Consider the following 57,671-nt stretch of genomic DNA (forward strand, 5'->3'; position numbering starts at 1 on the left):
ACAGTTAGATTATGATAATCATTGAGGTGTTGAATTTGAATCGAACGAAATTATTATTACGATTTTCAGCAGTTTATGCGGTAATTGGTGTATTTATAGGCGGGCATATGGCTGGTGCAGGCTCGTATATGTTTAGAGCGATCCATGCTCATATTCTTGTAGTCGGATGGCTTTCGCTGTTTGCCTTTGCAGTGTTTTATGCACTATTTAAGATACCTAAGTCATCAAAACTAGCTTCTGTTCATGTGTGGACAGCTTTGATAGGAAGTTTTGGATTGACAGCTGGGATGTGGGTGTACAATTTTAATCCAGATGAAGTATTTACGCTTATCTTCTATATAATAGGTGGAACTGTTTTGATGGTGAGTTTTGTTGTTTTTGCCATAATGACATTCGTATTTGGCGCTATATTCCATGATAAGGAATAGACATCGTGAGGAATATTAAATGAGAGGGTTACACCTTAAAACGTGTAACCCTCTCATTTTAATTGAACTGTTAATTTGAAGGAAGGACTTCTCCTCTTACTTCATTTCTCTATTAATCAAATTCTATAAAATAAGCGTCCCTATAATAAAAAATGATTGAATTTATATAAAAATCATTTATAATAATATTGAAAGCGCTTTCGAATATCTACTCGAACTCTTTAAAGATTATGTTAAGTTGTTACTGAAAAGTAATAACAAAATTTTTTGATCCTTTACTAACTCGCGTTAGTAAAGGATCATTATAGGAGGCTGAGAAATGGTACAAAGTAGACTTTTCGTTTTATTTTCAATTTTTTCATTGTTGGTAGGTATATTTGTTGTAGGATTTAATTATCAAGGTGTAAAAGCAGAGGAAGAAAGACCAATGGGAACAGAGTTTTACGAATCATTTGAAGTTCTTGATGAAGAACATTGGTCTAAAGCTGGAGTCTGGACGAATGGAGATATGTTTCATGCAACATGGTACCCAGAACAAGTAACAGTGTCTGACGGTGAAATGAGACTGACTATTGATAAAGAAGATGAGCAAATTCTTGAAAATGATGAAGAAGCACCTCCTTATAAAGCAGGCGAACTCCGTACAAATGATTTCTATCAATATGGCCTTTTTGAAGTGAGTATGAAACCGGCTAACGTAGAAGGGACAGTGTCATCATTCTTTACTTACACAGGAGAGTGGGATTGGGATGGAGATCCATGGGATGAAATTGATATTGAATTTTTAGGTAAGGACACGACGAAAATACAATTTAATTATTTTACAGATGGAGTAGGAGGAAATGAGTTTTATTATGATTTAGGGTTTGATGCATCTGAATCATTTAATACGTATGCGTTTGAATGGAGAGAGGATTTCATTAGCTGGTATGTCAATGGAGAAGTTGTTCATACAGTAACAGAAAACATTCCACAGACACCGCAGAAGATTATGATGAATTTATGGCCGGGCGTGGGAGTAGACGAATGGACGGGTGTATTTGATGGCGATGCCACGCCAACACATTCATACTATGAGTGGGTGAGGTATACACCCCTTTCAGAATTACCAGATCCACCAGTAACTCCAGAGTTACCAATTGAGGAACCGGTTGAAGAACCGATTGTGAATGAAATTGAAGAAAGAGATTCTCATAAAAATGAGGAAAGATTGCCTGATACAGCAACCTCATTGTATAACTATTTACTATTGGGACTGTTCGTTTTTGCAATAGGTCTCACTCTTTACTTAAGATCTAGATTAAGCAGAACGAGTATAAGAAAAAAGTAGAATTTCTAGTATCCTAGTAAGAGTCTAACTCATTATAGTAGGTTTTTAGTGATAAATACTATTGGGAGTGATCACAATGAAAATGTTCAAAACAGTTACGGTTTTTGTCTTGACTTTACTAATATTGGTCTCTGTAAAGGTTGTATCGTATGCACATAATCCAATAACAGAGGACGAATTGTATCATTCGTTTCATAGTCACGATGGATTAAACTGGCAGATGTCAGATGGATGGAGAAATGATGACTCTTTTTTTGGGTGTTATTGGAGTGCGAATAGAGTTAATTTTTATGGCGGTGAAATGGAACTATCTCTCCGTACTAATCATTCTTACGCAGCACCATATAGCTATGAGTGTGCTGAATATGCAACGAATCATTTTTACGGTTATGGGTTATATGAAGTATCGATGAAGCCATCAAATGTATCAGGGGTTATTTCATCTTTCTTTACGTATACAGGTCCTTCGTATAATGGAGCACCATGGGATGAGATTGATATTGAATTTCTAGGTAATGATACGACTAAAGTTCAGTTTAATTACTACACGAATGGTATAGGAGGCAATGAAATACTCCATGATTTAGGATTTGATGCAGCAAATAATTTTAATACGTATGCGTTTGATTGGCAAGAAAATTATATCAGTTGGTATGTAAATGGCGAGTTAGTCGCAACAGCAACAGAAAATATTCCTAGTAATCCAAGTAAAATTATGATGAACATTTGGAATACGTATGGCATTGATGAATGGGCAGGAGCATATGGTGGAGAAGATGCTAATGCCTCATATGAATGGGTGCGCTATACACCGAACAACGGTGGCCCTCAGACTCCGATAGCTTCTGATTTCCAGTTGCGTGCATGTGAATATAGTGATGCAAGTGGAGTAACCTCATGGAATTGTGGTGTGGGAAGTTTTTACCCGGGTAATTGGATAAAATTTGATAACGTGAATTTATCAACAGGGTATAATGCATTTGCTGTAAGCTATGCTTCCACACAAAGTGGGAGTTTTGACATTAGACTAGGTAGTCCTAATGGCCGAATTATTGGAACGGTCAACTATGAACCGACAGCTGGTTGGGCGAATTATCAATGGAATGGGACTCCTTCGTTAGATGCTTCTGCTCAAGGCGTTCACGATATATATATCGTATCTCGTGCTGGTTCCGCTAATTTAAGAGAATTTTGGTTTAAAAATGAATGATTACAGGGGATAAATACGAATACTAACCAAAGGTTCTTTATTATAGGTTGTCCAGAAGGCAAATGGTCCTTTTGAGACAGCCTTTTGTTATAATAAAATAAACTATTAAGGATAGGATGTATGATCATTATGCGAAGTGAGGACCTTGCAAAGCTTATTGGTGTTTCCCGAAGCACAATAACTAGAGTAATAAATAATTATCCAGATATACCTCAGACAACTAGAGAAAAAGTGTGGAAAGCGATCGAAAAATATAATTATGCGCCTAACGCTTCGGCAAGAAAATTAGCAGGCGCAAAAAATAAAATGATTGCTATTGTTGTGTTAGATGTGAAAAACGAATCTACACATCATCTCAAAACGACTGACGATACATTAATATACAACAACCCATTTTTTTCTCCGGTTATCAATGCAGTAAGTGATCAAGCTAATAAACTGAATTATTATGTTATTATTTCCATTGTTTATTCGAGAGAGGACTTAAAGAAGGTTGAAGGAATTTTCAATCAAAAAATGATTGAAGGTGCTATTTTTGTTGGTACACAAGAAGAGGAAAATGAGTTTATTTTTAAGCTCATTAAACAAGGTTATAAGATTGCAATGATTGATACAAGCGCAGTATATAGTAAAGAACACAATGCGATTTATATTAATCCAGATAACTATGAGGGGAGTGCGAAAGCAGTCAACCATTTAATTGAACTTGGACATAAGAATATTGGAATTATTACAGGTAATCTAAACAAACTATCTGCTAAAGAAAGACTAGATGGGTTTAAAGAGACATTAAGCTATAATGGATTAAAGCTCAGTGAGGAGCATATTTTTCAAGGGGATTTCACTGAGGATAGCGGTTACGAAGGGATAAAGCATATATTCAATGCATCTAACAAGCCTACCGCCATTTTTGTCAGTAATGACACAATGGCTATAGGAGCGTATAAAGCCGTTACAGAGCTAGGGTTGGCTATTCCAGATGATATTTCTATCGTCGGTTTTGATAATTCGTTTATTGCGCCATATTTAACACCCCCGTTGACAACAATAGATATTTCATTTGCAGATATAGCTAAAAGAGCCACAACACTTCTAATTAAATCAATTGAAGAAACAGGACAGAATGGTATTGTTGAAAAAATAAATGCTACTCTAATAAATAGAAAGTCATGCAAACGTATATAAGAAGAAAAGCCCTTGAAAAAGTTGATTTATACTTTTTCAAGGGCTTTAGGAAAAGGTGTAAGTGGGAATGTATGAAGGCTTTTTATTTGATTACATTCAGATGTTAAATAACTCCTTGTGCAATCATCGCATCGGCTACCTTTTTGAATCCCGCAATGTTCGCACCAACAACTAAATTCCCAGGGACACCGTAAGTGTTGGCAGCTTGGATACTACTTAAATAAATATCTTTCATAATTACTTGTAATTTAGCATCGACTTCTTCAGCAGTCCAAGACAACCTTGCGCTATTTTGTGCCATTTCAAGTGCGGATACAGCTACTCCACCTGCGTTAACAGCCTTAGCTGGTCCGAATAATACACGATTTTCATGGAAAAGTTCAATTGCCTCTAATGTAGAAGGCATATTTGCCCCTTCCCCTACAGCCTTAACACCATTAGCGATTAGTGTACGAGCAGCAGACTCATCAATTTCATTTTGAGTCGCACAAGGAAGCGCTATATCACATGGCACATTCCAGATACCTGTAGACCCAGAAATAAATTCAGCATGTGGATGAACCGTCACATATTCGCTAATTCGTTTTCTTTCAATTTCCTTCAATTGCTTTACAGTCGCGAGATCAATTCCGTTCGGATCATGAATATACCCGCTTGAGTCACTACACGCAACGACTTTCGCTCCTAGTTGAGTTGCTTTTTCAATCGCATAAATGGAAACATTCCCTGAACCGGAAACGACAACCGTACTTCCTGCAAAGGATTGGTCATTATCTCTTAGCATTTCGTTCACAAAATAGACAGTTCCATAACCAGTTGCTTCTGTTCTTCCTAAGCTACCACCATAATTCAAGCCTTTACCTGTAAGAACTCCTGACTCATAGCCACCACGCATTCTCTTATACTGGCCAAATAGATAACCTATTTCTCGTGCTCCAACACCAATATCTCCTGCAGGAACATCCGTATCGGGGCCAATGTGTCTACTAAGCTCGGACATGAAGCTTTGGGCAAAGCGCATAATTTCTAGATCTGATTTCCCTTTAGGATCAAAATCAGAACCACCTTTTCCCCCACCAATAGGCTGGTTCGTTAATGAATTCTTAAAGATTTGCTCAAATCCTAGAAATTTAATAATGCTAGCATTAACAGATGGGTGGAAGCGTAATCCACCTTTGTAAGGTCCGATCGCACTATTGAATTGTACTCGGAATCCTCTGTTCACTTGAACGTTTCCATGATCATCTACCCATGGCACTCTAAAAGTGATAAAGCGCTCAGGTTCTACGATCCGATCGAGTACACCTGTTTCCATATATTTAGGTTCTTTTTCTAATATCGGTATTAATGAATCTAATACCTCTTTAACAGCTTGATGAAATTCAGGCTCATTTGGGTTTCGTTTAATAATCATTTCATATAAATCACGGACATAATTTGCAGCCGTAGTAGTTTGTGGTGATTTTTCTAATATAGCCATTCTACGATCCCTCCGTTTTAAATTTTCTGATAGTGAGTATTTTATTATTAGGAAAGGGAATCGAACAATATAAAAAATAGATGATACTTATGCTGAAATGATATAGGATACACGAAATCGATAAACTTAATCTCGATTTGAGATTGATTATGAGAGGTTAGTTACTTCATGTTTTGGGGTTGAATCAGTAATAAAAGCCTGTTTATAAGGGTTTTAGTGGTTTTTTATATAGAAGCTAATACGATGAGTAGTGTTTCATGAATATCTCAAAAGAGGAAATCATCTTTTGAGATATTCGCGTATAATTTAATATTTTCCGCCATAAACAATTTTATATCGGGCACTATACTTTTTATTCACTTCTTCAATTTTTTGTTGGAGTTTTTCTTCTAAAAGAATCGGTTTCACATATTCCTCCTGGATAATTTCTTTTTGCCAATTGCTCCATTCTTTATTAGACATCTTAAATCATCCTTTCGTAAGTCAGTGATTTTTAAAGTTATATACTTGAATTAATTGTTGATTTTTACAATATTGAATGTCATGATAGAAGAGAAAATATTTGAATACTCAGTATATTGGGAATATTCTAATTTATATAGTTGCAGATTTATTTCAAAAATGACTTTGTTTTTCACTCTACGAAAAAAGTAACTGTATTTGACTTGATATGCATATTCTATAACTGAGTAAACAATCTAATCAATATAAATAAAAGATAAGATCAATGCCTTTGTGATATGAAAGAGGGATAAAGATGGAATTAAGACAGCTTAAGTATTTCATGGAAGTGGCAAAAAGAGAGCATATGACGGAGGCAGCTGAAGCACTTCATGTTGCTCAATCAGCCGTAAGTAGGCAAATAGGTAATTTGGAGGATGAACTTGGTGTGGACTTGTTTGTTCGTCAAGGAAGACGTGTGAAATTGACACCGCTGGGGCGTATTTTTCTTGAACGTACGACGGAAGCGATGAAATTAATTGAAAGTGCAAAGAGAGAAGTAGAGGAACATTTAGAACCTGAAAAAGGTACGGTTAGAATTACATTTCCAATTAGTATGGCTGCATTTACGTTACCTACTGCGATATCACGATTTCGTCAAGACTATCCTAAAGCTAAGTTTCAATTAAAGCAGGGGATCTATTATAACTTAATTGAAGATGTGGTAAATGGTGAATACAATATGGCACTCTTAGCCCCTGTGCCGGAAGATGATCCACGTGTTGAGGGATACACATTATTTAGAGAAGAAGTTGTGGCTATTGTACCGAAAACGCACCGACTGTCAAAAAATAACGAATTATCGTTAAAGCAATTAGAGGGTGAACCATTTGTTGTCTTACCTGAAGGAATGTATTTTCGTGAGCTTGTCATTCAAGCTTGCTTAGATCAGGGTTATTATCCGAATATTTCGTTTGAAGGTGATGACGTTGATGCACTTAAAGGTTTAGCATCTGCAGGGTTAGGGATTACATTGCTACCAGAGGTAACAGTAATGGATAATGTTCCACATAATACTGTTAAGATAAGGATTAGAGATCCGAAAGTTATTCGAACAGTAGGTGTTATTACACCAAAGGGGAGGGAATTGCTGCCTACTGAACGGTTATTTTTACAATTTTTAAAGGAGTTTTTTGAAAATACAGTAAACGTTTGATTTATTTAATGGTAGAATAGATTAGAAATGGACATTTATTCTACAAAAAGGGGCTGAATTATTCATGTCAGAAGAGCAACGCTTTAATTTGGAAACGCTAGCAATTCATGCAGGACAGGAGATTGACCCTACAACTCTTTCTAGAGCCGTACCTTTATATCAAACAACATCCTATGGTTTTAAAGATTCAGAACATGCAGCAAATTTATTTTCCTTAAAGGAATTTGGTAATATTTATACAAGGTTAATGAATCCAACGACGGATGTGTTTGAAAAGCGTGTAGCTGAGCTTGAGGGTGGTGCAGCTGCTTTAGCTACTGCATCTGGACAAGCTGCGATTACATGCTCCGTATTGAATATTGCTGAGGCAGGAGATGAAATTGTTTCGGCTTCTAGCTTATATGGTGGAACGTATAATTTATTTGCGCATACATTGCCAAAGCTAGGAGTGAATGTAACATTTGTCGATCCAAGCGATCCGCATAACTTTAAAGAAGCTTTAACATATAAGACGAAAGCGATCTTTGCTGAAACGATCGGAAATCCTAAAGGAGATATTCTAGATATTGAGGCTGTTGCGCAAATTGCGCACGCTCATGGGATTCCATTAATTGTCGACAATACATTCCCTAGCCCTTATTTATTACAACCGATTAAGCACGGAGCTGACATTGTAGTCCACTCCGCAACGAAATTTATCGGCGGGCACGGAACTTCAATTGGTGGGGTTATTGTTGATAGTGGGAAATTCGATTGGACCGCTAATGATAAATTCAAAGGATTGACGACACCTGACCCAAGCTATCATGGAGTGGTTTATTCAGAAGCGGTAGGTCCGATTGCTTATATCATTAAAGCGCGGGTTCAATTATTGCGTGATATGGGTGCAGCTATTTCTCCATTTAACTCATTCCTATTGCTTCAAGGACTAGAAACACTTCATTTACGGATGGAGCGCCACAGTGAAAACGCTCTAGCTGTAGCTGCTTTTTTAGAAAATCATGAAAAAGTTGAATCAGTTAATTATGCTGGGTTAGAAAGCCATCCGTCCTATGAATTAGGTAAGAAGTATTTACCAAAAGGTCTTGGAGCGATTTTGACATTTGAAATTAATGGTGGTGTCGAAGAAGGTAAGAAATTTATAGAGTCTATGCAATTATTCTCTCATTTGGCTAACGTTGGAGATTCGAAATCACTCATTATTCATCCGGCGAGCACAACCCATCAGCAATTAAGTGAGGAAGATCAACGTGCAGCAGGAGTAACACCTGGAATGATTCGCCTGTCTATTGGTACAGAATCAATAGATGATATTATTAATGATTTGAAAAATGGATTGGCGTCGATTTAATATATAGTTTACGAAGAAACACAAGAGGCTGATGCTCCTTGTGTTTTTTTGATTTGTTCATATCAGCGCTTCCATTACTCAAAATGTCTCTTGCATGCATAGGATGCTATGAGGGTTGTATATGAAAAAAAGGTCCCCTCGTAAGCATTATATTTTGATGATAAGGGGGAGATATGATGGGTGTATTTGATGGGTATCGTATTACGAGTGGGTTTGGCTGGAGAATTCATCCGATTCGTGGTGGAAGAGAATGGCATACGGGAATTGATCTTGTGAAGGCACATCAAGCTCCTATTGAAGCATTTACTGAAGGTCAGGTTCTATTTGCAGGGATGGGGCAAAGTGGTTCAGGGTTTGGCGGTTATGGAAATGTTGTTTTAGTAAGGGATAAAAATAATCGTGGCCAAGTTTATGCACATTTAGATCGTGTTTTAGTAAGAGTTGGACAAACGGTTCACAGAGATCAAGTGATCGGTAGGCAGGGCGCAACTGGAACTGTTACCGGATCTCATCTTCATTATGAAGTAAGAAAAAGAGCGGAATCTTCCCCTCCTTACGGTTGGAGAGCGAATCGTGTGAACAATTGCTTAGATCCTACAGAATATTTACAGCGCTATTATCAAACGACACAGAATACGAGTAGATTACTTTCACGAAAACACCAGCGGACAGGACCAGCCGTTCGAAAAATCCAGAATCAATTACTTGCGGTAGGAGAATCATTGCCGAGGTTTGGAGCTGATGGTACCTTTGGAGTAGAAACGGAACGGGCAGTGCGATCATTTCAGTTGAAAAGAGGGGTTAAAGTAGATGGTATTGTTGGTCCAAAAACTCGAGCTGAGTTAGCACAAGTACTGCCTATTTACAGAAGATTAATTCAATTACAAAGACCCTATTTGAGAGGACAAGATATCCGAGCTGTTCAACGAGTGGTTGGGACAAAGGCTGATTCAATTTATGGACCTATGACGACCAATGCAGTTAGAAGGTACCAAGAGCAAAATCAGTTAACCATAGATGGTATGGTTGGTCCACGAACGTGGGGACATATGTTTTAGGGTTTTATAGGTTAATAGATCGAGTGCTTAGACAGTCATAGTAAGGTTTTGCTGAATCTTACTATGATGTTTTTTCTATGCCCAATGGGATTCATTCTGCTAATACACAAAAGGTAGAAGAAATTGAATTACAAATGGTCAAATAGCGGAATGTGGATCCAGAAGGCTCGTTATTTAAATGTATCAGCTATGGAACGGCTTTCAAACATGCGAGAGCTATACAGCTGTTCTTATCAAAATATGAAATTTCCATAGAAGTATTTGATATTTAAATTACATTGAAAACGCTTTATTATTAACCTTGTGAACTTAGTTAAAATATTTTATGAAGGGGGAAGGTAAAGTGAATAAGAAAAACGCAGGAATGTACCGCATGTTAGTAGCTATTATAACTGTGTGTACAGTAGGAATTGTCTTTGCATTAACGACGAGTGCACAGTCATTTGTTCAAAATGGTAGCTTTGAACAAGATTTAGAAGGCTGGGTGACGAACGGAAGTGAAGCTATTACGACTCCGGAAAACGATTGGTTGCCTGACAATGGAGGAGATAAATTATTAAACTATTGGAGTGAAGAATCTTACGAAGCAGATACATACCAAGTGATTACTGGGCTTGAGGATGGACAGTACGAATTAAAGGCTTGGTTTGCTAATAGTGGAACCGTTGAAAGCAGTGTAATGTATGCTGTTAGTGGCGAAGAGCTAGAGATCGAAATACCGACTACAGGTGAATGGCAAGAAATGTCTTTAGAAGTAGAGGTAGAAGCTGGGGAAGTAACGGTTGGATTTTATTCAAATGCACATGCCGGTGCATGGCTAGGGGTTGATCTTGTATCATTAGAGAAGCTAGAAGGTGAGAATGTGCGTGATGATTTCATCAATGGTGTTGACATTTCAACATTAACAAAGGTTGAAGACAATGGAGGTACCTTCTATGATCAAGGTGTTCAAGCTGATCCAGTTGAAATTCTAGCAAGCTATGGAGCAAATTATGCTCGCTTGAAAATTTGGGAAGATCCTCTTGATGGTGACGGTTATAATGGGTTAGACGATACGATTATGAAAGCCAAGCGAATTCAAGAGCATGGTATGAAGTTTTTATTAAACTTCCATTACTCTGATTTTTGGGCTGATCCTGGTCGTCAAGATAAGCCGAGAGCTTGGGAAGAATACTCTTTTGACGAATTAGTTGATGCTGTATACGACCACACGGCTGAGACGATAAATGCGTTACAAGCAGAAGGTATTACACCTGATATGATTCAAATTGGGAATGAAATTCGTCCAGGAATGCTGTTTCCAGACGGGAATATTGCTGAAAACGGCTTTTCTAATTTAGCTACTTTAGTTAATTCAGGAATTCAAGCTGTACGTGACCATGCTGGAGACGATGTGGATATTATGCTCCACCTTGATCAAGGCGGTGATAATAGTGCGTATCGTTGGTGGTTTGACGGTATTATTGATGCTGGTGTGACCGATTTCCAAGTAATTGGGGCATCTTATTATCCATATTGGCATGGTACATTAAATGATTTACAAGAAAATTTAAATGATGTGAGTGATCGTTATGATCGTGATGTGATTGTTGTCGAAACGTCGTATGCGTTTACATTAAAAGATCAAGATGGTCATCCGAATGTATTTGGAAGTGCTGAGGAAAGTATTTCAGGCTATCCTGCAACGATAGAAGGTCAAGCAAGATTTTTATACGATGTTATGCAAGTTGTGAAAAATGTTCCGAATGATCGAGGTATTGGTGTCTTTTATTGGGAGCCTGCGTGGTTAGGTGTTGAAGGGGCTGGCTGGAGAGCTGGAGAAGGAAATGGCTGGGAGAATCAAGCGATGTTTGATTTTGACGGTGAAGCGATTCAAGAATCATTGAGCGTTTTCTCAGGGGCTATTCCTCCTATTCCTGAACCGAGGGAAGAAGATGATGGTACAGATCCAACGTTAGAAGGGCTAGAGTTATTTTCGTATCAAAAGCCAACAAATGCATCGAGTAGTGAAGGCTTTGGTGGTGGGAAAGATAATGCACCCGAAAATGCAGTAGATGGTGATGAATACACGTCATGGGGGACAGATGAAGGAAATGGTGCTTGGTGGTATGTTGACCTAGAAGACGTGGTGTCAATTGAACGTGTATTGATTCACTTTTGGGATGGTGCTGCCCAATTTGAGTTAGAGGCATCAGATGACGGAGTAGAATATCGCTCATTAGGAGTTTATGAAGTTGATTCTTCTCGCATTGATTTATCATTTGAGGATGAACAAGCAAGATATTTACGTGTCGTTATTACGGATTCAACAAGTAATTGGGTTGGATTTATGGAGTTTCAAGCGTTTGGAGTTGAAGCATCTTCTGATGAAGGTACCGGCGAAAACGGTGAAAACGGTGAAAACAGTGGAAACGGAGGAAACGAAGGAAACGAAGGAAACGGAGGAAACGGAGGAAACGAAGGAAACGAAGGAAACGAAGGAAACGAAGGAAACGAAGGAAACGAAGGAAATGAAGGAAACGAAGGAAACGAAGGAAACGAAGGAAACGAAGGAAACGAAGGAAACGAAGGAAATGAAGGAAATGAAGGAAATGAAGGAAACGAAGGAAATGAAGGAAATGAAGGAACCGGAGCAACGAATGGAATAGATAAGAATGACAATAGTACAGGTGTTGATTCAACATCAAAAGGAGATGAACTCCCTAATACGGCAAGCTCTGTATTCAATCTAATGTTAGCGGGTTTAATCTTGCTAATAATAGGAGCAATATGTTATCACAGGGGAAGAACAGTTAAATCAGTTTAATAGATAAAGCACATTAAGCTTCGGTAGCTTAGTGTGCTTTTTTAGATGATTGAAAGATATGTAATCAGGGAACGTTCTCATAGTGTATACTAAAGGTTAAACATTGTGTACACGTACATTTAGGAGAATACTGAAAAGTTACAAAGTAAACAATTTCAGTAACCTTACATAGATAAGGAGGCTTGTATGGCTGAAAAGAAACGCCATTCATTTTCAGTATCTGATCATCCGTTACCATTATATATTGACAGTATTGGGTTCAATCCAAATGAATTAGACTTTGATCGTCCTGAAGGATATCCGTATTATCACTGGTTGCAAACGGTTGAAGGGGAAGGCTTTTTTAATCTTGCTGGTGAAGAGTTTGTACTCAAGCCAGGTTATGGCGTGTTTGTCACTCCATACATGCCACATTCTTATTATTCCGATCCTGAAGCAGAAACATTATGGTCTACTTACTATGTAACATTTAGTGGGGCGGCAGTCGATCAAATTTTAACGTCTCTCGACATGAACTACTCGGCTGTTTATGAAGAAACCACAAGTATGTCTTTTTCTCAGCTTATTGAGGATATGCTTATAAGAATTGAAAAAGAACCACAGTATCTTGCCTATGAATCGTCTGTTCAATTGTATCAATTTTTAATGATGCTGAAAAAACATGGGAAGCTGAATAATAAACGGTCGGTCCTACAATCGTATGAAAAGATTCGCCCAATTGTAGAATGGTTAGAGACGGTCTATCATGAAGATATTGGTTTAGTGGAGATGGCAGAGAAGGCGGAGGTTAGTTCTCAGCACCTTAATAAATTATTTCATGAGACTTTTGGAATAAGCCCATATTCCTTCTTAGTGCAGTTACGCATACGCGAAGCAAAACGCATTTTATTATCTGAGAAGGCACTACCTTTGAAGGATGTCGCTGGAATTGTAGGCTTTAATGGTGTGAGTCATTTTGTATCAACATTTAAAAAGAGAGAAGGCATTACACCTAGCTCGTATCGGAGCTTACATCGTTAAATGAATAAACGGTGTAAGTTTTTTTTGTTTTGAATAAGTAATTCATACATTGAAAACATGTATAACCTAGTAGGAATCGTAGAAAATAACGATATCGATGCGATATATTTTACTGAGACAAAAGAAGGAAAATGAAACATAATGAACACTAATTTCAATTTTTGAAACTAACTTAGAATTATTTGATATATCTATATATCTGTAAACGCTTTACACTATTGATATAGACAAGATGGTTATTAAAAATTAGGGGGAAATTGATGATGGAGAAATTGAAAGTTAAATGGTCATTTTTAATTGTAATTAGTTCATTGGTACTAGTATTAGCAGCTTGTGGTGAACCTGATCGCGATGGTGCTAATGAATCAGACCTAGAAGAAGGACAAGGCGAAGAAAAACCAAATGAGTTAGTTGTTTGGATTAATGATGAAGATATTGCAGAAGATGTTGCAAAGGAAATGTTTGATAAGTACACCGAGGAGACAGGAATTGAAATTGTCTTTAATCGTGTAGCTATTCCAGATCAAGTACAAGACTTAAGTTTAGCTGGTCCGAGTGGGAATGGTCCTGATGTATTTTTCCAACCACATGATTCATTGGGTGATATCGTTGCTCAAGGCTTAGCGCTACCAATGGACTATTCTGCTGATGAAATGAATCAGTTTAGTGATGTGGCAATTGATGCCTTTACGTATGATGACGAAATTTATGGTGCACCAGTTGCGGTTGAAACGTATTTTGCTTATTACAACAAGAGTATTATGGAAGAGCCGCCAGCAACAATTGAAGATGTATTTGAATTTTCAAAAGAGTATACAGATACAAGTCAAGATCAATATGGTTTCTTAGTCGCTCCAGAATTTTACTATCTCTATTCCTTTATTAACAGTCATGGTGGCTATGTGTTTGGAGAAGAAGATGGAGTATATGACCCAACAGATATTGGTTTGAATAATGAAGGTGCAGTAGCTGGATTAACACAATACAAAGAATTTATTGACGAAGGTATTCTGCCACGTACGTTAACAGTTGATGTCATGGATGGATTATTCTCTGAAGGAAAAGTTGGTATGGTTATTAGTGGCCCTTGGAATTTACCAATTTATGAAGCTGCCCTTGGTGAAGATTTAGCAACAGCTCCACTTCCACAAATGAATGGTGAAGTTGCTCCTTCATTTGTAGGTGTTAAGTCATGGTTAGTTTCTTACTACTCAGAACACCCTGAATGGGCTGAAGATTTAGCTAAATTCTTAACGAATGATGAAAACTCTCAATATTACTATGAGGTTACGGGTGAAATTCCACCACGTCCAGAAATTTTAGATGATATTACGGATCCGTTGTATGCAGGCTATGCCGAGCAGATCGAGTTTGGTACACCTATGCCAAATATTCCGGCAATGTCAGCTGTTTGGGATATGGATGATGCGATTGAAATGATTAATAATGGTGAAGATGTCGCTGAAGTATTAGATGAAATTGTTGAAGATATTAAAGCGAAGATTGAGGTTTCAGGGCAATAGTTGAGGTCACTGAAAAAATAAAAATCGTTTTTTCAATCCGTTTCATTTAATTAGCAATGGCTTCACTTGTTGCTTGCTTAATATAGGGAAAAACGACTCCTATCAAGCCTTCCAAAATAGGTAACAGTTTTGCTTATTGCTCAAAGGGTACCAAAAGGTTGAATACCAAACTTTTTTAGAGCCCTATAGTCACTTATGTGTCTTAGCAGAAAGAATCTTTGAGTAGATTGAGTAACACATAAGGAGGGTGATTCAAGTATTGAATCATCCTCTCTTAGATTTTAAGTGAAGAGGTGGGAAGAATGTCAAACGGCCGCCATGACGAGAGTCAAAGCCCGAATCAAAGAAAAAACCATAATCCTAAAAAAGCACTTGTTTTATCATTGTTATTCGCCGGATTAGGTCAATTATATAATAAGCGATACGTAAAAGGGATTGCGTTCATCATACTTGAACTGGCATTTATTGTGACATTTAAAGACTTTATCCATTTAGGACTATGGGGGATTTCAACACTTGGTACAATACCTGGGACAGATCATTCCATTTTTCTACTTGTATATGGACTTGTTTCCATTATTTTATTAGCATTTGTCATTACCTTTTACGTATTTAATGTACGTGACGCCTATAAACAGGCTCAGCTTATTAAGAAAGGATGGGAAGCGCCGACTTTTAAGGAGTCAGTGAAGGAAGGCTATGATAAATCGTTTCCTTACTTGTTGACGGCTCCTGGTTTAGTGTTAGTCATTTTTACAGTTGTGTTTCCGTTAATGTTTGCGATTTCGTTAGCATTTACAAATTATGACCTTTACAATTCACCACCACGAAATTTAGTTGAATGGGTAGGATTTCAGAACTTTGTTAACTTAGCGACAGTTCCTCTATGGCGTTCTACATTTATTAGTGTCTTTTCATGGACGATTATATGGACATTAGTGGCTACGAGTCTGCAAATTGCTTTAGGTCTTTTCTTAGCTGTTCTCGTTAACGATGCTCGCATTAAATTTAAAAAGACGATTCGGACGATTTTAATTTTACCTTGGGCTGTTCCAGGCTTCGTTTCGATTTTGATTTTTGCTGCAATGTTTAACGATCAATTTGGAGCAATTAACCGTGATATTATGGAGCCGCTTTTCGGAGTGAGCTTACCGTGGCTGACGGATCCTTTTTATACGAGAATTGTTTTAATTATGATCCAAACTTGGTTAGGGTATCCGTTTATATTTGCTTTATTTTCAGGGGTTCTTCAAAGTATTTCGAAGGATTGGTATGAAGCTGCGGAAGTTGATGGGGCAAGCAGGTGGCAAAAGTTCCGTAACATTACGTTACCGCATGTGCTATTTGCAACAGCACCACTTTTAATCATCCAATATACGACTAACTTTAATAACTTCAATATTATTTACTTATTTAATCAAGGTGGACCGGCTGTCCGCGGTCAAAGTGCGGGTGGTACGGACATTCTCATTTCCTGGGTGTATAGCTTAACCTTTGAAACGAGTAATTATAGTATGGCTGCGGCAATTTCCTTAATTATAGGGTTAATGGTCTCGATATTTGCCATCTTCCAGTTTAGAAAGACAAGCTCATTTAAAGAGGAGGGGAAACGATAATGAATCGAAAAACGAAATCACGTTTAGAAGTTGCCGGTATTTACTTTATCTTTGGTATTATGGCTGTCATTATTATTTACCCTCTCGTATGGGCATTTGGAATGTCTTTGAATTCGGGAAGAAGCTTGTATTCAGCTACAATTATTCCGGAAAATTGGTCATTGGAACATTACAAATGGTTATTTACAGATCCTAGAAGTAACTATTTGCTATGGTACCGAAATAGTATGATCGTTTCTGGAATGTCGGCGTTGTTCTCAGTTATTATTACATGTCTTGTAGCGTATAGCTTCTCAAGGTATCAATTTGTTGGAAGAAAAACGGGGTTATATACGTTCTTAATCCTACAAATGTTCCCGGTGTTAATGGCAATGGTAGCCATTTATATTATGTTAGATTTAATCGGTTTGTTGAATACATTGACTGGGTTGATTTTAGTTTATGTAGGTGGACAAATTCCATTTAATGCATGGCTCGTCAAAGGATATTTAGATACGATACCAAAGGAATTGGATGAGGCAGCTCATATTGATGGAGCTGGACATATGACGGTATTTTTAAAAATTGTTTTACCGTTAGCAAAACCGATTCTAGCGGTTGTCGCTCTCTTCAATTTTATGACACCATTATTTGATTTTATTTTACCGTCAATTATATTACGTAGTCCGGAAAACTATACGATTGCTCTAGGGCTATTCAATTTTATTAATGATGAGTTTTCAAATAACTTCACCCGTTTTGCAGCAGGATCGATCTTGATAGCCATTCCAGTAGCTATCGTCTACTTGTTCTTACAACGCTTCTTAATTTCAGGGTTAACTGCTGGAGGAACAAAGGGGTAAGACAAATAATAGGATTGTGAGAGAAATGAAAGTTAAAAATAGTAAAGATAGGTGATTAACGTGACCAAACGCTTTAAACCAATACATGAAAACGTAACAGGAATGCTTCATGGGGCTGATTACAATCCAGAGCAATGGTTAAAATACCCTGGCGTATTCGAGGAAGATATTCGCTTAATGAAGCTAGCGAAATGTAATGTAATGTCTGTGGGAATTTTTTCTTGGGCGATGATAGAGCCAGAGGAAGGTGTGTTTCAGTTTGAATGGTTAGACCATGTATTAGATACGTTTGCTGCCAATGGCATTTCAGCCTTTTTGGCTACACCAAGTGGAGCAAGACCAGCTTGGATGTCAGAGTCATATCCAGAGGTGCTACGTGTTGGGCCAAATCGTGTCCGAAACTTACATGGAATGCGACATAATCATTGCTTCACCTCTCCAGTGTATCGTGAAAAAGTAACGATGATGAATTCGAAATTGGCTGATCGCTATGCGTATCATCCTGCTGTCATTGGCTGGCATATTTCAAATGAGTTTGGTGGGGAATGCCATTGTGACTACTGTCAGAATGCATTTCGTAATTGGTTAAAAAACAAATATGGATCTTTGGAACAGTTAAATGATGCTTGGTGGACAACATTCTGGAGTCATACGTATACAAGCTGGTCTCAAGTGGAATCACCAGCACCTCATGGTGAGACGATGGTTCATGGACAAAACCTTGATTGGAAACGCTTTGTTAGTGACCAGACGATTAATTTTTATAAGCATGAATTGCAGCCATTGAAGAAGGTTAGACCTGAGTTATCAGCGACAACGAATTTTATGGACACGTTCGAAGGCTTGATTTATTCAGACTTTGCTAAAGTAGTAGACTTTGTCTCATGGGATTCATATCCGACATGGCATGCAAGTGAGGACGAGACAGATATTGCTGCATGGACAGCGATGAATCATGATATGTTCCGATCCTTAAAAGGAGGCCAGCCTTTTTATTTAATGGAAAGTACGCCAAGCTTAACGAACTGGCAGCCGATTAGTAAATTAAAGCGTCCGGGAATGCATCTGCTTTCATCATTACAGGCAGTTGCCCATGGTTCGGACTCTGTACAATATTTCCAATGGAGAAAAAGTCGTGGCTCTAGTGAAAAGTTCCATGGTGCTGTCGTTGATCATGTTGGTCATGAGCATACACGTGTTTTCAAAGAGGTAGCTGATGTTGGTCAAGCATTAGAGAACTTAGAAGAAGTGTCAGGTACGACGATTGATGCAGAAGTAGCGATTATTTTTGATACAGAAAATCGTTGGGCTGTTAAGGATGCTCAAGGACCACGTAACAAAGGTATTCACTATGAACAAACGATTCTGAAACATTACAAAGCTTTCTGGGAACAAGGTGTCGGTATTGATGTGATTGATATGACAGCTGACTTATCAAAATATAAAGTAGTTGTTGCCCCAATGCTCTATATGGTGAAAGATGGAGTTGGGGAGAGAATCGAACAATTTGTTAAGGCAGGTGGTACGTTTGTGACGACATACTGGTCTGGAATCGTCAATGAAAATGATTTAACATTCTTAACGGGTTTTCCAGGACCGCTTCGTCAAACGCTCGGTATTTGGTCTGAGGAAATCGATGGCTTGCATGATGAACAAACGAATGGAGTCCGTTTTATCGAAGAGAACACCCTCGGACTAAAAGGCGAGTATACAGCACACGAGCTCTGTGACTTGATCCATACAGAAGGTGCAGAAGCGTTAGCCTATTATACGAATGATTTTTATGAGAATCGCCCAGCTGTGACAGTAAATTCTTACGGTGAAGGGAAGGCTTATTATATTGCATCTCGAAATCAAGAGCCTTTTAACACTGAATTCTTTAGTAAGCTCATTCAACAAGCTGGTGTGAGAACCGAAATCAGCTCTCAGCTTCCTAAAGGAGTATCGATCAGCCGCAGAACGGATGGAACGAATGATTATCTTTTCTTAATGAATTTCACAGATGAGGAACAGCAAGTTGACGTTTGTGATGGTCAATTTGAAAATCTTCTTTCTAAGGAACGTCATCGCCTTAATGTTGTGACTTTACCACCTTATGAAATTAAAGTTCTAAAAACGATTTAATTTGATTTTAAAGCACGTCTAGATTCTTTCTAGAGGTGCTTTTTCAGAATCCACACATGAACATATCAATCTGTGCGTTTTTTGGAAAACAAACAAACTACGACCTATACAATTTAACAGTCTTTGTCATTCTTCATGTACGATTGAGTTGTTTTTTTGTGTGATAGCAAAAATAGTAAATAAATAAGAAAGAAATTTTCACATTCCTTTCAGTTAATATGTATAGTAATTACGTAAAAAATGGTATTATAATAGTACAATGTTAACAGGTTAAGAGGGGTATGAAATGGAAGTTTTTGTTGCACGTCAGCCAATACTTACAAAAAATGAAGAGGTCTATGCTTATGAGCTTCTTTATCGTAATAATGAAAAAAACCAGTTTAGTAACATTGATGGGGATGTTGCGACAACGGATGTTTTGATTAATAGCTTTTTTACGATTGGTATTGATCAGCTTTCAGAAGGTAAACCATGCTTTATTAATTTCACTGAGAATTTATTAAAAAAAGGGGTAGCAACTTATTTTCCTCCTGAGATGATCGTCATTGAAATACTAGAGACTGTAGAAATTACATCTGAAATAGTAGAAATTTGTAAACAGCTCAAATATAAAGGCTACAAAATAGCGTTAGATGATTTTGTGTACGATCAACTAAGCCTAGTATCTGAAAATATGTATCAACTAGTTGATATTATTAAGATTGATATTAGACAAACGAATCGAGCTAAACGGAAAAAGATGCTACAACAATTACGCCCATATCAAATTGATTTTTTAGCTGAAAAAGTTGAAACTCGCGAAGAGTATGAAATGTGCTTATTTGATGGGTTTGTATTCTTTCAAGGTTACTTCTTTTGCAAACCAGCTGTTATTAGATCAAGAGACGTTGATGCGTTTTCAAGTATTTATGTGGAGATATTGTATGAGCTATCACAAAAAGATCCTAATGTCGATCGTATATCGGAAATGATTGAAAGAGATGTAGCACTTTCGTATAAGTTAATTAAATTGATTAACTCATCGACTTTTCATTTAATAACATCTATTCAATCGATTAAGCATGCTATAATGCTTTTAGGTTTAGATGAGATAAAGAAATGGATATATTTATTAGCTTTTCAAAATGGACAACGAAGCTCCCAGCAAGTTATTGATGAAGCGATTAAAATGTGTTTAATTAGGGCAAAAACGTGCGAGTACATTGGTTCATATTCACAAATGAAAAAGATGAAATCTAGCTATTTTTTGGTTGGTATGTTTTCTTTAATGGATATGATTTTAATGAAGCCGTTACCAGATGTCATTAAAGATCTTCCATTAGAACCTAGCATTAAAGCGGCGTTACTAGGGGAAGAAAATACATATAAGCCTGTACTTGACGCGGCCATTGCATTAGAAAAGGGAGATTGGCCAACAATAGATGAAGTTGCTTTCACTTTAAATGTGTCACCAGCTACGTTATTTGATGCATATACTCATGCTGTGAAGGATGTACAAAAAATTATTAGTCAGTTTATTCTATAAATTTCTTTATACTACTGTTCGTACATAGCAGTAGTTTTTTTGTTAACAATAAAACAAAGTGAGCTTTCTATAGAAAGCGCTTCATTGCGGAGTTGACACACGAAATGAAATTAAGTTATTATTGATGAGTGAAATAGAGTTAACGATAAACTAATAAAATAAACTGTTTAAGGAAGGTTGAATGACTATGATTCATGAAAAGTATTTTGAGTTGTTAGAAAAACAAAATGAATACCTTGCAAAGAAAAATAAAAAGAAGAAAGAGTTTTATAACGGTATTTACGATCGTTATGAAGATCCAGTTTTAACAAGACATCATGTTCCTCTACACTGGAGGTTTGATCTTAATAAACAATCTAATCCATTTTTTATGGAGCGTTTAGGCGTAAATGCTACCTTTAACCCTGGGGCTATTTATTTGAACGGGAAGTATTATATGGTCGTACGATTAGAAGGGGTTGATCGTAAGTCTATATTTGCTATAGCAGAGAGTGAAAACGGTATTGATCAATTTCAGTTTATTCATACACCGATTACTTGGGAAAACCCTTATAAAGATGAAACGAATATATATGATATGAGATTAGTACAGCATGAAGATGGCTGGATTTATGGGATCTATTGTTCCGAAAGCAAGGATCCTGAAGCATCTCAATTTGATACGTCAAGTGCAGTTGCTCAAGCCGCTCTTGTTCGAACGAAAGATCTGAAATCTTGGGAACGCCTTCCAAATATTGAGACACCATCTCCTCAACAACGAAATGTAGTGCTACACCCTGAATTTGTGGATGGGAAGTATGCCTTTTATACAAGGCCACAAGATGGCTTCATCTCCACTGGGAAAGGTGGAGGAATTGCTTTTGGTGTATGTGACGACATTGAAAAACCGGTTATTTCTGAAGAGACGATCATGGATGAAAAGGTGTATCACACTGTGTATGAGGTGAAAAATGGCCAAGGGCCTGCGCCGATCAAAACGGATAAGGGTTGGATTCACATTGCGCATGGAGTTCGAAATACAGCTGCTGGTTTACGATATGTCCTATATACCTTTGCGACTAGCTTAGAAGCTCCTGAGAAGATTATTGCTAAGCCTGGTGGACATTTTATTGCCCCATATGATGAAGAACGTGTCGGAGATGTTTCAAATGTAATTTTTTGCAATGGTGCAGTTGTAAATGAGCAAAATGAAGTATTTATCTATTATGCTTCAAGTGACACAAGGATTCACGTAGCGACAACAACGATTGAAAAGCTAGTAGACTATACGTTCCAAACACCTGAGGATCCGTTACATTCGATCGAAAATGCTAAGCAACGTAAAGAGTTAGTAGAGAAAAACCTTCACTTACTTAAAAGTATTAAGTAAGTCATAGGAAAAAATAGTTGCAACCTTTTGGTTCGCTTAGTATTCTTAGTATGTGATAGTGCAAATTTAGTATTGAAGAGGTATCACAGAGAGTCAAAAATTGACTTTTTGCGATACCTTTTCTGTAAAAGTTGGTAAGGAGGTGCGCGCAATGAAAAGTAATATAACGATGAGAGATATAGCTGAACGTATTGGAGTAAGTAGTGTTACGGTATCAAAAGCATTAAATGATAAAGAGGGAGTAAGTGACGAGCTGAAAGCAAAAATTAAAGCGCTTGCGATAGAAATGGGTTATCGATTTAATGCAGTAGCGAAATCGATGAAGGAAGGCCTTTCTTATAATATAGGAATTATCATTCCTGAAAGATTTTCTGGTGGTAATTTTTATTTGAAATTCTATCAGCACATTACGACAATGCTTGAACAATATAATTATTATGGGATCTTGCAAGTTCTTTCGGCAGAGGATGAACGGAACTTACAGTTACCGAGAACGTACTATGAAAGTAAGGTTGATGGATTTATCATATTAGGTCAAATTAGTAGTAAGTACATTGATTTGTTAACTGATAATAATATTCCAAAAGTATTTTTAGACTTCTATACGGATCATTCTGATATCGATTCTATTATTACAGATAATTTTTATGGAGTATATGAATTAACGAATTATCTAGTGAAGGAAGGTCATAAAGATATAGCTTTTGTTGGTAATATCCATTCAACGAGCAGCATTCAGGATCGATTTCTTGGGTATTATAAATCATTATTAGAACATAACCTAAGCTTAAGTGAGGATTATATTATTAACGACCGTGACGAAAAAGGGGCTTATGTTGATTTAGAAATACCTAATCCACTACCGTCAGCTTTTGTATGTAACTGCGATCAAGTCGGTTATAATTTAATGAATAAATTACGAACAATGGGGTATTCAGTTCCAGAAGATTGCTCAGTTGTTGGGTTTGATAATGATATTTATTCCACTTTAACAGAGCCTCAGTTGACAACGGTTGAAGTAAATATTGAGGAAATGTCAAAAGTAGCTGTCGAATTTATTATAGATAAGATTAAGAATGAGCACAAAAATTCCGGTCGTGTTCTTATAAAAGGAACGATTATTCACCGTGACTCCGTCAAAAGAATTTAAAGTAAATAAGAGAAAAAGATGTTGAGGGTTATAAACTTCAACATCTTTTTTATCGTTTGGGTCAAATTATTAAGTATTATGAACGGAAAAATGACCATTATAAAAAAGGAGAATTGTATTGACAAGTAAGCGGTGTCAAGGTATCATACGTTATGTAACTTAAACGATAAAGTCATTAATTGGTATTTGGTAAGTAATTCTAATTTTTATATGAATAAGATTCACGTCATTAAGTGATCGGTTTGTATGAGTGTTAGGACATGTGTGAAATTCGGTCGTTACTTTATTCTTGGGAAGAAGTGTTAGTGTAATGGGTCAAGTGAAGAGCATTGGTGAGTCGTTATCTTATATGCCTTGGCAGGAGGAAAGTCAAGCGGAGACCATTGGCCTGTTTGGAGACATTAATGATCCTTTAGAAGAGAATGTGTAAGTAAGGAATTTGTTTCATGTGTTTCAGCCCGCTATGGATGGTTGTTCTCTTAGCGGGCTTGTTTATCTAAATGAAAAGAAAAAGGAGTAGGTTGAGATGATTCCACAATTAGAACTACGTCAACAAATTGAAAAGCATCTTACGAATGACATTTTACCTTACTGGATTGATCATACGATAGATGAAGAATATGGTGGGTTTTATGGTTATATAACGAATGACCAACAGGTTAATAAAGAAGCAGAAAAAGGGTGTATATTAAACTCCCGTATCCTTTGGAGCTATTCAAAAGCTTACCAAATGTTTAAGGACGAACGTTACTTAAAAGTTGCTAATCACGCATATTCATTTTTAATTGAATCATTTATAGACCCTGAGCAGGGCGGAGTTTACTGGATGGTTGATTATAAAGGACATCCAGTAGAAGACCGTAAGCACATATATAATCAATCTTTTGCCATTTATGGATTGTCTGAATATTACATGGCAACTGGAAATGAAGAAAGCTTGGAAATAGCAAAAGAGCTGTATGAATTAATCGAGAAGCATGCGTATGATCAGGATAATAAAGGGTATTTAGAAGCTTTTACTCGTACGTGGGGTGTAGATGAAGATTTACGATTAAGTGGTAAGGATTTAAATTCTGCAAAATCAATGAATACTCATTTGCACATTCTCGAAGCTTACACGAACCTATACCGAGTATGGAAGGATGAAGGTTTGAAGAGGCAGTTAACCGAGTTAATTGAAGTGACGTTAGACCATATTGTTCATCCAGACACGTACCAATTTATATTGTTCTTTAATGAACAGTGGCAACCTGCGTCTAATACGATTTCTTATGGTCATGATATTGAAGGAAGCTGGCTATTATATGAAGCGGCAGAGGTTCTTCAAAATGAACGCTTATTAGAAAGAGTAGAAAATGTATCGTTAAAAATGGCGAAAAAAGTGTTAGAAGACGGAATAGATTCAGATGGAAGTGTCATGAATGAGCTAGAGGGAAACGGACATTTAGATAAGGACCGTGTATGGTGGGTGCAGGCTGAATCGATGGTTGGTTTTTATAACGCATTTCATCTTACGAAGGATTCAGCATATTATAATGCGGTCGAACGCTTATGGCAATATACAACCAAATATGTCATTGACCATAAAAGTGGTGAATGGTACTGGAAGTTAGATGAAAATAATCATGTGTATCATGATTTTCCGAAGGTGGAGCCATGGAAATGTCCATATCACAATTCAAGATTCTGCTTTGAAATGATTGAACGAATTAATAAAGAACAAGGCTAATGATAACAAAGGGGAGTTTGCGTAATGAACTTTATTAAAGGAATGACTTGGGGTTGGGTTGGTATCCGTGGGCAATGGGCGACGGAGGAAGCGAAGCACTCTATGAAAGAAATGAAAGAGCGTTTAGCTGTGAATTGGACTGCAATTGCGTTTCAAGGGCTACAAGAAACAGCACATTCGACAGAGATTAATTACAAAGATGGTACGGTCGTAACAGATGATGAAGTGTATTGGGCTATTAATGAAGCAAAAGATTTAGGTTTGTCTGTTTGCTTAAAACCTGTTGTTAATTGCTCTGACGGAACATGGAGAGCACACATTAATTTCTTTGATCTTGATGTCCCTTGTGAACCGAAATGGTCAGAATGGTTTGAAAGTTACACGAATTTCATCTTACATTATGCCAAAATAGCTGAAGAGACAGATTGTGAAATGTTCTGTGTTGGCTGTGAAATGGTACAAACCGATCGCCGTGAGCAGGAATGGCGAGAACTAATTCGTAAAGTACGTGAAGTGTATTCAGGTGTTGTTACTTATAATTGTGATAAATACCAAGAAGGCCAAGTGAAATGGTGGGATGCGGTCGATGTTATCTCATCTAGCGGCTATTATCCTGTTGATTCCTGGGATGAACACATTCAACGTATTAAAAAAGTCGTTAAACGATGGGGAAAGCCGTTTTTCTTTATGGAGGCAGGCTGTCCTAGTCGATTCGGATCGCCGATGGTTCCGAATGATTGGAATTTAAACAAAGGGCAAGTGAGTGAAGAAGCCCAAGATGACTATTATAAGGAAATGTTTTCTAAGTTAGATAATGAAGAATGGTTCGGTGGTTACATGCTTTGGGATTGGCCAGCTCATTTATATGAACGCGATCAAGCTTCTTCGAATGATGATTATTGCATGTACGGCAAAAAAGCAGAGAAAACCGTTCGAAATTATTATTCATCTAAATAGATGTACCAAAAAAAGTCAGATCAGAAAGAAGGCCTTCTGGTCTGACCTCTTTCATTCTGCCCTTATTTCTAAAAGTCAGTAAGTACTTTCTGGATGTACGAAGGTTCTTGAAATGTCGTTGTACATTTCTTATAGTAAAGTGAGCGTTAAGGAAATAATTAAGTAGAAAGTAGGGGGAAGTATTGTATTTAATTGGAGTTGATTTAGGAGGTACACAAATACGAGCAGGTCTTTTTACTGAATTTGGTGAGCTGATTAAAAGAGAAAGTACGCTAACTCAGGCCAAAGAAGGACCGGATGCTGTTATGAAACGATTAATCTCATTGATTGAGCGAGTGAGCGATGAAACGATTAAAATAGAAGGGAAACAAGCGATACTAGGAATTGGGATAGGATCTCCAGGACCATTAGATGTGTTTCAAGGGACGATTCTATCGCCTCCGAATTTACCTGGTTGGGTAAATATTCCTTTAAGAAATATTCTTGAAGAACACTTTCATGTACCTGTTTATCTTAACAATGATGCTAATGCTGCTGCCTTGGGGGAATATTACTTTGGGGCAGGAAAAGGGAAAAGAAATATGGTGTATATGACGATAAGTACGGGAGTAGGGACAGGAATACTAGATAATGGTCACTTGCTGTTAGGAGTCAATGGAAGTTCAGCAGAGGTTGGACATATGAGCCTAAACCCTGATGGTCCTGTATGTGGCTGTGGGAATCGAGGCTGTCTAGAAGCATATACCTCAGGTACAGGGATTATGAATAGAACAAAAGAGCGATTACGAGAGAGTTCAGTTAATAGTGTTTTAAGAGATAAGAATCCAATTACGTCTAAAGACGTTTTTGATGCAGCCAAAAGAAACGATGAGTTAGCATTAGAGATTGTTGAAGAAACGAGAACATTTTTAGGTGTAGGACTTGTTAATGTTATCCACTTATATAACCCAGAATTAATCATTTTCGGAGGAGGAGTGAGTAAGGTAGGGGACTACTTATTCAATCCTGCCATTGAGTTTGCCAAAGAGAAAGCGATGAAACCTCTGGCTGATCATTTGCAATTCAAAATGGCACAGTTAGGCGACGATGTTGGTTTAATTGGGGCGGCTGCATTAGTGAAATATAACGAAACACAGTCATAGAAATGTCTGGATTCCAAATATTGAACAGGAGGATGAAAATGTATAATGAACCGATTTTTCTAGAACCGAAATTTAAAGATCGCATTTGGGGTGGAAAGAAGCTTAGGGAGCTTTTTGGCTATACGATTCCGACTGAGACGACAGGTGAGTGCTGGGGGATATCAGCGCACGAGAATGGTCCCTCGACCATTCAAAATGGTCCATTAGCTGGTCGGACGCTAATTGATGCTTGGAATGACCATCGAGAGCTATTCGGAAATGAAAAGGGTGAGCAATTTCCTCTTTTAGTGAAGATTTTGGATGCGAATAAAGACTTATCTGTCCAAGTTCATCCCGATGATGACTATGCACGTGTAAATGAAAATGGTGAGCTCGGTAAAACAGAATGCTGGTATGTGATTGATTGTGAAGAGGGTGCAGAATTGATCTTAGGTCATCACGCTCAAACGAAAGAGGAATTCGTAACATTGATAGAAAAAGGAGTGTGGGATAAATTGTTAAAGAAAGTGCCTATTTCTCCAGGGGATTTCTATTATGTCCCGAGTGGTACTGTTCATGCCATTGGAAAAGGGACTCTTATTCTTGAAACGCAGCAAAGCTCAGATACGACTTATCGAGTGTATGACTATGATCGTATTGATGATAAAGGAAATGCGCGTGAGCTACATATTCGTCAATCAATTGATGTAACGACAATCCCACATCAGGATACATATCCAGAACAAACGGAGTTGAGCGATCAAGGTCTAGTAAAGAAAAAACTAGTGTCACAGGAGTACTTTACTGTCTTTCATGGAACGTTAGCAGGCGCGTATGAAACAGAGCATACAGAAAATTATTTATTAGTTAGTATTCTAGCTGGTGAAGGTGAGGTTGTTGTTAATGGAACATCTCATCATTTTTCAAAGGGTGACCATTTTATTATTCCTGCAACTGTTGAACGTTATGAATTAATAGGAAATGCCGAAATGATCTATTCATATTCCACAGTTAAAGAAAAGAAGTGGGGGTAATATTATGCCATTAATTGATATGTCTCTTGAAGAGTTAGTTGAATATAAAGGAAGAAATCCGAAGCCGAAAGATTTTGATCAGTATTGGGAAAGAGCATTAGCAGAAATGGAGGCAGTTGATGCTAAAGTGGATTTTGTTCGGAGTGAATTCCAAGTTCCATTTGCTGAATGTTTCCATTTATATTTTACAGGAGTGAAAGGGGCCAGAATACATTGTAAGTATGTGAAGCCGAAATATACCTCACAACCTCATCCAGCAGTTATTCAATTTCATGGCTATACGGTTAACTCAGGAGAATGGGCTAGTTTATTAAGCATTGCTTCATTAGGTTATTCAGTCATAGCGATGGACGTACGTGGGCAAGGTGGATATTCAGAGGATACCGGAGGAGTGAGGGGGAATACTCATCATGGTCATATTATTCGTGGACTCGATGATGAGGGAGCAGATCACTTACTTTTCCGTCATATCTTTTTAGATACAGCTCAAATTGCTAGGATTGTGATGGATTTACCAGAAGTGAATGAAGAAAGGGTTATTGCAACAGGGTGGTCACAAGGTGGTGCGTTAACATTGGCTTGTGCTGCCTTAGAACCAAGAATTAAAAAAGCCGCCCCTGTTTATCCTTTTTTAAGTGATTATCAGCGGGTGTGGGAAATGGATTTAGCGAAGGATGCTTATCATGAGCTGAAAGAGTACTTTAGACATTTTGATCCTCAGCATAAACGTGAAGAAGAGATATTTACGAAGCTAGGCTATATCGATATTCAGCATTTAGCACCACGTATAAAAGCAGATGTATTAATGGCCGTTGGGTTAATGGATACAGTGTGTCCACCGTCGACACAATTTGCAGCATATAACAAAATAACATCTTCTAAACGTTATGAGCTGTACCCAGATTTCGGACATGAGCACCTGCCAGGTCATCCTGATCGTATTCTTCAATATATTTTAGATATATAAGATAGTAATGGGGTGTCTTAAAAGAAGGACTTTTGAGACACCTTCAGTTATTTTAGGAATTTCTTTAAGGAGTGGGTTTTATGGGGGAGAAGAAAAATCAATCCTTTAATTATGAACCGTTATTTAGCGGGAATGAGGTGAAGCAGGGGAGGGCTTTACATACGTTTTTGCAATTATACAAGGGGCAAGTAAGAAATATTGTTTTATCTTTTATTTTCTTTTTGATGAAGCATTCACCTGTGTGGGTCATACCTGTTGTGACAGCTAATATGATTAATATAGCTAGTGCTCCAGATGAACGAAATGTAGCAGAATTGTGGATCAATTTTGCTGTTGTCGTTTTAGTTATTGTGCAAAACATTCCTTCTCAAGTGCTACATGTTAGTTTCTTAAGCAAAGCTTCAAGACATGTTGAAGCAGGATTAAGAAGTACGTTAATTCGTAAATTACAGCATTTGTCGATATCCTATCATAGTGAGTTGCGCTCGGGGAAATTACAAGCAAAGGTACTTCGAGATGTAGAAAATATTGAGGTTCTCTCTAAACAAGTGATGTTTACTTTTTCTGCTGCGGTTACAAATGTGGTTGTAGCGATAACAGTAACGGCTTTTCGTGATGGAACGATGGCTTTATTTTTTATTTTGGTCATTCCTCTTGCGATTGGTTTAGTTATCCTCTTCAAGAAAAGATTGAGACAACGTAACCGAGAATTTAGAACGCAAATTGAAGTGATGTCAGGTCAAGTGGCGGAAACAGTAAATATGATCCCTGTTACAAGAGCTCATGGACTTGAAGATTTAGAAATTAAAAAAACGGATTCTACGCTAAAGGACCTAAAGGGAAAGGGGTATAAATTAGATATTGCTGAAGCGTTCTTTGGCGCATCAGGTTGGGTCGTTTTTCAAGTGTTTCAAATGATTTGCTTAATTTTTACAGCATACCTCGTGTATAGTGGACAAATGCCAATCGGCGATATTGCTCTGTATCAAGCTTATTTTACAACGATACTCATGTCAGTGAATCAGATTATAAATGTGTACCCTCAATTAGCAAAAGGCTATGAATCGATTATTTCGGTCTCAGAAGTGTTATTTTCAAAAGAAATGGTTGAATATCAAGGTGAGAAGCGACTGGGACATTTAAAAGGGCAGTTTACATTTGAAGATGTGAGCTTTCATTATAAAGATACGAAGAAGCATGTTCTTAATCGTTTTAATTTAACTGTGAAGCCTGGAGAATGTATAGCCTTTGTCGGGGAATCAGGTGCAGGCAAATCAACAGTTCTAAGCATGGTAGTTGGTTTTTATCGCCCAACGGAAGGGAGGATTTTAATCGATGATGTCTCTTTCGATGACCTAAACATGCAGGCATACAGGCAAAGAATTGCGGTTGTTCCTCAAAATACGGTACTATTTTCCGGATCAATCAGAGACAATATAACATATGGATTAGATAATGTATCTGAGGGGCAACTTCAGCAGGTTGTACAAATGGCTAACCTTCACGATGTTATTGCGGAAATGCCAGACGGATTGAATACGTTAATTGGCGAGCATGGTGGTAAGCTTTCAGGGGGGCAACGCCAACGTATTGCCATTGCTCGTGCTCTAGTTCGAAACCCTGAAGTGATCCTATTAGATGAAGCGACTTCTGCATTGGATAATAAGTCTGAATTTCACGTGCAAGAGGCGATTCGTGAGCTAATTAAAGGACGTACGACATTTATTGTGGCACATCGGCTATCTACGATAAGGGATGCCGACCGAATTGTTGTCATGAAAGAAGGGAAATGTGTGGAAGTAGGAACGTTTGATGAATTAATGGAAAAACAAGGTGAGTTTTATCAGTTGAAAAAAATGCAACATTAAATAAATAGAGCTGATACATTTGACGATTATTATATCAGCTCTATATAAGTAGGTGTTTAATCATGATGGACATGACTTTTATAACAAGGGTATATTATTATATTCAAGCAAGTCTTCTTTTTTGGCTATTTGTTTTAAGAGGATTTGTTGTGTATGGATTAATTCCGGCGACAGCGGGGTTGTTTGCCGTGATAGCTGATGTGAAGCGTGGGAGAATGGACGAAGAGGATGTGTCAATTGCTCAGATGTATACGAGTTATTATCGGATGTATTCTACTTATAAATGGGGTTCGTTTTTATTTGCATTAGTGTTTGCGTTGCTGTATATGACTACGTTTTTATTAAACGAATCAACTACGGAATACTCATTAATAGGATTAATCGTCATGTTATATTTATTAGCACTATTTTTATTGCTTTTTACGTATACGTCCTATCTTATTACAGAAGGGAAAGTACTTTTCCTTCATCAAACTGTCGGAATTAGTTTTGTCTTAGCTATAAAGAATCTTCTGAGATCTGTTTTCTTACTTGTAGGTATGTTTTTTTTGTATTATATGGGAACGCTAAATCTTTTAGTGTTTGCTGTAAGTGCACCGGCTTTGTACGGCATCATGGTTCGAGCATTAATGACGAATTTAAACAAATAATTTAACTTATATATTCATGGTTGACACGTAAACGTTCTCATAATAAGATAAGGTTTAGATAATACTTTAACGATTACTTAATTAAAAAACCTTACCGTATTAATGCTGATTATAAATGGAGAAAACAGTAAAATTTTAGGGCGAAACGTACGATAGTGTCGTCATTTGATTTGTAAGAAAGCGTTATTATACGTTTGATTTCATGCCATTAAGTGATCGATGAACTAATATTTCGAGGGGAGAGCGTATGTAAGAAAGTAACATTTTGAATAGTCATAGGTCTTATTTAACTTATTGTGTATGAACCGAAAAGGGAAGGTTACTATAAAGCGTAAAGCTGAAAGTTTTTAAGGGGGTTTACTGATGGCAAATGTGTCTGAAAGTGTAAGCGATAAAAAAAAGGGTGGTTTAGGACTAGCTAATTTTAATTATCGCACACAACGAATTATTATTATTATTGCTTTTTCTCTTATACCAGTAGGGTTGCTAATAACGTTTTCGTACTTACCGTTGTTTAATATGATTGTGTACAGCTTTCATAATTGGAATGGAATGAGTCCAACTATGGATTTTGTTGGGTTCGGTAACTATGTCACGATTTTTACAAGACCTGAATATTTCTCGGTGTTTGTTGTTAGTTTGTATTACTTTGCGGCTACTTTCGTGCAAATGGGCTTAGCGCTTTATTTTGCTACACTACTCAGTTTTGAAGTAAGGTTGAAAAACTTTTTCAAAGGGGCTATTTTCTTTCCTTACTTATTAAATGGTGTTGCTATTGGCTTTATTTTCTTGTTCTTTTATCGTGAGGGTGGAACATTAGATAGCTTATTGGCTGTTTTAGGTCTTGGTGAGTATGCTCAATTGTGGTTAGGGAACCCTGATTTAATTAATATTTCTTTAGCGGGAACGTCTGTCTGGAGGTACATGGGTTTTAATTTCATTATATTTCTAGGGGCGATTCAATCCATTTCAAGTGAAATCTATGAGGCTGCTGAAATTGATGGTGCGAATAGATGGCATCAATTCGTATACATTATTTTACCTAGTATTCGCCGAGTTGTTGAATTGAATCTTATATTAGCTGTCAGTGGTGCGATTAGTGTATTTGAAATTCCGTTCATCATGACAGGTGGAGCTAACGGAAGTAGCACATTTGTTATTCAAACAGTAGATACGGCCTTTAAGTTTAGTCGAGTTGGACTAGCTTCTGCCATGGCGGTTGTTCTCCTAGTTATCGTAATTTTTGTTACGATACTTCAGAAATTTCTCTTTAAGGATAAGGAGGCTTAATGATGAGTTTAAGTGCAAGGTTTTTTTCAGTTGTTAAATATGTTTCATTAATATTAGGGGTTGCTGCTACAATTATACCGATTTTAGTTGTGTTGTTTGCATCCTTTAAAAGTAGAGAAGAATATGTTTCGACAGGTGCGCTAATCCCACCGCAAAGCTGGTTGAACTTTGAAAATTATACTAGAGCCTTCACTGAAGGGAGAATGTTACTTGGTTTTTTCAATACGTTCATTATTTTTGTGCTTGCTGTATCAAGTGCCATCCTTCTCGGATTAATGATTTCATATATATTAAGTCGCTTTCAATTTAGAGGTAGTAAGCTTATGTTAGGGTTATTCCTATTAGCGACATTAATTCCGGCGGTAACGACTCAAGTAGCAACGTTTCAAATTATTAGTGAATTAGGGCTATTTAATACGAGATGGTCAGCGATTATTTTATTCATGAGTACAGACATTATTGCAGTTTTTGTTTTCTTGCAATTCCTTGATCGTGTATCTGTTTCATTGGATGAGTCAGCGATGCTAGATGGAGCTTCATATTTCACCATTTTTAGGAAGATCATTGTACCACAGCTAAAACCAGCTATTGCAACAATCTTCATTATAAAAGGTGTAGCGGTCTATAACGATTTCTATATACCGTACTTATATATGCCGAAAGCAGAATTACAAGTTATATCTACGGCCTTGTTTAAATTCCAAGGGCCTTATGGAGCGCAGTGGGAAATTATATGTGCGGGTGTCATCATTGTTGTGATTCCGACATTGATTATATTCCTTGCATTGCAGCGTTATATTTATAACGGATTTTCAGAAGGTTCGGTTAAATAAAACGGTTCGTTTTACTATATTAGGGGGCGCAAAGGATGACGACAGTTTTCTTTTGAAGCTCCTTTTTTTGAAGGATGAAGCGAATGAACAAGATGATTGAGATGTTAGGTTAATTGAAAAAATTGAAATAAGGGGGATTATAAATGGGAATTACATATGATGGGCAAACAAAGACATTTCACTTACAATCGGAAAGGACGAGCTACATTATCCAAGTGTATAACGGGTATTTGGCTCACTTGTATTGGGGCAAAAAAATCGACTCCTACAATCATGGGACGAAGCTACGCTTTAAAGATCGATCGTTTTCACCTAATCCGGACCTTACTGAACCATTATTTTCATTAGATACGATGCCTCAAGAATATCCGGCATTTGGGAATACTGATTTTCACATACCTGCCTATCAAATTCAATTAGAAAACGGCACAACGGTGACTAATTTTCAATATAAGTCACATCGCATAGTGAAGGGAAAAGATGAACTTGACGGTTTGCCTGCAACTTATGTAGAGTCAGACAGCGAAGCCCAGACGTTAGAGCTGACTTTAATCGACGAAGTGATAGATGCAGAAATTATTGTGAGTTATACGGTGTTCACAACGTTTGATGTCATGACACGTTCAGTTCGGTTTGTGAATAATGGCAGCAAAAAGCTCAAGCTCTTAAAAGCAGCAAGTGTTAATGTAGATTTCCGTGAATCTGATTTTGAGCTAATCACGTTGCCTGGAGCGTGGTCTAGAGAGCGTTATATGGAAAGAGAAAAATTGCGATCTGGTATACAAATGATTGAAAGTCGGCGTGGAGCAAGTAGCCATCAATTTAATCCATTTTTAGCGCTTGTCCGACCTGAAACAACCGAGGAATTCGGGGAGGTATTTGGTTTTAACTTGGTTTATAGTGGGAATTTTCAAGCTTCTGTTGAAGTGGATCAGTTTCAATACTCGCGTGTGACGATGGGAATTAATCCATTTGATTTTTCATGGGTGTTAGATCCAGGACAAACGTTTCAAACTCCTGAAGCTGTCATGGTCTATTCAGATCAAGGTTTAGGTGGGATGTCTAAGACGTTTCATCATTTGTATAGAGATCGATTATGTCGTGGGAAGTACCGTAATCAACTACGTCCAATTCTCATTAATAACTGGGAAGCGACCTATTTTGACTTCAATGAAGAGAAAATAGTTGATATTGCAAATGCAAGTAAACAATTAGGTATTGAATTGTTTGTTCTAGACGACGGTTGGTTTGGGAAACGGAATAGTGATAAAGGGTCATTAGGAGATTGGTTTGTTGATCGTGATAAACTACCAAATGGTATTGAGCATTTAGTTAATCAGATTGTAGGGAATGATATGCAATTTGGTTTGTGGTTTGAGCCAGAGATGATTTCTGTAGATAGTGATCTGTATCGTGCACATCCTGATTGGTGTATTCATGTTCCTGATCGTTCACGTTCGGAAGGGCGTAATCAATTAATACTCGACCTAACTAGGAAAGAAGTGTGTGATGAGGTAATAAAGAGAGTATCAGATATTTTAGCGAGTGCTCCTATTAGTTATGTGAAATGGGATATGAACAGGCATATGACGGAGGTCGGTTCAATTTCACTTCCTGCAGAGCGACAAAGAGAAACGGCACATCGTTATATTCTTGGTGTGTATTATGTTATGGATCAGATCACGAATGCATTTCCGGATGTGTTGTTTGAAAGTTGCTCAGGTGGTGGTGGGCGATTTGATCCAGGAATCCTATATTATATGCCTCAAACGTGGACAAGTGATAATACGGACGCGATATCGCGTTTGAAAATCCAATATGGAACAAGTCTGATTTATCCTATTAGCGCGATGGGATCCCATGTTTCAGCTGTTCCGAATCATCAAGTGAATCGTATGACTTCATTAGATATTCGTGGTCATGTCGCGATGTCTGGTAATTTTGGTTATGAATTAGATGTATCGACATTAAGTGAAGAAGAAAAGATGGAAATCAAGGAGCAAGTTAATTGGTACAAGGGAGTTAGACCGATTATCCAATTTGGGGATTTTTATCGATTGAAAAGCCCATTTGTACAATCACATACATCATGGATGTTCGTTTCCGACGATCAAACGGAAGCGGTCCTTGCTTATTTCAGTACATTGGCAGAAGCGAATGCTCCTTTTACGAAAGTGAAGCTAAGAGGGCTTGATCCAAATAATGTATATAAAATTGTTGAGTTAGATCAGGAGTTTACGGGTCAAGAATTAATGTACGCTGGTGTAAATATTCCGGAACTGCATGGTGATTTTCAAAGTATCATGTGGACATTGCAAGCTAAGTATTAACAAAAGAATAGAGGGATAATGTTATGAAGGAACTTTTTATTAAAGGTATGACCTACGGCTGGAATACAACAAGAGGTGCATATCGTACAGCAGAAGCGGTTGAATCAATGAAAAAGCTAAAGGAGACTGGGAGTGAGTGGATCGCTCTATCGTTTTTTACTTATCAAGAAACGTTCTCTTCAACTGATATTATATTTGATTATGGCTTTACAATGACAGATCGTGATATTGAATTTGCAGTTAGACAAGCGAAAGAGCTTGGATTAAAGGTTTGTTTGAAGCCGGTCGTAAATTCTAGGGATGGTTTATGGCGTGCGCGAATTGGATTTCCGAAAGATGCAGATGCGTATTGGGAGAAGTGGTTTGTCTCTTATACGAACTTTCTGCTTCATTATGCGGAGCTTGCTGAGGAGCTAGAGTGTGAAATGTTCTGTATTGGTTGTGAGATGATTGATACAGAATCAAGAACAGACGAATGGTATCAGGTCATTAAAGAAGTTAAAGCTGTGTATAATGGACCTTTAATTTATAATGCTAACCATGGTAAGGAAGAAGGGGTTGACTGGTTTGATCAAGTCGATCTAATTGGCACGAGTGCGTATTATCCAGTTGCAAATGTACCAGGTGATTCGGAAGAAAATATGATGAAAAACTGGGAGACGGTAAGGGATAAACTTCAAAAGCTACATGAGAAATTTAATAAGCCAATTGTTTTTGTGGAGATTGGGTGTCGGAGTGCAAGAGGTTGTGCGACAATGCCTTGGGATTTTGAACATACTGAGTTGCCTTTTGATGAAGAGGAGCAGGCGAGATTTTATAGTTCAGTATTAAAGGTTTTTTGGGATGTTCCGTGGTTTGCCGGTTTCTTCTGGTGGGATTGGAAAACAAAGCTATACGCTTTAGAGAAAGCGAAGGAAGATGTTGATTTTGATATTTATGGGAAGAAAGCGGAAACGGTTTTAAAGCAATGGTATAGCAAAGATAACAGGTGATTAGAAACTAGTATAATAATCCGAGAGGGAGTTGGTTGAGAAAACAGCTTCCTCTTCTTTTCGTAGTGTTTAAAAAGGAGTGTATATTTCCATATATTAGTATGGTTAAAAACATGTTTCAATATAATATAAATATGTTATGATAATAACTATACTAACAAAAATAACACTTTGTGTTAAATCACTCTTGAGGTGAAGGCTTTGGCGAGGAAAAAAGTAACTATGCAACAAATTGCTGATGTAGCTGGTGTTTCTAAGTATGTGGTTTCAAAAACGTTAAATGGAAAACCGGGAGTAAGTGATCAAACGAGAGAGAAAATATTATTTATTGCAAAGCAACTGGGTTATCATTCTGATCTAGTGAGATCCAATAAGTCAGAGGAAGCCGATGCTAATAATTCGTCGTTTATTATAGTCGTAATTGAACACCAAAGCCATCATGATTCTCTTTATTGGGGAAAGATTATTGATGGTATTTATGAAGCAGTTAATGAAATGAAATTAGGGATGATGATCGTAAGTGAGGACCAGCAAGTTAGACAATTGGTTAATACGACCAGCTTGAAAGGGATTATTGGAGTTGGGCACGTATCGTCTGAAGTATTATTGGAGTTAAATCAGTTAGCGGTACCTATCGTTCTAATTAATCATGAGAACAGCTTAGTTTCTGCTGATTCTATTTATGCTGATAACATGGATGGGTTATATAAGTTGACTAATCATCTCATTGCAATTGGCCACCGTTCAATTTCATTTGTTGGGGATACGTCTTATTCAAAAAGCTTCTATGAACGTTGGTTAGGTTATCGAATGGCGATTGAAGAAAATGGTCTTCAAGATGAAATAATAAAACAACCGCTTTCCATTCCTTATTCGAGTGAATTTCAATTATCATTTCAACGATGGGTAATGGAGCGTGACAAAATACCGACAGCTTTTCTTTGTGCTAATGATGATTTAGCTCAAAAAGTGATCATTAGTCTTAAGCAAGTAGGCTACAGTGTTCCTGCTGATTGTTCTGTAACTGGGTTTGATAATATTGATTCAAGTGCATTAATTAAGCCAAGCCTATCGACTGTGCAAGTATTGAAAGAATCGATTGGTCAAAGAGCTGTATATAAGCTAATTTGGCGAATGGAACATAGGCAGTTTCCTCCTGAGAAATTGCTGATCAAAGCTGAAATTGTCATGCGAGATTCTGTAGCTACTCTAAAGAATTGAGTTCTATTTAGATGGAGCATTGGCACGTTTAAAAGCAAATTTATAGAATAAAACATTTTTCAGATACGAGGATGAGTCGTAGTAACAATTCATCCTCGTATCTTTTTGTGAGCTTAGAAACGAGAGTGGAGTGAAGAACAAATTAAGGAAGAGGCGGAGTTAGGAATTAGTGCTGTCTATAGTTGTTATCGAATAAGAAGCTTAACGATGAGTTTTCATATTTGCGATTAATTGAATACATTGCTATATTAATTAGGTTGTAACTAACAAAAATGATAACAAAAATAACAAAAGGTGGAGAGGTAAGTTGAATACTTTAGAAAAAGATAAAAAAGATAAAGCTTTTTATAAACGAATGATGGCATTAAGTGTTCCCATTACGATTCAGTTTTTACTAACGTCATTTTTAAGTATGGTAGATTCCTTGATGGTTGGTCAGCTTGGAGAAGTTAGTATTGCGTCTGTTGGAGTAGCAAATAAAATCACGATCATTTTAATTCTTATTACACAAGGCTTTGCAAGTGGAGCGGGGATCTTTGCTGCTCAATATTGGGGGAGAAAGGATAAAGTTGGTATAAGTAAAATATTGATTATTACGACAACGATTATTTCTGGATTTACAATAGTCGCTACTTTCTTTGTTGTTGGATTTGCTAATCAATTAATTTATTTATTCTCTCCAGATCAAGCTGTAGTTGGTTTAGGTTCTTCGTATATAAAAATTATAGCAATTAGTTACTTTTTCACGGGAATAACAATTATTCTAACGGTTATATTAAGGTCAATGGGGGAAGTGAAGCTTCCGATGTATTTTAGTGTCTTTGCCATTTTACTTAATACACTGTTGAACTATTTATTCATTTTTGGTAATGGCGGATTTCCTGAAATGGGGATAGAGGGGGCTGCTATTGCAACAGTTATTGCTCGTACGATTCATTGCGTATTAATGGTATTGCTCATTAGACAGTTTAATTTATTTTCAGCCTTTCGACTTATCGATATGAAAGAGGTGTTCGAGAGTGGTTTAGTAAAAAGTTATTTTGTTATTTCAGTTCCATCGATCTTAAATCATATCTTTTGGACATTAGGTGAAACTAGTTATTTTTGGGTATTTGCTCGTATGGGTACGAATGAATTAGCTGCAGCGACCTTGATTGATCCATTAATCTTTTTGTTTATGGCTGTATTTATCGGTTTAGGAGATGCTGCATCTGTAATGATAGGTAATAGCATCGGTAGTGAACGGTTTAAGGAAACTTACCAATATGGGAAAAAATTTCTTTTGATCACATTTGGGCTGTCGATCGTGGCATCTGCTGGTGTTTTGTTAGTCGCTCCACTTTTTGTTAGCTTTTATAATGTTAGTTCGATTGTATCCGAATACGCGATCTCGATCTTGTATGTATATGCAGTTATTTTACCTTTCAAAATGCTGAACCAAGTAAATAATATAGGTATATTACGAGCGGGCGGAGATACAAAGTTTGTGATGTATTTAGACTTAATAGGTGTATGGTTAGTAGGTTTACCTTTGGCTCTTATAGGCGCATATGCGGGTTTTCCGATTTATGTTGTATTTGGTCTAGCCAATATACAAGAAGTTGTTAGAATCTTATTTGGATTGAAACGTACATTGTCACGAAAATGGATGAACGTTGTCGTCGAAGAAGAGAGTAAATGTAATGTAAGTTAAATGATTTAGGTAAAGGGGCTGTGACATACGTGTATTAAATGGGAGTACGAACAACTGCACAGCAATGTAAATAATCCGCTACGTTCGCGCGATATTCGTATTTTCAGTTGAACACTTTGGTATGTTCCAGTCTTTTTACTTAAAAAAGTATATAAACTGAATTAACTGAAATTTACCGTTTACTTAATTATAAAAGAGAGTGATAGTATAACCATTGATATAAAAGGGTTTATATAGGTTAAAAAAAGTTTTAAAAACCGCTTGACTTGAAAGCGTTGCCACTATAAAATGAAATTGTTGAATCTTGTAACGTAATTTTTGATTCAACGATAAACTAATTTGTGTGACACAGGGGGTAAATAGAATGACAAAGAAATTTTGGTTAGCACTTGCTTTGGCTGCAATGGCAATGTTCATAGTAGCTTGTGGTGGTGGTGACACCGATGATGAAGGTACAACAGATGAAAATGATACGGAAGAGGCCGATTCAGGTGAAGCAACAGCTCCTGAAGATATTGAAGGAGATATTACTATTCTTCATCAACGTACTGATATCAATGATACAGTATTTGAGCAAGATTACAGAGAACGTTTCAACGAAGTTTATCCGAATATTAACTTAAGCTTTGAAGCAATAACAGATTATCAAGGTCAAGTACAAATTCGTATGAATACACAAGACTATGGTGATGTATTGCTGATTCCAGATAGTGTTGTTCCTGGAGATTTACCACATTTCTTTGAACCGCTTGGAACAGTAGATGAACAACTTGAGGAATATTTGTTTGCTGATGATTTTGCTTATGAAGGTTTGTCTTACGGTATTCCGATTGTCGTAAATGCAAATGGAATTGTTTATAATACTGAAGTTTTTGAAGAAGCGGGAATTACTGATATTCCAGCAACTCCAGATGAATTTATCGAAGCATTGCAAGCTATTAAGGACAACACGGATGCCATTCCTTTATACACGAATTATGGCGATGCTTGGCCTCTAGATCAGTGGGAGCCAAACCGACTTTCAATTGCTGGTGATGAACAGTTTATTAACGACCTAATCGATACAGAAGCTCCATTCTCTGAAGGAGAGCCACATTATACTCTTTACAAAGTTATGTATGATGCTGCGAATCAAGGATTAATTGAATCTGATCCGTTGACGACTGATTGGGAGCTTTCAAAACAAATGTTAGCTGATGGTGAGATTGGTGCGATGGTTTTAGGTTCTTGGGCGATCGTGCAAATGCAAGAAACGGCAGAGGCTTCAGGATATGATTCAGATGTAATCGGATATATGCCATTCCCTTATACTCAAGATGATGGAACTGTTTATTCAGTAGTAGGTGGAGACTTTAATCTTGCAATTAATGTGAATTCTGATCATAAAGAGGCTGCTAGAGCTTGGATTGATTGGTTTACCCATGAGTCAGGTTATGCATTTGATCAAGGTGGAATTTCACCTATTGTAGGTGAAGATTTCCCAGATACACTTGCTGCATTTGAGGAACTAGGTGTAGAGTTTATTTCAGATGCAACTCATAGAGAAGGTGAAGAAGGCTGGCTAGATGACATTGATAACATTTCAGAAGTAGGATTCTGGCAAGCAAACTTCAAGCAACGTATTATTGAAGCTGCGATTGGTAACCGTAATGAGTCATTTGATGACATTATGGATGATTTAAATAGTAAATGGGCTCCAGCGCGTGAGCAAGTTGTGAATCAATAATAAAACGATATCGTTAAAAGGTAAGAGCGATAATGCTCTTACCTTTTTTTTGAGTAATAATTAGGTATAAAGTTTCATTAAGTAAGTTCTGTTATTGACGGTCTATCGGTCGTCAGTTATAGTTAAATTATAAATAATTAGTTATAAAGAAATGAATCTTTTGTATGATGTGAAAGCGTTGTCAGATCGAAGTTTGTTTTAAGAAAATGAACAAACTATTGTCCTAATTAAATCATACAAAATGAAAGCGGATGATTAAGCCGAGAGAGTAGAGGGGGATACATATGAGAAAGCTGCTTAACCGTTTCAGGAAAGAAAGCATTCAAATCTCCAACAAGGAGAGCTGGTTTCAAAGGATTAAAGACAAAATTCAGCAACGTTTTTCAAATCGTGAGCAAATGCACAAAAAGAATCGTTTTTCATTTTTAAAGAGACAACAACAAGAACGAACGAATCAACCGGATGGAAAAGTTGAAAAACGGATGACATTGAAAGTGAAATTAATCGTATTTTTTATTTTATTTAGTGTTATTCCGAGTGTTGTTGTTGGTAACTTCGTTTATTACATATCAAAAGAAACGATCTTTGATAAGACGGCCACGATGAGTGAAGAAATAGCAGGTCAAGTTACTTATAGTGTGGATACAGTTATAGCAGAAGCTGAAAAGGTAACAATGCTTCCATTTTCCAATTCTGATTTAATGGATACATTAAGCGAAGAGTATGAAGACCAATTTGAACAAATGCGAGCGCAATCAGATGTAAGCACTTATTTTTCATCTTTAATATTTTCATATAATCACTTTAATAATTTCTTTTTTGTAACAAATGATGGAACGGTAATGGGCTCGAGAAATTCAGAATTTGATACGAATGCCTTTATCGAGAATGATTTAGAACGCCTGAGTGAACAAGCATCAAATCGGGCTGTTTGGTTAACTGGATATCAGGACCACTACGGTCATATGTATGTGCTAAGACGGTTAACGGGATCATTCGGTAATGATTTAGGGTTTTTGGTTTTAAGTGTAAATCGCTCTGCATTTAGTGGGATTTTTGACCAATTTGATGCAAGCTCTGGGCAAAATATATATGTTATAGATAGTGAAGGACAAATTGTATCAAGTAATGAAAGAGAATTAGTTGGAGAAAACTTTGAGAGTAGCGTGGAAACGGATGGGCAGCTTGTTTCAGAAAACGAAGGATCAACAGGTTGGACAATTAGTGTTACGACTCCTGAGGAATTTTTACTAAGAGAAATGAACAGTGTCTATTACCTTGTTTATGTTGTAATCGGAATATTTGCTCTCATATCGATAGTCGTCGGTTTCTTCTTAACTTTAACGATTACGAAACCGTTAAATCAACTTATGAACTTAATGAAGGTTGCTGAGAATGGTGATTTGAAGGTTAAATCTAAATACTTATATTCGAATGAAATTGGACAATTAGGACGTAGCTTTAACAAAATGGTAGCTAATTTTAAAGCGATCATTTATGAAAATAAAAAAGTATCAAAAAGTGCTGTTGATAGTGCGGAAAACTTAAATAAAATCTCCTCAGAATCGTCTGAAACAGCAGAGCAAGTAGCTGCTGCTATTGAAGAATTAGCAAAAGGTGCCGTAGAGCAAGTAAATTATTCAGAGAATACAAATAAGGAAATGAATGTTTTGTCTGATGAAATTGAAGGCGTAACGAAATATGTGCAAAATGTATCGAATGCTACAGTGAAGACGCAAGAGTTAAGCAGAGGCTCCCTACAATCTATGCAAGGGCTAACCGACAAGAATTCGGCTGTTGGTGAAAATATTAAGAGTGTTGAATCAACTATTGTGAAATTAAGTGGAGATGTAGCCGAGATTCGTCAAATTATTGAATTAATCCGAAATATTAGTGATCAAACGAATTTATTGTCGTTAAACGCAAGTATTGAAGCTGCCCGAGCAGGTGGGTCAGCTGGACAAGGCTTCGCAGTAGTAGCTGCTGAAATACGTAAGCTTGCTGAAAAGTCAAAACAATCTACGATACAAATTGAAAATGTGATCTCGAATATTTTAGGTGTAACAGATGAATCTGTGGATCTTGTTAATCAATCAATTGTATTATTTGATGAACAAACGTCTGCAATTGGTGAGACAAGAGAATCCTTCAATAAAATCATTGAGGATACAGGATCAATTATTACAGAGATCCAAGATATTGAACAATCTATTCATAAGATTAACGGAACAAAGGACCGAGTTGGTCAAGCGATAGAAGAGATGGTGAAGGTTGCAGAAGTCTCATCTTCAACTACGGAAGAAGTGACAGCAACTACAGAGGAACAGGCTGCTGCAGCGATTCAACTTGGTCACTTGGCTCAAGACTTAGCCGAAACGATGAGCGACTTGGAAGAACAAATTAATAAGTTTAAATTGTAAGAGTCTAAAAGGAGAAGTTTCTAAGGAGTGCTTCTCCTGTTTCTAAAAAGGCTAGAGGTGTACTTTTATTAGTTGAAATTCGTCTTAGTATTTTGTTAAAAGGGAGCGTACGCGAAAGATAAAGCGGTGCTTCCTTTTTTCTGTTGCGATTGACGAGAGCATTTCTTCGACGGTGTCGTAATCCATGAGTATAAATTTTTGTGCTATTGCCTCTTTCTTTACTTCTTGTGAGAAATGTTGATTTGTTACAATGAAGCTTTGGTGGGCATTCAATGCAATTCTATTCTCATGTAACTGTTTTAATTGGCTAGTAGAAAAGAGCTCTTTACTACTAATAAGATGTACGGTAGCTTTTAGTCCTTTTTTTCGTAAAATTAAATCAGCGATTGGTGGTCGTCCTTTTACATTACTAACAGAATAACCTTGCTTTTTAAAAAGAAAAGAGAGCAGTTGTTTAAAATCTTCTTTCTTCAATGTGTTTTTTGACTCGTGCTCCCTTTTCGTTGTGTGAAGGCGTAGCTGTCTTTGGAAAAAGGATATAATAATGAGTAGGATAGTAAGTGATAAGGGGATACATAATAGGAAAAAGTTAATATGATATAGTTGTACAATTAGGTATGTAATAAGAAAAAGAAGAATAGGACTATATGACCACTTTCTTTTGTCAGTTTTTTTCATCATTATGTCACTCCTTATTGTTAACGTCCCCATGTATGTGAAAATTATGCAAAGTTAGGAGAATGAGATGGATCAAGAATGGTTTTGGGATTATCGTATTCTGTCAATAATTGCGGTTGTCATTATTTCATTATTAATCGTTTTTTTATTTCGAAGTAAAAAGAAAAGATATGATGTCAGAAAAATAACAATGAATGATATTGATCGAATGACTGGATATGAATTCGAGCATTATTTATATGTGATGTTTGCAAGTATCGGGTTTGATCATACATCAATTACGAAGAGTAGTCGGGATTTTGGTGCGGATCTTACTTTTACAGACCTTGATGGTGAAAAAGTAGTTGTACAAGCAAAGAGGTTATCAGATAAATTAGGGCTCGATGCTGTTCAAGAAGTTTATGCTGCAAAAGCCTATTATGCAGCAGATGTTGCCCTTGTTATGACAAATACAGATCATGTGTCATTACCTTGTAGGAAGCTAGCTAGTGCGACAGGTGTAAAAATTATAAGTAGAGATCAGCTACATAAGTTTGTATACGAAGGAAAAAAGGGCAGGATTAATGAAGTGCAGGAGATTATGAATCAAGCGGATGAACATGTAGTATATTGCTCGGATGAAAGTATTGAAAGGATAGAACACAGTAGAGGAATGATTGAAGCAGGTGATTATTACGTGAAATTGTAGTTATGGAACGGTGTTAGCGTAGGATAGATATCAACCAAGCCCTCCTTTTCATAAGTTATATGAGGAGGGATGTTTATGCTAAAAGTAATTGATTGTCAGCTTGTTATATTTATTGGGGGATCTTTGCTTCAGGATTGTCGTCCTTTACGTATACCGCAAATGTATTATTTACGATGAGGTTTTATAAAAGTGTTTTTAGTCAAAGGAACAATATGAAGTCATCCGTGGAAAGAGAAGTGTATGCTCGAAGCCGCGATCAGAGTGAAATGTTCGCTCGCATGTTTGATTGTTTTTCTATAGAAAGGAACACTTTACTTATGTTTCAGACTCATCATAGTAGACCATTTTATTCTCTAAAAAAGGAAATCAGTGCATGTTTGTTGAATAGTAACTATTGACCTGATAACGTAAAAATCATTAAATGTAAGTAGAGTGTTTTATATTTTGGAAGGAAGTGTAAGGATGAGTTTTCAATTTGATGAAGTCATTGATCGACGTGGTACGGACTCAATGAAATGGGACATGACAAAGCAACGGTTTGGTGGAGATAATTTATTACCGTTATGGGTAGCTGATATGGATTTTCGGGCACCTCAAGAAATATTAGATGCCCTACATAAAAAAGTGGAGCATGGTATTTTTGGTTACCCTGCTCATTCAGATAGAGTAGATCATGCAGTTGTAAATTGGTTGAAACGTCGTTATGATTGGGAAATTCAAAAGGATTCAATTATTTATACTGCTGGAATTGTTCCGACGATTAGCTATATTATCCAGGCGTTTACAGAGCCGGAAGATGAAGTGATTATTCAAACACCAGTTTATTACCCTTTTTATGATGTAGTGAACAAAAATAATCGTAAGCTTGTGAGGAACCCTTTATCATTTGATGGCAATACGTATACAATGGATTTAGAGCATTTGGAATCGGTCATAAGCGATCGAACAAAGATGATTGTTTTATGTCATCCACACAACCCAGTAGGTAGGGTTTGGAAGCGTGCAGAATTAGAAGCGCTCGCTTCAATTTGTCAAAAATATGATCTTCTTGTTGTTTCTGATGAAATACATGCAGATTTACTGTTTAAAGGACAAAGACACATTCCGTTTGCGTCAGTAAACGAGGATGCTGCACAAAGAACATTTTCGTGCTTGGCACCTAGTAAAACCTTTAACTTAGCTGGTATTCAAACGTCATATGTTGTTGCTGAAAATAAGAAAATGCGAAATATATTAACTCAGCATTTAGCGGCATCATTTGCTAATATGACTAATTCTTTTGCTGAAGTTGCCACGGAAGCTGCTTATAATCATGGTGAGGTGTGGCTTGAAGGACTAATGGATTATGTTGAGGCTAATTACGGTTACATTAAGCAATTTATTACTGAACATATGCCGAAAGTGCGTGTGCTTCCATCAGAAGGAACGTATTTAATTTGGATTGATTGTTCTCAATTGCCATTTACACCACAAGAGAGAAAAAGTTGGTTAATCAATGAAGTTGGGTTAGCGCTAAATCCAGGATCAATCTTTGGAGAGGAAGGGAACGACTTTGAGAGGATGAATATTGCTTGTCCAAGAGCGACCATTCAAGAAGCACTCGAAAAGTGGAAGAAATCGTATGATCAACTATGGAAGAGTTAGAGTTTACTTTTTAATCGAAGCCTATGAACGTGCAATAGAGTGTACCTAATAATGATATTTTTATCGTTCTATTAAAAGTAGCCACTATTTTGCACCAACAAGAGTCTGTTCATACTCATTCATTCAGAACTATGTAAGGACCACTATTTTTAGAAAAGAGGTTTTATTCCATGGTAATGAAAAGTCTGTATTTAGAGATGTTAATGGATTTCCAGAAAAAATTAGGTCGGGAATTAACAAACGAGGAGAAGTCATTGCTACAGTGGGCTGAAGAAAAAGAGTATGAGGATTTTTATCGAGGAGTGAAAAGTTCATAAATGTGCTAAGTAAAGGGTTGTTACGTACAATATTGTATGATTAAGTAGCAGCCCTTTTTGCAATCTAGAAAGGAGATGAATATGAAAACGTTTAAATTAATTTCACTATGTGTACTTGATGGTAAAAAAGGACAAGTTGAACAGAAAATGGTCCCAATTGAAGATGGATTAATTATAAATATGGCTAACCCACATGCATGGTATATTGAAGCAATTGTGGACAAAGATCAAGCTAAATATTTTCAAATGATCTATGAGAGAAGAGGAAATATCCTTGTTGATGTTGTGATTACGAGCAAGGATAATCATCCTGCAGCGATGATCACAAATGTTGAATCAGTTACTCCTTTATCAGGACAAATGAGTATTTTGCTAAAAGGTGAATTAGCTTTTAAAAAGGATGATCTATTAGCTGATGTTTTAGAGGACATTGTGAATGAAGGCTTTAAAGGTCAAGAGCTACTTGAGGAGTTTGGAAACAGGCGGCAAAATTTAATTGAATATTCGCAAAGAACGCTTGATGAATTGTATCAAACATTGCGTAAAGGTGGTCGCTATTCGTTAGAGTAATGGTGAATAGAATGTGAGAACCTCCCCATACTAAAAAGGTTAATATGCTCGTAGGATGGAGGAACTCATTCATGGAAGAGAAGAAAACATGGGATATCATATCAATTTCATCGATCCCACTAGTCATGACTTTAGGAAATTCTATGCTGATTCCCGTTCTTCCTCAGATTGAAAGGGAGCTACAAATTTCATCTTTTCAAGTAAGCATGCTTATTACGGTTTATTCGATTGTGGCGATATTATGTATTCCCATTGCGGGGTACGTTTCAGATCGAATTGGGAGAAAAAGAGTAATTATTCCTAGCTTAGTTATAACAGCGATAGGAGGAGGCATTTCCGCTTTCGCTAGCTGGAAAATGAATGATCCTTATTCAGTGTTAGTATTTGGAAGGCTTTTACAAGGAATTGGTGCTGCTGGAGCTGCCCCGATTGTCATGCCACTTGTTGGAGATATGTTTACAGAAGAGAAGGATGTTAGTAGAGGTCTAGGGATTATTGAAACCTCTAACACATTAGGAAAGGTGCTAAGTCCTATACTAGGAGCTGCCTTAGCACTTATTGTTTGGTATATGCCTTTTTTCGCAATACCAATTTTTTGTTTTATTTCGATCATCGCGTTAAGCTTATTGGTGAAGGAACCAAAGATGAAAGAAAAACCGTTAGCTTTTAAAGCGTTTATAAAAAGCTTGCTTCTTATTTTTAAACAAGAAGGTAAATGGTTATATGCTGTTTTTATAGTTGGTGGAATTAGCATGTTTGTACTCTTCGGGGTACTATTTTATTTATCAGATTTATTAGAAAAATCTCATCAAATTGATGGAATTAAGAAAGGCATTATATTAGCTATTCCTTTAGCGGCACTTTGCTGTGCATCATTTGCGACCGGTAAAGTGATCGGACAGGATAAACAAAAAATGAAATGGATGACGGTGTTTGGGGTGAGTTTATTAACGATTGCATTATTTGCGATGTCATTTTCTCAAGATATCTATTTACTGTTAACAGCTTTATTAGTAAGTGGAGTAGGTATTGGCATCGCTCTTCCTAGTTTAGATGCCCTAGTAACGGAAGGGATAGAGATGGCCCAGCGAGGTTCGATTACGTCGCTTTATAGTAGTATGCGTTTTGGAGGAGTCGCTTTAGGTCCTCCTGTTTTCTCCATGTTAATGAAAACAACACATGCCTTTACTTTCTTACTCAATGCTGGAATTTGCATACTCGCATTAGTTGTCGCGCTTCTAATGATTAAACCTGAACAAAAAATAAAAATTACATGGGATTGAAGGAATATTTATTCTAGGACATATTGAAGCAATGGTGTAGTTGTGGTGAAATGAATTTGTTTTTGAAATTGATATCTAAAAAGAAAAACTGCATTTGCAGTTTTTTTTCTGTAATAGACATGATAAAATGCGATGGAAACAAAGAACACGAGGGCACTGAATAAGTTAGATAACAGAGGCCACCTGAAAAAGTACAAATCAACTTTTCAGTCCCTTTGATTTGACTAGCAATGGCTTCATTCGTTGCTCACTTGATACGAGATACCTACCCGTATCAAGCTCTTCAAAATGGACAACAGTTTCGCACATTGCTTAAAGAACACCGTATTTTTAGTGGAAGGTGGTAACGTGGAGCATGATTCAATGTATGGATCAAAATGGATGTCTCGTTCATTTACGACTTGGAGAAGACTTTACCATTGAACCTGAACATGTTTTGGTCTTTTGCCGATTTAAACAGAAATGGTTAGTGACGAACCATTGCAGTAGAGGATTAGAATTTCCAGGCGGTAAGAAGGAAAAAGGAGAATCACTTGAAGAAGCAGCTTTTCGTGAGGTATGGGAAGAGACAGGTGCTATTTTATCTCAACTAAAGTATTGTGGATTTTATGTTGTTAATGAGATTGATCATGAATTTCATAAAGCTATTTTCTTTGCTGAAGTTATAGATGTTGAATCAAAGGAAGATTACGGAGAAACGGGAGGACCGGTTTTAGTAAAACAATTTCCCGAGAATATTAAACATGATAATCGATACAGTTTTATTATGAAGGATGATGTACTTCCTGCTACATTAAGTTGGTTGAAGAGGGAAGGCTTGACAACATGATTATAAGTCAGACGAATTTGAAATCTCCTCATTCTGCTATTGAGCTTATGGAAATCACATATTGTAGTCAAGGATTACGTGTAAAGGCTTATCTAGCTACTCCTCGTAATCAGAATAAGCTTCCTGGGTTACTTTATTTACGTGGTGGCATTAAACGTGTCGGTATGGTTAGAATCGAACGTGTTATTCAATGGGCATCTGAAGGAATGGTCGTAATGGCCCCTTTTTATCGCGGTAATTTTGGTGGGGAAGGCAGAGAGGATTTTTGTGGAGAGGACCGTCAAGATGCGATTTCAGCATTTGATGTTTTAGAGTCATTAGATTCAGTTAATCGCCACTCTATTCATATTGTAGGATTTTCAAGAGGAGGTACAATGGCTTTACTAACGGGAATGGAGAGATCTAATGCGAAAACGATTACGTGCTGGAATGGTGTTTCAGACATGAAGCTTACATATGAAGAACGTGTTGATCTAAGAAGGATGATGAAACGTGTTGTCGGAGGAACTCCGAATAAATATCCAGAGAGATATGAATGGAGGACTCCGTTAGGAAAACTGGAGCAATTACAATCACGTGTATTAATCATTCATGGTTTGTTAGATGAGCATGTTTCTGTAGAGCATGCTTTTCGCTTAAAAAAAAGCTGTGATCGATTTAAAAAACAAGCTGATATGTGGCTATATCCAACCTTTAAACATCAATTTCCATATGAAGCGCAAAAAAAAAGTGCTTGCAAGTGCAGCTCAATGGATGAGGCGAGCAATTATTGACTGAATTTGGTTGATTCATAATTTTTTAATAATATATAGTTGACAGTTTACGATGATGTGCGATATGATATGCCTCGAACGGATACTCTTATCCCGAGTTGGCGGAGGGACAGGCCCGACGAAGCCCAGCAACCATCACTTAATAGCCAAGAGTGAAAAGGTGCTAACCTGCAAGGCATTTGCCTTGAACGATAAGAGGCAAAAGGTAAACATTTACACCCTTTTCCTCTTGATAGGAAAAGGGTTTTTTATTGTATTTGTATGAAAACGCCTTTGGTGAGATACTCTTGAAATGAAAAAGTGATACATCAATCTTATTCATAAATTCATGGCACATGTATGTGTATAAAAAATGAATGATTTGCTGTTTTTCTTATCGTTTCGTGTAATCTTATGAAAGAGATTCCCTTACTTTTTTTGATGGGAATGAGTGCCGTCTCAAAAAAAGCACATCCTAAAAAGGAAGATGTGCCAAGGAGGATATGAAAAGTATGTCAGAATTACAAAGTCGTCGTTTATTTACGTCAGAATCAGTAACAGAAGGTCACCCAGATAAGATTTGTGATCAAATCTCAGATGCCATTTTGGATGAAATTTTGAAAAATGACCCCAATGCACGTGTCGCTTGTGAAACAACGGTTACAACCGGACTAGTATTAGTTGCTGGTGAGATCACAACGAGTACTTATGTTGATATTCCCAAAGTTGTTCGTGAGACGATTAAAGGAATTGGGTACACACGAGCAAAGTACGGTTTTGACGCTGAAACGTGTGCGGTATTAACATCTATCGATGAACAATCTCCTGATATAGCTCAAGCAGTTGATGAAGCATTAGAGGCACGTGAAGGCAATATGACAGATGAGGAAATTGAAGCAATCGGGGCTGGGGATCAAGGCTTAATGTTCGGTTATGCGAATAATGAAACGAAGGAATTAATGCCTTTACCGATTTCACTTAGTCATAAGCTAGCACGGCGCTTAACAGAAGTACGAAAGGAAGAGATTCTCCCTTATTTACGTCCTGATGGGAAAACGCAAGTGACGGTTGAATATGATGAATATGATCAGCCTGTTCGTGTTGATACGATTGTTATATCAACACAGCATCATCCTGAAGTAACGTTAGAACAGATTCAACGTAACCTTAAGGAATATGTCATTAATCATGTAGTACCAGCGAACTTAATTGACGAGAAGACAAAGTACCTCATTAACCCAACAGGCCGTTTTGTTATCGGTGGTCCACAAGGGGATGCTGGTTTAACAGGTCGAAAGATTATTGTTGATACATATGGTGGTTATGCACGTCACGGTGGTGGTGCATTTTCCGGAAAAGATGCAACAAAAGTTGACCGATCCGGTGCTTATGCTGCGAGATATGTTGCAAAAAACATTGTAGCGGCAGGTCTTGCTGATAAATGTGAAGTACAATTAGCATATGCAATTGGAGTGGCTCAGCCTGTGTCAATTTCAATTAATACGTTTGGGACAGGCAAAGTTGTTGAGGAGACACTTGTTTCACTTGTAAGAAATAATTTTGATCTCCGTCCTGCTGGTATAATTAAAATGCTTGATCTCCGTCGTCCTATTTACAAGCAAACGGCTGCGTATGGACATTTTGGACGTACTGATGTTGAGTTACCATGGGAATTAACGGATAAGGCAGAATTGTTAAAAGCAAACGCGGAAATATAATAGAATTTGTTCAAAGAAGCTAACCTTATAAAGAGGTCAGTTTCTTTTTTTATAGTATTAGGCTTGAAAAGTAAGTGGATTTACGGATGATGTGGCTTCATTGAGGAGATGGTGACGTATGTCAAGGAAAAAAGCAGGATAAACTATTGAATAGGAGGTGAACAGAATGGCTCAAGATGTACTTTGTGAAGTGGATAACTGTGTTCATTGGTCTCAGGGGAATAAGTGTGAGGCAGAACGAATTTATGTCGTTAGTCACCGCGAACAAGCGGAGCGTACAGAAGAAACAGACTGTAAAACGTTTAAGCCTCACTAGGAACTAATAGAGAAGTGAAAATACGCCCATCAAGCCCATACTAGCTTAGGGCGTATTTTAGTAACCGTGTTATACCTTTAGTATTGATAATAATAATCAGTTTTATTCATCATTATGCAAGATGTTTTTTCTTGTTGTTTATAAATGCGACATGTTCATATTGTAAGAGCAACTGATCAAAAATGGCTTCCCATGATTGGGTAAGTGCATAGGAACGAGCTTGCTGGGCAAAATGTCGTCGCTTATTAGGGTGTTGAATTAAGTCAGTTATAGCGTTAATAAAGCTTGTAGGAGATTTTGCGTCACATACTATTCCTGTTTTATTATGTTCAACGATTTCTCTTACGCCACCTTGATTCGATACAATAGCTGGTGTTCCTGAAGCGAGTGATTCTAAGACGACATTTCCGAAGGTTTCGGTAGTAGAAGGGAAAATAAATAAGTCGGCACTCGCATAAACAGCAGCAAGCTCTTCTCCTTGTAAATATCCCGTAAATGTAACAGATTCACTGTTAAACTCTTCTTTCATTTCGGATAGGAGTGGTCCGTCGCCTACAATGACCCATTCAATGTGCCTTTTCATTTCACGAGGAAGTTGTCTAATAATCTTTCTCAATGTCGCCATGTCTTTTTCTGGAGCAATCCTTCCAACGTATATAAGTGTATATTTGCTTTTCGAGGTTGAGGGCTTTTGCTTGTTCGGGTTATATAATGAACAATCAACTCCTCGTTTCCATAAATCCACTGAATTAAAACCTTTATTGAGAAGATGTTCTTTCGTTTCAAGTGATGGAACGAAGGTTTTCTCGAAGCCTGAATAAAACCATTTCACATATTTCCAAAGCATATCTGACATAAATAATAATTTATAATAGCGTAAATAGTGGTCAAAGTGTGTGTGGTAAGAACCAACCATAGGAATATGATACTTCTTTCCATAGTACAGTCCTGTTAATCCAATGTTAAATGGAGTTGTAATGTGAATAAGGTCTGGCTTAAATGTTTCGAGACGTTGTCTTAGTTTAATTATGTTTGGAACAGCTAATCTGCATTCAGGATACAGAAAAAAAGGAAAGCTTGTAAAGGCATGTATATTACTTGCGAATGGATTCTCTTTTTCAATGGATTCAGGAACAAATAGTTGATAAGGAATTCCTCTCCGCTCAAGATGATTGACAAACCGGTGTAATGTACGTGCAACTCCATTGACTTGAGGGATATACGTATCTGTAAATAATGATACTCTCATTAAACTCCTCCTTAATCAAGCTTACATAATAGGTAAATGGATCATTAGTGTATAACTTCCAAATGCTGATACAGTACCGAGAATTGCTCCAGCTAATACATCAGAGGGGTAATGAAGTCCAAGAACAATTCTTGATAATCCAACAAGTGCTGCCGCAAAGAACAGTGGAAGAATTAAAATTGGATAGGAAATCATGAATGGTACTATGATCGCAAAGATAGCTGTCGTATGTCCTGATGGAAAGGAATGATCCTTAAAAGGGTTTTCAACTACTGTTACATTTGGTAGTACTAAGTAAGGGCGGTTCCTTGGAATCCTCTTTTTAATCAAGCTCACAACTGTATGGCTTACAATTAAAGCAAATAAGGCAATCCAGCCTGTTCGTTGTAAGGGTCCTGAAGCAAAGATGCTTAAACTTAATGAAAATAGAATGGTAAAGCTTGCGCCACCGAAGTGGGTCACATATTTCATGGTGGAGGTTAAATAGTTTTGTTGATTAAAAAAGTGGAAAAAGGAACAATCCGTTTCATATAAACGTTGTCGATACAAATATGACTCCTCCCTTGTGATTGGCTAATTCGATTGTTACTTACACGTACTTATAGTTTAAAGGTTGATTATTGAGAGAAAATCAAGGAGATGTAAAAGTTATTTATAGATTGTGAAAATGGGGCTGTATGGACGCAAATGATACGATACAGCCCATATAGGTGTAGTGAATCTTCTAACACGCATTACTGTCTGTTGTTTGTAGTAATATGGAAGAGTTAGTCGTTGTTTTGAGGCTCAGAATGCTTGTAATGTTGCCCTTTTTCCACGTACTCATTTCGAATTCTTGTCATGTCTTGAATATCATCCGCAGTTAAATTACGTACCACTTTGGCTGGTCTTCCGAACGCTAACGTATTGGCAGGGATTACTTTACCTTGAGGGACTAAGCTTCCTGCACCGATAAAGGCCCCTTCGCCTATTTCCGCTCCATCGAGAATAATGGAGCCCATTCCAATTAATGCTTTTTGACGAATCGTACAGCTATGAAGCATACATTGATGACCAATGGTTGCATCATCTTCTATGATTAACGGATAAGCGGGGCTTTGGTGTAACATCGATTGATCTTGAATGTTGACTCGCTTTCCTATGATCGTAGGTGACACATCTCCTCTTATTACTGTATGAAACCAAATACTTGTTAGATCACCAATTGTTACATCACCTGATACAATGACCCCATCAGCTAAGTAAACACTATTAGCAATTTTGGGCATTTTTCCTTCATAAGGATAAATCAATAGTATCAACTCCTTTTCGTTTGTAAGAAAAATCGCTATACTTATTGTAACGCAAAGTCATGTTACGATGTCTAACTTTCTACAGACATGCAAAGGAGGCTACATCATGTGGAAATGGGAAGTGGAAGAGCCGAGAGGAACGGTTGTTGTTGTTCATGGTGCTGGAGAGCATCATGCACGTTATGAATGGTTAGCTGAGCGTTTTAATGAACATGGATTTGATGTCATAATGGGTGATTTACCAGGACAAGGACGAACGCGTGGCAAAAGAGGACACATCCCATCTTTTGATTATTATTTAGATACAGTGGAAGAGTGGATTGAGGAGGCGAAAGCTTCTCAGCTGCCAATCATCTTATTCGGACATAGTATGGGTGGTTTAATTGTCATTAGAACGTTGATGGAACGAAAGCCAGCAATGATTCTTGGTGTAATTTTGTCATCACCGTGCTTAGGGTTAACATCACCTCCGCCTAAATTGAAAGAGCTAAGTACTAAGCTACTACACCGAGTTATTCCGACATTTAGTGCTGACTCAGGTTTGAAGACAGAGCATTTAACGAGAAATGAAGAGATTCGTGAACGCTATTCACATGATGAGCTTCGTGTCAAAAAAGTTTCTGTAAGGTGGTACCAAGAATTGATGAAAGCGATGAGACTCGCTCATCGTTACCCAGAAAAACTTCCAGATATCCCTTTGATGGTTTTACAGTCAGGTGAGGATTATGTCGTAAATAAGGAAGAGGTTCGTGCTTGGTTTGATTTGTTACTAACTCAAGAAAAGTATTATAAGGAGTGGGAAGGCTTGTATCATGAATTGTTTAATGAGCCTGAGAGGAAACAAGTGTTTCGTCATGCGATTGGTTTTGTGAATCTTTTATTACCTTAATCACACTTGTATTGAGCCTTCTCTATCTGTGTGCTACTGTATGTAAGGACGAACGATGAACAACTAAACTTATAGAGAAAGAAGGGGTGATCACTTTTTGAGTGTGCCTACAAAACCAATTCCATTGCTATATCGCATATACCGCCGCGTTTTACCTACTGTTCATACATATTACGATCAGTGGAAAGAGCGTGCAAAAGATATTCCTAATGATGAGTTGAGAGCTCAAGCATTAGACGCATTAGATCGAAAAGGATTTCATTGTGAAGGGGGAGGAGTGTTTGGCCTCCTTGCTGATCAAGATCTGTTTGAAGAGTTTATTCAATTTATGATTGCCTATCAATTGATGTGTGATTATCTAGATAATTTATGTGATCAAAGTCCGGCACTTGACCCAAATGATTTTAGACAGTTACATCAAGCGTTATTAAATGGATTAAATCCTGAGGCAAAAGATTGTGATTATTATGCCTATCATCAGGAGAGTAATGATGGTGGTTATTTAAGAGAGCTAGTTGAAACCTGTCAACGACTAGTACAAGCATTCCCTTCTTTTGATATTGCACAGCCTTATATGCTCATGTTAAGTCGCTTATATGGTGATTTGCAAGTACATAAACATGTTATTAAAGAAGAAAGAATTCCAAGACTGGAAAGCTGGTTTTCGAAGCATCAGCATTCTGTACCGACAATGACTTGGTATGAGTTTTCTGCATGTACAGGTTCAACGTTAGGGCTGTATACACTTGCGGCATATTCAACGAGAGAAGGGTTAACTGATCAAATTGCTAAAGAATTGAAGGATGGTTATTTCCCTTGGGTACAAGGTGTTCATCTATTACTCGATTATTTCATTGATCAAGAAGAAGACATTGCCGATGATGAATTAAACTTTTTGTTTTATTACGAGGATGATGATGAGATGATCGAACGTTTTACGT

At 37.2% G+C, this 57,671-nt stretch carries 48 protein-coding genes, 1 pseudogene and 1 riboswitch (1 of these 50 running past the window's edge); of the genes and pseudogenes, 43 read left to right on the plus strand and 6 right to left on the minus strand.

From position 1 onward, the window contains the following. The first annotated feature begins 35 nt into the window (after nt 1–35). The 5 genes and pseudogenes from ACERJO_RS15520 to ACERJO_RS15540 all read left to right on the plus strand — a co-directional run bounded on the left by ACERJO_RS15520 (nt 36) and on the right by ACERJO_RS15540 (nt 4,153). Nucleotides 36–428, plus strand: a complete 393-nt coding sequence (locus tag ACERJO_RS15520; protein ID WP_373648082.1) for a hypothetical protein — start codon at nt 36–38, stop codon at nt 426–428. A 319-nt stretch (nt 429–747) separates the two neighbouring features. Beyond that, nucleotides 748–1,758 carry a beta-glucanase gene (gene bglS, locus ACERJO_RS15525; protein WP_373648083.1) on the plus strand — a complete coding sequence of 337 codons (1,011 nt, stop codon included), beginning with the start codon at nt 748–750 and terminating at the stop codon, nt 1,756–1,758. Nucleotides 1,759–1,840: 82 nt separating this feature from the next. Continuing rightward, nucleotides 1,841–2,575: pseudogene (locus ACERJO_RS15530) on the plus strand (family 16 glycosylhydrolase); the annotation flags it as partial. Then, nucleotides 2,558–2,968, plus strand: coding sequence for a carbohydrate-binding protein (locus ACERJO_RS15535; RefSeq protein WP_373648108.1), 411 nt, complete (start codon nt 2,558–2,560; stop codon nt 2,966–2,968). The pseudogene ACERJO_RS15530 and the gene ACERJO_RS15535, both read left to right, overlap by 18 nt. Nucleotides 2,969–3,088: 120 nt before the next feature. Continuing rightward, a complete protein-coding gene (locus ACERJO_RS15540; protein WP_373648084.1) occupies nt 3,089–4,153 on the plus strand; it encodes a LacI family DNA-binding transcriptional regulator in 1,065 nt (354 codons plus the stop codon). Nucleotides 4,154–4,256: 103 nt separating this feature from the next. Here the strand turns inward: ACERJO_RS15540 and gdhA are convergent, their stop codons facing one another. Beyond that, a complete protein-coding gene (gene gdhA, locus ACERJO_RS15545) occupies nt 4,257–5,633 on the minus strand; it encodes an NADP-specific glutamate dehydrogenase (RefSeq protein ID WP_373648085.1) in 1,377 nt (458 codons plus the stop codon). A 306-nt stretch (nt 5,634–5,939) separates the two neighbouring features. Beyond that, a complete protein-coding gene (locus ACERJO_RS15550) occupies nt 5,940–6,095 on the minus strand; it encodes a hypothetical protein (protein WP_247104578.1) in 156 nt (51 codons plus the stop codon). 295 nt (nt 6,096–6,390) lie between these two features. Between ACERJO_RS15550 and gltC the strand changes: the two genes are divergently transcribed. The 27 genes from gltC to ACERJO_RS15685 all read left to right on the plus strand — a co-directional run bounded on the left by gltC (nt 6,391) and on the right by ACERJO_RS15685 (nt 44,505). Beyond that, on the plus strand, nt 6,391–7,290 hold the full coding sequence (gene gltC, locus ACERJO_RS15555) for a glutamate biosynthesis transcriptional regulator GltC (RefSeq protein ID WP_247104579.1): 900 nt from the start codon (nt 6,391–6,393) through the stop codon (nt 7,288–7,290). A 64-nt stretch (nt 7,291–7,354) separates the two neighbouring features. Further along, entirely contained in the window at nt 7,355–8,641 is a 1,287-nt protein-coding gene (locus tag ACERJO_RS15560) for a homocysteine synthase (protein ID WP_373648086.1), read from the plus strand. Nucleotides 8,642–8,817: 176 nt separating this feature from the next. Further along, nucleotides 8,818–9,699, plus strand: coding sequence for a peptidoglycan-binding protein (locus tag ACERJO_RS15565; protein WP_247104583.1), 882 nt, complete (start codon nt 8,818–8,820; stop codon nt 9,697–9,699). Between the two features lie 343 nt (nt 9,700–10,042). Next, the gene (locus ACERJO_RS15570) at nt 10,043–12,505 is read left to right on the plus strand and encodes a glycosyl hydrolase 53 family protein (RefSeq protein ID WP_373648087.1); all 2,463 of its coding nucleotides are present in this window, start codon (nt 10,043–10,045) and stop codon (nt 12,503–12,505) included. A 186-nt stretch (nt 12,506–12,691) separates the two neighbouring features. Continuing rightward, nucleotides 12,692–13,525, plus strand: coding sequence for an AraC family transcriptional regulator (locus ACERJO_RS15575; protein WP_247104585.1), 834 nt, complete (start codon nt 12,692–12,694; stop codon nt 13,523–13,525). A 263-nt stretch (nt 13,526–13,788) separates the two neighbouring features. Beyond that, nucleotides 13,789–15,048 (plus strand): sugar ABC transporter substrate-binding protein, encoded by a 1,260-nt coding sequence (locus ACERJO_RS15580; RefSeq protein WP_373648088.1) that lies wholly within the window; start codon nt 13,789–13,791, stop codon nt 15,046–15,048. Between the two features lie 302 nt (nt 15,049–15,350). After that, complete coding sequence (locus ACERJO_RS15585) at nt 15,351–16,664, plus strand: carbohydrate ABC transporter permease (protein ID WP_247104587.1); 1,314 nt, start codon at nt 15,351–15,353, stop codon at nt 16,662–16,664. Continuing rightward, nucleotides 16,664–17,506 (plus strand): sugar ABC transporter permease, encoded by an 843-nt coding sequence (locus tag ACERJO_RS15590; RefSeq protein ID WP_247104588.1) that lies wholly within the window; start codon nt 16,664–16,666, stop codon nt 17,504–17,506. Before ACERJO_RS15585 ends, ACERJO_RS15590 begins: the two co-directional genes overlap by 1 nt. 102 nt (nt 17,507–17,608) lie before the next feature. Further along, nucleotides 17,609–19,630, plus strand: coding sequence for a beta-galactosidase (locus ACERJO_RS15595; RefSeq protein ID WP_373648109.1), 2,022 nt, complete (start codon nt 17,609–17,611; stop codon nt 19,628–19,630). Nucleotides 19,631–19,916: 286 nt separating this feature from the next. After that, nucleotides 19,917–21,155, plus strand: coding sequence for an EAL and HDOD domain-containing protein (locus ACERJO_RS15600; protein WP_373648089.1), 1,239 nt, complete (start codon nt 19,917–19,919; stop codon nt 21,153–21,155). 187 nt (nt 21,156–21,342) lie between these two features. Beyond that, complete coding sequence (locus ACERJO_RS15605) at nt 21,343–22,524, plus strand: glycoside hydrolase family 130 protein (protein ID WP_247104788.1); 1,182 nt, start codon at nt 21,343–21,345, stop codon at nt 22,522–22,524. A gap of 151 nt (nt 22,525–22,675) precedes the next feature. Further along, nucleotides 22,676–23,674: a substrate-binding domain-containing protein gene (locus ACERJO_RS15610; protein WP_247104591.1), complete on the plus strand. Its 999-nt coding sequence runs from the start codon at nt 22,676–22,678 to the stop codon at nt 23,672–23,674. 526 nt (nt 23,675–24,200) lie between these two features. After that, nucleotides 24,201–25,403, plus strand: coding sequence for an AGE family epimerase/isomerase (locus ACERJO_RS15615; RefSeq protein ID WP_373648090.1), 1,203 nt, complete (start codon nt 24,201–24,203; stop codon nt 25,401–25,403). Nucleotides 25,404–25,427: 24 nt separating this feature from the next. Next, on the plus strand, nt 25,428–26,360 hold the full coding sequence (locus ACERJO_RS15620) for a glycoside hydrolase family 113 (RefSeq protein ID WP_373648091.1): 933 nt from the start codon (nt 25,428–25,430) through the stop codon (nt 26,358–26,360). A gap of 182 nt (nt 26,361–26,542) precedes the next feature. Then, entirely contained in the window at nt 26,543–27,502 is a 960-nt protein-coding gene (locus tag ACERJO_RS15625; protein ID WP_247104598.1) for an ROK family protein, read from the plus strand. A 38-nt stretch (nt 27,503–27,540) separates the two neighbouring features. Further along, nucleotides 27,541–28,515, plus strand: coding sequence for a mannose-6-phosphate isomerase, class I (manA, locus tag ACERJO_RS15630; protein ID WP_373648092.1), 975 nt, complete (start codon nt 27,541–27,543; stop codon nt 28,513–28,515). A gap of 4 nt (nt 28,516–28,519) precedes the next feature. After that, nucleotides 28,520–29,482, plus strand: coding sequence for an alpha/beta fold hydrolase (locus ACERJO_RS15635; RefSeq protein WP_373648093.1), 963 nt, complete (start codon nt 28,520–28,522; stop codon nt 29,480–29,482). A gap of 80 nt (nt 29,483–29,562) precedes the next feature. Beyond that, entirely contained in the window at nt 29,563–31,350 is a 1,788-nt protein-coding gene (locus ACERJO_RS15640; protein ID WP_247104601.1) for an ABC transporter ATP-binding protein, read from the plus strand. A gap of 62 nt (nt 31,351–31,412) precedes the next feature. Further along, nucleotides 31,413–32,000 carry a DUF624 domain-containing protein gene (locus tag ACERJO_RS15645; protein ID WP_373648094.1) on the plus strand — a complete coding sequence of 196 codons (588 nt, stop codon included), beginning with the start codon at nt 31,413–31,415 and terminating at the stop codon, nt 31,998–32,000. 363 nt (nt 32,001–32,363) lie between these two features. Continuing rightward, nucleotides 32,364–33,290, plus strand: a complete 927-nt coding sequence (locus tag ACERJO_RS15650; protein ID WP_247104603.1) for a carbohydrate ABC transporter permease — start codon at nt 32,364–32,366, stop codon at nt 33,288–33,290. Further along, the gene (locus ACERJO_RS15655) at nt 33,290–34,123 is read left to right on the plus strand and encodes a carbohydrate ABC transporter permease (RefSeq protein ID WP_373648095.1); all 834 of its coding nucleotides are present in this window, start codon (nt 33,290–33,292) and stop codon (nt 34,121–34,123) included. Before ACERJO_RS15650 ends, ACERJO_RS15655 begins: the two co-directional genes overlap by 1 nt. Before the next feature lie 143 nt (nt 34,124–34,266). Then, nucleotides 34,267–36,453, plus strand: coding sequence for an alpha-galactosidase (locus ACERJO_RS15660; RefSeq protein ID WP_373648096.1), 2,187 nt, complete (start codon nt 34,267–34,269; stop codon nt 36,451–36,453). A gap of 23 nt (nt 36,454–36,476) precedes the next feature. Further along, nucleotides 36,477–37,445, plus strand: coding sequence for a glycoside hydrolase family 113 (locus ACERJO_RS15665; protein ID WP_373648097.1), 969 nt, complete (start codon nt 36,477–36,479; stop codon nt 37,443–37,445). A 201-nt stretch (nt 37,446–37,646) separates the two neighbouring features. Continuing rightward, the gene (locus ACERJO_RS15670; RefSeq protein ID WP_247104609.1) at nt 37,647–38,666 is read left to right on the plus strand and encodes a LacI family DNA-binding transcriptional regulator; all 1,020 of its coding nucleotides are present in this window, start codon (nt 37,647–37,649) and stop codon (nt 38,664–38,666) included. 307 nt (nt 38,667–38,973) lie between these two features. After that, on the plus strand, nt 38,974–40,359 hold the full coding sequence (locus tag ACERJO_RS15675; protein ID WP_373648098.1) for an MATE family efflux transporter: 1,386 nt from the start codon (nt 38,974–38,976) through the stop codon (nt 40,357–40,359). Nucleotides 40,360–40,723: 364 nt separating this feature from the next. Next, nucleotides 40,724–42,085: an ABC transporter substrate-binding protein gene (locus tag ACERJO_RS15680; RefSeq protein WP_373648099.1), complete on the plus strand. Its 1,362-nt coding sequence runs from the start codon at nt 40,724–40,726 to the stop codon at nt 42,083–42,085. Between the two features lie 284 nt (nt 42,086–42,369). Then, nucleotides 42,370–44,505 carry a methyl-accepting chemotaxis protein gene (locus tag ACERJO_RS15685; protein ID WP_247104614.1) on the plus strand — a complete coding sequence of 712 codons (2,136 nt, stop codon included), beginning with the start codon at nt 42,370–42,372 and terminating at the stop codon, nt 44,503–44,505. An 84-nt stretch (nt 44,506–44,589) separates the two neighbouring features. On the opposite strand, the gene ACERJO_RS15690 is transcribed toward ACERJO_RS15685, so the two are convergent. Continuing rightward, nucleotides 44,590–45,186 (minus strand): restriction endonuclease, encoded by a 597-nt coding sequence (locus ACERJO_RS15690; RefSeq protein WP_373648100.1) that lies wholly within the window; start codon nt 45,184–45,186, stop codon nt 44,590–44,592. A gap of 64 nt (nt 45,187–45,250) precedes the next feature. Between ACERJO_RS15690 and ACERJO_RS15695 the strand changes: the two genes are divergently transcribed. The 9 genes from ACERJO_RS15695 to ACERJO_RS15735 all read left to right on the plus strand — a co-directional run bounded on the left by ACERJO_RS15695 (nt 45,251) and on the right by ACERJO_RS15735 (nt 53,300). Next, nucleotides 45,251–45,871, plus strand: a complete 621-nt coding sequence (locus tag ACERJO_RS15695) for a restriction endonuclease (RefSeq protein WP_373648101.1) — start codon at nt 45,251–45,253, stop codon at nt 45,869–45,871. A gap of 462 nt (nt 45,872–46,333) precedes the next feature. Then, nucleotides 46,334–47,515 carry a MalY/PatB family protein gene (locus ACERJO_RS15700; RefSeq protein WP_247104620.1) on the plus strand — a complete coding sequence of 394 codons (1,182 nt, stop codon included), beginning with the start codon at nt 46,334–46,336 and terminating at the stop codon, nt 47,513–47,515. 170 nt (nt 47,516–47,685) lie between these two features. Continuing rightward, on the plus strand, nt 47,686–47,832 hold the full coding sequence (locus ACERJO_RS15705; protein ID WP_247104622.1) for a hypothetical protein: 147 nt from the start codon (nt 47,686–47,688) through the stop codon (nt 47,830–47,832). An 81-nt stretch (nt 47,833–47,913) separates the two neighbouring features. After that, nucleotides 47,914–48,402 (plus strand): YwpF family protein, encoded by a 489-nt coding sequence (locus ACERJO_RS15710; RefSeq protein WP_247104623.1) that lies wholly within the window; start codon nt 47,914–47,916, stop codon nt 48,400–48,402. Nucleotides 48,403–48,473: 71 nt separating this feature from the next. Next, nucleotides 48,474–49,685: a bacillibactin exporter BcbE gene (gene bcbE / locus ACERJO_RS15715; RefSeq protein WP_247104624.1), complete on the plus strand. Its 1,212-nt coding sequence runs from the start codon at nt 48,474–48,476 to the stop codon at nt 49,683–49,685. A gap of 355 nt (nt 49,686–50,040) precedes the next feature. Continuing rightward, nucleotides 50,041–50,514 carry an RNA deprotection pyrophosphohydrolase gene (gene ytkD / locus ACERJO_RS15720; protein WP_247104625.1) on the plus strand — a complete coding sequence of 158 codons (474 nt, stop codon included), beginning with the start codon at nt 50,041–50,043 and terminating at the stop codon, nt 50,512–50,514. Then, nucleotides 50,511–51,287 (plus strand): alpha/beta hydrolase family protein, encoded by a 777-nt coding sequence (locus tag ACERJO_RS15725; RefSeq protein WP_373648102.1) that lies wholly within the window; start codon nt 50,511–50,513, stop codon nt 51,285–51,287. Before ytkD ends, ACERJO_RS15725 begins: the two co-directional genes overlap by 4 nt. Nucleotides 51,288–51,372: 85 nt before the next feature. Further along, a riboswitch (SAM riboswitch) is annotated at nt 51,373–51,485 on the plus strand. Nucleotides 51,486–51,778: 293 nt separating this feature from the next. After that, the gene (gene metK / locus ACERJO_RS15730; protein ID WP_247104627.1) at nt 51,779–52,984 is read left to right on the plus strand and encodes a methionine adenosyltransferase; all 1,206 of its coding nucleotides are present in this window, start codon (nt 51,779–51,781) and stop codon (nt 52,982–52,984) included. A gap of 166 nt (nt 52,985–53,150) precedes the next feature. Then, entirely contained in the window at nt 53,151–53,300 is a 150-nt protein-coding gene (locus tag ACERJO_RS15735; protein ID WP_081728101.1) for a DUF1540 domain-containing protein, read from the plus strand. A 112-nt stretch (nt 53,301–53,412) separates the two neighbouring features. On the opposite strand, the gene ACERJO_RS15740 is transcribed toward ACERJO_RS15735, so the two are convergent. From ACERJO_RS15740 to ACERJO_RS15750, 3 genes are all read right to left on the minus strand, one after another. Beyond that, nucleotides 53,413–54,549 (minus strand): glycosyltransferase family 4 protein, encoded by a 1,137-nt coding sequence (locus ACERJO_RS15740; RefSeq protein ID WP_247104628.1) that lies wholly within the window; start codon nt 54,547–54,549, stop codon nt 53,413–53,415. Between the two features lie 21 nt (nt 54,550–54,570). Further along, on the minus strand, nt 54,571–55,098 hold the full coding sequence (locus ACERJO_RS15745; protein WP_247104630.1) for a phosphatase PAP2 family protein: 528 nt from the start codon (nt 55,096–55,098) through the stop codon (nt 54,571–54,573). Between the two features lie 218 nt (nt 55,099–55,316). After that, nucleotides 55,317–55,841, minus strand: a complete 525-nt coding sequence (locus ACERJO_RS15750) for a gamma carbonic anhydrase (RefSeq protein WP_247104632.1) — start codon at nt 55,839–55,841, stop codon at nt 55,317–55,319. 106 nt (nt 55,842–55,947) lie between these two features. On the opposite strand from ACERJO_RS15750, the gene ACERJO_RS15755 reads away from it, so the two are divergent. Both ACERJO_RS15755 and ACERJO_RS15760 read left to right on the plus strand, forming a co-directional pair. Then, nucleotides 55,948–56,730 (plus strand): alpha/beta hydrolase, encoded by a 783-nt coding sequence (locus tag ACERJO_RS15755; RefSeq protein ID WP_373648103.1) that lies wholly within the window; start codon nt 55,948–55,950, stop codon nt 56,728–56,730. A 103-nt stretch (nt 56,731–56,833) separates the two neighbouring features. Then, nucleotides 56,834–57,671: the 5' portion of a tetraprenyl-beta-curcumene synthase family protein gene (locus ACERJO_RS15760; RefSeq protein WP_308446077.1), read on the plus strand. 209 nt of this gene lie beyond the right edge of the window; 838 of the gene's 1,047 nt are visible here — the first part of the coding sequence; the start codon lies at nt 56,834–56,836; the stop codon falls past the right edge of the window.

The sequence above is a fragment of the Halalkalibacter sp. AB-rgal2 genome (assembly GCF_041821005.1).
Taxonomy (GTDB): domain Bacteria; phylum Bacillota; class Bacilli; order Bacillales; family Bacillaceae_D; genus Halalkalibacter.

Bases quoted from the DNA above. Each gene is read 5' to 3' on its own strand.
- bglS (WP_373648083.1), top strand. From the start codon at position 748: ATGGTACAAAGTAGACTTTTCGTTTTATTTTCAATTTTTTCATTGTTG.
- ACERJO_RS15540 (WP_373648084.1), top strand. From the start codon at position 3,089: ATGATCATTATGCGAAGTGAGGACCTTGCAAAGCTTATTGGTGTTTCC.
- gdhA (WP_373648085.1), bottom strand. From the start codon at position 5,633: ATGGCTATATTAGAAAAATCACCACAAACTACTACGGCTGCAAATTAT.
- ACERJO_RS15550 (WP_247104578.1), bottom strand. From the start codon at position 6,095: ATGTCTAATAAAGAATGGAGCAATTGGCAAAAAGAAATTATCCAGGAG.
- gltC (WP_247104579.1), top strand. From the start codon at position 6,391: ATGGAATTAAGACAGCTTAAGTATTTCATGGAAGTGGCAAAAAGAGAG.
- ACERJO_RS15560 (WP_373648086.1), top strand. From the start codon at position 7,355: ATGTCAGAAGAGCAACGCTTTAATTTGGAAACGCTAGCAATTCATGCA.
- ACERJO_RS15565 (WP_247104583.1), top strand. From the start codon at position 8,818: ATGGGTGTATTTGATGGGTATCGTATTACGAGTGGGTTTGGCTGGAGA.
- ACERJO_RS15575 (WP_247104585.1), top strand. From the start codon at position 12,692: ATGGCTGAAAAGAAACGCCATTCATTTTCAGTATCTGATCATCCGTTA.
- ACERJO_RS15580 (WP_373648088.1), top strand. From the start codon at position 13,789: ATGGAGAAATTGAAAGTTAAATGGTCATTTTTAATTGTAATTAGTTCA.
- ACERJO_RS15585 (WP_247104587.1), top strand. From the start codon at position 15,351: ATGTCAAACGGCCGCCATGACGAGAGTCAAAGCCCGAATCAAAGAAAA.
- ACERJO_RS15590 (WP_247104588.1), top strand. From the start codon at position 16,664: ATGAATCGAAAAACGAAATCACGTTTAGAAGTTGCCGGTATTTACTTT.
- ACERJO_RS15595 (WP_373648109.1), top strand. From the start codon at position 17,609: ATGCTTCATGGGGCTGATTACAATCCAGAGCAATGGTTAAAATACCCT.
- ACERJO_RS15600 (WP_373648089.1), top strand. From the start codon at position 19,917: ATGGAAGTTTTTGTTGCACGTCAGCCAATACTTACAAAAAATGAAGAG.
- ACERJO_RS15605 (WP_247104788.1), top strand. From the start codon at position 21,343: ATGATTCATGAAAAGTATTTTGAGTTGTTAGAAAAACAAAATGAATAC.
- ACERJO_RS15610 (WP_247104591.1), top strand. From the start codon at position 22,676: ATGAAAAGTAATATAACGATGAGAGATATAGCTGAACGTATTGGAGTA.
- ACERJO_RS15615 (WP_373648090.1), top strand. From the start codon at position 24,201: ATGATTCCACAATTAGAACTACGTCAACAAATTGAAAAGCATCTTACG.
- ACERJO_RS15620 (WP_373648091.1), top strand. From the start codon at position 25,428: ATGAACTTTATTAAAGGAATGACTTGGGGTTGGGTTGGTATCCGTGGG.
- manA (WP_373648092.1), top strand. From the start codon at position 27,541: ATGTATAATGAACCGATTTTTCTAGAACCGAAATTTAAAGATCGCATT.
- ACERJO_RS15635 (WP_373648093.1), top strand. From the start codon at position 28,520: ATGCCATTAATTGATATGTCTCTTGAAGAGTTAGTTGAATATAAAGGA.
- ACERJO_RS15640 (WP_247104601.1), top strand. From the start codon at position 29,563: ATGGGGGAGAAGAAAAATCAATCCTTTAATTATGAACCGTTATTTAGC.
- ACERJO_RS15645 (WP_373648094.1), top strand. From the start codon at position 31,413: ATGATGGACATGACTTTTATAACAAGGGTATATTATTATATTCAAGCA.
- ACERJO_RS15650 (WP_247104603.1), top strand. From the start codon at position 32,364: ATGGCAAATGTGTCTGAAAGTGTAAGCGATAAAAAAAAGGGTGGTTTA.
- ACERJO_RS15655 (WP_373648095.1), top strand. From the start codon at position 33,290: ATGATGAGTTTAAGTGCAAGGTTTTTTTCAGTTGTTAAATATGTTTCA.
- ACERJO_RS15660 (WP_373648096.1), top strand. From the start codon at position 34,267: ATGGGAATTACATATGATGGGCAAACAAAGACATTTCACTTACAATCG.
- ACERJO_RS15665 (WP_373648097.1), top strand. From the start codon at position 36,477: ATGAAGGAACTTTTTATTAAAGGTATGACCTACGGCTGGAATACAACA.
- ACERJO_RS15680 (WP_373648099.1), top strand. From the start codon at position 40,724: ATGACAAAGAAATTTTGGTTAGCACTTGCTTTGGCTGCAATGGCAATG.
- ACERJO_RS15685 (WP_247104614.1), top strand. From the start codon at position 42,370: ATGAGAAAGCTGCTTAACCGTTTCAGGAAAGAAAGCATTCAAATCTCC.
- ACERJO_RS15690 (WP_373648100.1), bottom strand. From the start codon at position 45,186: ATGATGAAAAAAACTGACAAAAGAAAGTGGTCATATAGTCCTATTCTT.
- ACERJO_RS15695 (WP_373648101.1), top strand. From the start codon at position 45,251: ATGGATCAAGAATGGTTTTGGGATTATCGTATTCTGTCAATAATTGCG.
- ACERJO_RS15700 (WP_247104620.1), top strand. From the start codon at position 46,334: ATGAGTTTTCAATTTGATGAAGTCATTGATCGACGTGGTACGGACTCA.
- ACERJO_RS15705 (WP_247104622.1), top strand. From the start codon at position 47,686: ATGGTAATGAAAAGTCTGTATTTAGAGATGTTAATGGATTTCCAGAAA.
- ACERJO_RS15710 (WP_247104623.1), top strand. From the start codon at position 47,914: ATGAAAACGTTTAAATTAATTTCACTATGTGTACTTGATGGTAAAAAA.
- bcbE (WP_247104624.1), top strand. From the start codon at position 48,474: ATGGAAGAGAAGAAAACATGGGATATCATATCAATTTCATCGATCCCA.
- ytkD (WP_247104625.1), top strand. From the start codon at position 50,041: ATGATTCAATGTATGGATCAAAATGGATGTCTCGTTCATTTACGACTT.
- ACERJO_RS15725 (WP_373648102.1), top strand. From the start codon at position 50,511: ATGATTATAAGTCAGACGAATTTGAAATCTCCTCATTCTGCTATTGAG.
- metK (WP_247104627.1), top strand. From the start codon at position 51,779: ATGTCAGAATTACAAAGTCGTCGTTTATTTACGTCAGAATCAGTAACA.
- ACERJO_RS15735 (WP_081728101.1), top strand. From the start codon at position 53,151: ATGGCTCAAGATGTACTTTGTGAAGTGGATAACTGTGTTCATTGGTCT.
- ACERJO_RS15740 (WP_247104628.1), bottom strand. From the start codon at position 54,549: ATGAGAGTATCATTATTTACAGATACGTATATCCCTCAAGTCAATGGA.
- ACERJO_RS15755 (WP_373648103.1), top strand. From the start codon at position 55,948: ATGTGGAAATGGGAAGTGGAAGAGCCGAGAGGAACGGTTGTTGTTGTT.